The sequence below is a fragment of the Nocardia sp. NPDC051463 genome (assembly GCF_040681975.1).
Classification (GTDB): domain Bacteria; phylum Actinomycetota; class Actinomycetes; order Mycobacteriales; family Mycobacteriaceae; genus Nocardia.
The window spans coordinates 1-40,844 of record NZ_JBFBAB010000045.1 but is presented as its reverse complement, the minus strand read 5'-3'; the positions used below and the strand labels follow the sequence as shown (position 1 = coordinate 40,844).

Genomic DNA, 40,844 nt, shown 5'->3' with positions numbered 1-40,844 from the left:
GCCGTCGAAGCGCACGCGCCGAAGGCGCAAGTCTCGACGGCTCGGAAGCGAGACCAAGGGGGCCGCGAACACGCAGCGCCGAAGGCGCTGCCAAACACAACAGCCGCTGCCAAAACTACACAGCGACCAGGGTGTCCAGAACCGAAAGGAAGAGACCGAGGCCGTCGTCGCTCGGGCCGGTCAGGGGCTCGGTGGCGTGCTCGGGGTGTGGCATGAGGCCGACGACTCGGCCGTTGGCCGAGGCGATGCCCGCGATGCCGCGCTGCGAGCCGTTCGGGTTGGCGCCCGCGTAGCGGAATACCACCCGGCCTTCGCCCTCGAGCTCGTCGAGCACGGCGGTGGACGCCTGGAAGCGACCCTCACCGGACTTCAGCGGCACGAGGATCTGTGCGCCTGCCTCGTACCGTGAGGTCCACGCGGTATCGGCCGATTCCACCCGCAGCCATTCGTCGCGGCAGATGAAATGCAGGCCCTCGTTGCGGGTCAGCGCGCCGGGCAGCAGGCCGGCCTCGCACAACACCTGGAAGCCGTTGCAGATGCCGAGCACCGGGAGGCCGCGGCCCGCGGCTCGGATTACTTCACCCATCACCGGCGCGAACCGGGCGATGGCACCCGCGCGCAGGTAGTCGCCGTAGGAGAAGCCGCCTGGTACGACGACCGCGTCGACCTGTTTCAGATCGGCGTCGGCGTGCCACAGGCTGACCGCTTCCGCGCCCGCCAGCCGCACCGCACGCGCCGCGTCGACATCGTCGAGCGTGCCGGGAAACGTGATGACCCCGATGCGCGCAGTCATGAGACGCGGACGACCTTCCATTCCTCGATCACAGTGTTGGCGAGCAGCGCCTCAGCGATCTGTTCGAGCTCCGCATCGCTGACACTGTCGTCGATGTCGAGTTCGAATCGCTTGCCCTGCCGCACATCCGAGACTCCAGCGAATCCCAGACGCGGGAGCGCGCCGACGATTGCCTGACCCTGCGGATCCAGGATCTCGGCCTTCGGCATCACCTCGACCACGACTCGTGCCACGCGTTGCTCCTCAGGTGGTATTGGGGTGTTACCTGTGCAGCGTAGTTGTCGGAGCCGTCCGAGCCGCCTTCGGGGTGGGCTCGGAATCGGCAGCGTGCCAATTGCCATTCGGCAGGATGCCAATAGCCAACCCGGCAGGATGCCAATAGCCAACCCGGCAGGATGCCAATAGCCAACCCGGCAGGATGCCAATAGCCAACCCGGCAGGATGCCAATAGCCTGGCCACATGCGTATAGCCCACTTCGGCCATTCCTGCATTCTCGTCGAACTGCACGGCAAGAAGGTGCTGTTCGATCCCGGTACCTTCGCGCACGGCTTCGAAGGCATCACCGGACTCGACGCGATCGCCATCACGCATCAACACCCCGATCACATCGATCCACTGCGGATCGACGCCCTCGTCGAGGCCAATCCCGGTGCGCGACTGCTTGCCGATCCGCAGACCGCGAAGCAGCGCGGCGCACCGTGGGAAGCGGTGCATGCGGGCAACGTGCTTGCGCTCGACGACCTGCAGATCACCGGTGGTGGTGGTAGGCACGCGGTCATCCACCCGGAAATCCCGGTGATCGACAACACCGTGTTCCAGCTCGGCACACCCGACGACCCCGCACAGCTCGTCCATCCCGGCGACTCGCTGTGGGTGCCGCCTGTGCCGGTCGGTGTGCTCGCCCTGCCTGCCGTCGCGCCGTGGATGCGGATCAGCGAGGCCGTCGACTATCTGCGCGCGGTCGGTCCGCGCACTGCCTTTCCGATCCACTACGGGATCGTCGTGCCCGAAGCACAGGGCATCTTCTTCGGCCGGTTCGCCGAAATGCGCCCCGCCGATACCGAATTCAGGGTGATCCAGCCCGAGGAAACTGCCGAGCTGTAGGTCTCAGGCCTGCTCGGCGTAGCTGGTCAGGAACAGGGCTTCGGCCAAGGCCAGGTGCTCGATCTCGCTGGGGTCCACGCTCTCGTTGGGGGCGTGGATCAGGCATTTCGGTTCCTCGACGCCGAGCAGCATGATCTCCGCGTCCGGGTAGGTGGCGGCGAAGACGTTGCACAGCGGGATGGAGCCGCCCTGGCCCTGCGTGGTCGCAGGCCGACCGTAGGAGGCGGCGAGCGCGGCCTCCATCGCAAGGCGGGCCGGTCCGCCGCCACGGGATTTGAAGGGTGCGCCGGTGCCCTCGGTTTCCACGGTCAGCTTCGCCTGCCACGGCGTGTTCGCGTGCAGGTGCGCGGTGAGCGCTTTCCGGGCCTGCTCCGGGTCGGTGCCCGGTGGGATGCGCAGGTTGAGCCTGGCCCGCGCCGAGGGCTGGATGGATGCCGATGAGCCGACCACGGGTGGCGCGTCGATGCCGAGCACCGTCAAGGCCGGTCGCGCCCAGAGCATATCGGCGACGGTGCCGTCCCCGGTCAGCTCGACCCCGCCGAGCACGCCCGCGTCCGCGCGGAACCGCTCGTGCGGATACTGCACGCCGGGCCATCGCTGGTCGTTCGACAGACCGGACACGGTGGTGTTGCCGCGCTCGTCGCGCAACGAGGCCAGCAGCTGGATCAACGCGGCGAGCGCATCGGGCGCCGGTCCGCCGAACATGCCGGAATGTACAGGGCCGGCGAGGGTTTCGATCGTGACAACGACATTCACATTGCCGCGCAGCGTTTCGGTGAAGGTCGGCACGCCGACGGCGAAGTTCCCACAGTCGGCGACCAGGATCGCGTCGGCGCGCAACAGCTCCGGGTTGGCCTCGACGAACCGCTCCAACCCGCCGGTGCCCTGTTCCTCGGAACCCTCTGCCACCAGCGTGATACCGAGCGGCAGCTCCGACCCGAGCGCCCGCAGCGCGGTGAGGTGCATGACGATATTGCCCTTGCAGTCGGCGCTGCCGCGGCCGTACCAGCGCCCGTCCTTCTCCGTCAGCTCCCAGACCGGGGTGCGCCATGCGGCGTCGTCCAACGGCGGCTGAACGTCGTAGTGGCAGTACAGCAATACCGTCGGCGCACCCGCGGGCGCGGGGCGCGAGGCGATAACAGCTTTACTGCCGTCGGGGGTTTCGTGCAGGCCGACCTCGGTCAGCCCGGTCGCGGCGAAGGCATCCGCCACCCACTGCGCGGTCCGGTGGCATTCCACCGGCGGGAACTGCCGGGCGTCGGCCACCGACTTGAACGAAACTAGTTGGGCGAGATCTGTTTTCGCCTGTGACATCAGTGCGGCGACCCGCTTGCGCAGTTCGGCGGTAGGGGGTTCGTCGGAAGTCATGCCAGCGCCTCACTCGGTGGTGTTGTCGAACTTCATATCCTGCAGTACGCCGGTCACGCTGTCAGAACACCGAATAGCCGGTCGTCCTGGCGAAGGACGCCATGGCGACCGCACCCGCCGCCGAATTGCCCTTCACGTCCAGACCGGGCCCCCAAGCGACAACCGAGCATTTGCCGGGCACGATGGACAGGATGCCGCCGCCGACACCGCTCTTGCACGGTAGACCGACCCGGTACGCGAATTCCCCTGCGGCGTCGTGGGTCCCGCAGGTGGTCATGAGCGCGACGAGTTGCCTGGCATCGGCGCGGTGCAGCAGCCGGGAGCCGTCCTCGCACAGCCCGTGCCGCGCGACGAGCAGGCCGGCCTTGGCGAGCTGCTCGCAGGTGATGGTGATCGAGCATTGCCGAAAATAATGGTCGAGTGCCTGTTGCACCGGATTGATCATGTTGCCGAAACCGGCCATCAGATAGGCCATCGCCCGGTTGCGGTCTCCGGCGCCTTCCTCGGATTCGACCGTCACGGTGTCAACGTGCAGATCCACATCTCCGGCTTCCGCGCGCAGCAAGGTGCGCAGTGCCTCGAAGCCGTTGCCGGTGTCATGCAGTAGTTGGTCGGCGACCACAATGGCGCCGGAATTGAGATACGGGTTGCGCGGGATGCCGTTGTCCACCTCCAGTTCGATGAGCGAGTTCAACGGCGTACCGGACGGCTCGCGACCCACCCGCTGCCAGATCGGCGTTTCCTTCCTGCTGAGCACCAGAGCCAGCGCAAAGACCGTGGAAATACTCTCGATGGCGAAGGGTGTGTGCGCCTCCCCCACGCTGTGGACGTGCCCGTCGACGGTGGCAATGGTGAAGCCGAACTGATTCGGATCGGCCTTCACAAGATCGGGAATGTAGTCGGCGACCTGGCCGGAACCGATGCTCGATTCTGTATCAGACATCACTTGCGTTATGACATGCTGATAGTCCATGGTGTGCATAGTAAACGGTCGGCATCCATAATTGTTTCGATGAATATGCAGGTACAGCAATTATTTTCGAAGCATCGGCGCCACTATCCGCCGTATAGCAAACATCAAGCGATCCACTACTCGGGAGGCCATTTCGATGTCCGACACCTCTGAACCCGACGACCTTTTCGCGCTGCCCGGCCTCGGCAGGGCCGCGCCGAAATCCGGGTTCCCGGCGCTGGAGCTCATCCCCCAGGTCGCCTACGAAATCGTGCACGACGAACTCATGCTCGACGGTGTCTCCCGAATGAATCTGGCGACCTTCTGCACCACCTGGGTGGACGACCAGGCCCGCAGGTTGATGGCCGAATCGCTGGATAAGAACATCGTCGACAAGGACGAGTACCCGCAGACGGCCGAACTGGAGCGCCGCTGTGTGCGGATGGTCGCCGACCTGTGGCACTCCCCCGACCCGGCGGGCACGCACGGCACCTCGACGACCGGCTCCAGCGAGGCCGCCATGCTCGGCGGCCTCGCCGCCAAGGTCCGCTGGCGCAAGCGTGGCGGCACCGGGACACCGAACTTCGTCTGCGGTCCAGTGCAGGTGTGCTGGGAGAAGTTCGCCCGCTACTTCGACGTCGAAATTCGGCAGATCCCGCTACGCGGTGATCGCCTGACCATGCATCCCGACGATGTGGCCGCCTACTGCGACGAGAACACCATCATGGTGGTGCCGACCTTCGGGCAGACCTTCACCGGGCTCTACGAGGACGTCGAGAGCATCGCCAAGGCGCTCGACCAGTTGCAGCGGGTCAGCGGCCTGAACATTCCCATTCATGTGGACGCCGCGAGCGGCGGTTTCCTCGCACCGTTCACCGCACCGGACCTGATCTGGGACTTCCGACTGCCCAGGGTGAAGTCGATCAACGCCTCCGGCCACAAGACCGGCCTTGCCCCGCTCGGCTCCGGTTGGGCGATCTGGCGCGAGGCCGCCGACCTGCCTTCGGAGCTGATCTTCAATGTCGATTACTTGGGCGGCAGTATGGCCACCTTCAACCTCAACTTCTCCCGCCCCGGCGGGCAGGTGATCACCCAGTACTACGAGTTCATCCGGCTCGGCCGCATCGGTTACACCCGGGTGCAGTCCCAGATCTACCACGTGGCAAAACACTTGGCGGCAGGCCTGCGAGAGCTCGGTCCTTTCGAAATGATCCACGCGGGCAATCCCCAACACGGCATCGCCGCGGTGTCGTGGCGGCTGAAAGACGAAGCGGACCAAGGCTTCAATCTCTACGACCTGTCGGATCGGCTGCGCACCCGCGGCTGGTTGATTGCCGCTTACCCACTGCCCGCCGACCGCGAGAACGAAACCATTATGCGCGCCCTCATTCGGCACGGGTTCACCATCGATATGGCGGAGATGCTGCTGTCGGATGTCATCCGCGGCATGAACCAACTGGTGCGGCATCCGCTGACGACGCCGCTCACCAAGGCGGAAGCGGGCGGCTTCACCCACACTGCGACCGCGGCGGTGCCGGACAAGAAAGCGACCCCGACCACATCGAAGTAGTGACGAGGTCCGACGACGACACAAGATCCGCCGCGCGCCGCCGCCCGGTTACGCCATACGGGCGGCGGCGCCTCAAGCGGCGGTCCCGACCACAGCACTCACCCGACTGAGCCGCGGGCTGCTGGCGCCGTCGCCCGCCTGTCCGGTTCAGGCCGCCCGCGCGGCCGTGAACGATTCCCAGCGATAGACCTCCCCGAGCGCGCCGTGCAGCAGCGCGAGATCGACCGCGTCGAGAATGGCCTGGCGCGGACCGGATCGGTCGAGCTGAGCGGCCGAGATGGCCAGGCGCAGCACGCCACCGCGACGTGCGGTGCGGGCTGCACCCATCACCAGCGCGCGACACCACCACGGCTCGGCACGGAAGCCCTCGCCGATGCCGTACACGCGGGCTTTCTGCGCCACGTTGCGTTCCAGATCGAGCATCGAGGTCAGCCCGAGCGCGAGCCGGAACCCGACCTCCGGCAGCGCCTCGATGGCCCCGGCCGAAGCGTCCCACCTCGGCGCGGCGAACAGCCTGGTGCGCAGCTGCACCTGCTCCATCACCCGATCCGCCGCGGTGAGCCGCAACCGCGCCTCGTGGCGGGGCAGGGTGGCGAACTCGGCCCTGCGACGCTTGGTCGCCGCCTGGTCGTAACCGTGCAGCACGATGGCGTCGCCCCGCGCGCGGCGACCGCGCAGCCATGCCTGCGTCGCCGGATCGTCGACCAGCCGATACCGGCCCTTGAGCCGGGGCGCGACCAGCAACGACATGGGCACCCCGCGCCGATCCATCTCCGCGCCGAACTCGATCGCGGCATCTCGGGTGGTGTCCCTGATTCCCGACACGGACACGATCAGCTGAGCGTTCATGAACCCACGATGCCCTGGCCAGATGTACTGAGCGTGCAGCAGGGATGACCTCGCGACGAACACACCGTCACACTCTTGTCGGCGCTCAGCTCACCGCGCTACTCGGCAAGCTCCTCGTATCGAAGCCTGCCGAGTAACCAGCACTCGGTTACGCGTCGGCCAGTCCGACGATATCGAGCATCCAGGCGTATTCGAACGCAACTTCCTTCCACTTCTCGTAGCGGCCGCTGACTCCGCCGTGGCCTGCGCTCATCTCTGTCTTCAGCAGCAGCGGGGCGTCGCCGGTCTTGGTCGCGCGCAGCTTGGCGACCCACTTGGCCGGTTCCACATACAGCACGCGGGTGTCGTTGAGACTGGTGACGGCCAGGATTGCCGGATAGTCGGCGGCCACGACATTCTCATAGGGCGCGTAAGACTTCATGTAGTCGTAGACATCCTTGTCCGCCAATGGATTACCCCACTCGTCCCATTCGATCACGGTGAGCGGCAGCGACGGGTCCAGGATGGAGGTGAGCGGATCGACGAAAGGAACGTTTGCGAGGATGCCGGCGAACAGCTCCGGCGCCAGGTTCGCCACCGCACCCATCAGCAAGCCGCCCGCGCTCCCACCGTCGCCGACCATGACCTCCGCCGAGGTGACTCCGGTGTCGATGAGATGCCGTGCGCAAGAGACGAAATCGGTGAAGGTGTTCTTCTTGGTGAGCGTCTTGCCGTTCTCGTACCAGAGCCTGCCCATCTCACCGCCGCCGCGCACATGGGCGACCGCGAACATCATGCCGCGATCGAGCATGGACAGTCGCGAGACCGAGAACGACGGGTCGATGCTGGCCTCGTAGGAGCCGTAACCGTAGAGCAGCAGCGGCTTCGGCGTGGACGTGTCGATGCCCTTCTTCCACACCAATGAGATCGGAATCCGGGTGCCGTCGGCGGCGACGGCCCAATCACGATGCTGCTCATAGTCGTTCGGGTCGTATCCGCCGAGCACCGGCTGCTCCTTGCGCAGCAACAGCTCACCGGTGGCAGGCACGTAGTCGAACACCTGCAGCGGCGTGATGAACGAGGTGAGGCCGATCCGCAGCGTCGGCTGCTCCCACTCGGGATTGGCGCCCGAGCCGACCGCGAAGAGCTCCAGATCGAACTCGAGCTCGCGGCGCTGTCCGTACCCGGATTCGGTCAGCGGCCAGACCGCCACCCTGGTCAGCGCCTCGCGGCGGTAGCTGAGGACCAGGTGATCGGCGAAGCAGTCGATGTCCTCGATCCGCACGTCGTCGCGATGCCCGATCAGCAGGGTCATGTTCGACGGGTCGGCGACAGGTGCGTCGGCGAGCACGAAGTTCTCCGCCTTCACTCCGTCCACGACATCGTTGTGCAGGATCAGGAAGCGGTCCTCGCCGCCGACCACCGCATGCTCGGCCGAGTACTCGACGCCCTCGCGGCGCGGCAGGATGACGCGGAATTCGCCTTCGGGATTATCGGATTCCAGCACCCAGCCCTCGGTGGTGATCTTGGAGCCGACCCAGATCATCAGATACTTCTCCGAGCGGGTGGCGCCGATGCTCACCCAGTAGCGCTCGTCGGGCTCGTGGAACACCTGGACGTCGGCGTCGGTCGCGGTGCCGAGGTGGTGGCGCCACACGGTGTCGGGCCGCCACGATTCGTCGACCGTTTGATAGAAGATGTGCGAGCCGTCCAGCGACCAGGTCGCACCGGGCGCGGTCCCCAGGATCTCGTCGGCGAGCAACTCGCCGGTGCGGAGGTCCTTGAAACGCAGCACGTACCGCTCGTCACCGGCGGTGTCGACCGAGTAGGCGAGCAGATTGCCGTCATGGCTGAGCGAGAACGCGCCGAGCGCGAAGAAATCGTGCCCCTCGGCCAGTTCATTGCTATCGAGCAGAATCTGCTCGCCGGGAATCTCGGCGCCCACCTCCAGCTGCGGCGGCGTCCATGCGTCGATCCCCTCGGCGGCGGCATCAATGGGACAGCGGCAGTGCACGCCGTACTGCTTGCCCTCGAAGCTGCGCGAGTAATACCAGTACTCGCCCATCCGCGTCGGCACCGAAAGATCGGTCTCCTGGGTGCGCGCCTTGATCTCGTCGAAGATCTTTTCCCGCAGCGGCTGCAGGTGCGCGGTCCGCACCTCGGTGTAGGCGTTCTCCGCCTCCAAGTACGCGATGACCTCGGGGTTCTCCTTGTCCCGCAGCCACTCGTACTCGTCGACGAAGGTGTCGCCATGGTGCACCCGCTCGGTCGCGACCGCCTTGGCGATCGGCGCCGTCACCACCGCCGACCCGCCGTCGGGGTTAGGGATCGTTCCGGTACCTGTGTCGAGAGCCATGGGATCCACCGTAGCGGCGCACCCCGGTGTCGGCGTGTTGGCGGGGCAACTCCGCCATGGGCGGTCTGTTTTTATCGGGCGGCGATACCCGTCTCCCGACGCTCGCGACCATGCGCCTCACCATCGCCGTCCGGCTCGCCACGGTCGCCGCGGCGCTGCTCACCTGCACCGGAATCGGTAGGGCCGCACCGGCGCCCGGCGACGGTCCCACGGTGCTCGATCAGGTTCGACTCGGCCCACTGGAGGCGACCACACTGCCCGGCGGCGAAGTGGACGGCATTCGAAAATGGCTGAGCGACAACGGCTACGAGATGCGACCCGAGGTGACCGCGCACTGGACCCGTATCTGCGGGAGGGCTGGTCCTACGTTGCGACCAACCAGCACCGAACCGCTCAACGGCGCGCTCGACCCGTTCGGCCGACCTTCGATTCCGACCGCTTCGTCTACCCGATGCGGATGTCGAGTGCCGCGCAACACCCGCAATCCGTGCGGCTCTACCTGCCGAGCAACCATCGCCTCCAGCGCACAGAGGCGGACGTGGGCAGCCAATCCAACTCGTCGTTCCCGGCAGCAGGGTCAGGCCCCGATGGCCTGACCGATGGTCGGCCACGAGGCGTGCAGGGCGTCCTGCCAATAGGGCCACGAGTGCGTGCCGGTCGGGCGGTAATCGACGTGCGCGGGGATACCGAAGCCGCGCAGCCGCTGTGCGAACGCGACCGTGCAGGCGTTGACGCTGGCCTCCACCGGGCCACCGAGGAAGACGTTCTCGGCCAACTGTGGCTTGATCTCGGTCTCGTGCGGGCCGGGGACTCCGGTGCCGGTGGACAGGTAGATCGTCTTGCCACGCAGCCGCTCGGCCAGCAGCGCCGGATCGTGCTCGGACCAGGCGGGGCCGCCCGGCAGGCCCCACATCCGCATCGGGTCACCGCCGCGGTTGGCAATCGAGAACAGCATCGCAGCCTGGGCAAGACCGATGTCGGGGCAGGCGCTGTAGCCCGCGACCGCGCGATACAGCTGGGGATTGCGGGCCGCGAGGATGAAGGCTGCCTGGCCGCCCATGGACAGGCCACCGATCGCGTTCACACCGTTGCCACCGAAGCGGGCATCGATGATCGGCGGCAGTTCCTCGGTCAGGAAGGTCTCCCACCGGTAGCGGCCGAACCGTGGGTCGTCCTGTTGCCAGTCGGTGTAATAGCTGGCCTGGCCGCCCACCGGGAGCACCGCGTTGACGTTCTTGCTTGCGAAGAAGCTCTCGGCATCGGTCGCGTTGGTCCAGGTGCTCTGCGCGACGCCGGGATCGAGGCCGTCGAGCAGGTAGTACGAGGGGCGGGCACCGCCGCCGCTCGGGTGCAGCACCTGCACCTGGATGACCTTGCCCATCGACGGCGAGTCGATGAACACCGCCGACCTGGTCGGGCCGAGGTCATCGATCCTGACCACCTGAGCGGCCGCGGCCTGTGCGGGCAGCGACAGGAGGGGTCCGAGCACACCGAGCGAGAAAGCCAGCACCATCACAGCAACAATTTTTTGTCGCATGTCTCGCCTCCGTCAGCCCACCACACTCGATATTGAACGTAACTCACCGATGGCAGTCGCGGAGGAAAACGACATTCGAGCACTTCCTCAGCAAACAATTCGATATGAAACGACTTTCGCAAATATCGCGTCCGGACCGAACGGACACCCGGTCGGGCGGCGGGTCTATTCCCCATCCGCCGCCCACACAGGGCTTACGAAGCTTGTGCACTCCGCTCGAGCGCGCCGCGAACAGACCCGGCCAGATAGTCGAGGTCGGCCCGTTTCGGGCTGGTCGGTCGGCCACGCAGGCCGAAACCGTCACCAGGCGTGCGCGGAATCACATGCAGGTGCACATGGAATACCTCCTGGCCCGCGGTCACCCCATCGGCCAGAAAGAAGTTCACGCCGTCGCAGCCCACTTCCGACGCCCGCAACGCCGCCGCCAACTGCTGCCCCACCTGGAACAGCTTCCCGCCGACCGTCGGATCCAACTCCGCGAGACTGCGGGCGGCCACCTTCGGCACCACGAGCAGATGCCCCGGCGTCATCGGCCGAATATCCATAAACGCCAGCACATCGTCGTCTTCGTACACCGTGCTCGCTGGCGCCCGCCCGGCGATGATGTCGGCAAAAATCGTGTAAGGGTCCACACGGCACCCTAACGAGCGCACGCGGGCGCCGTGCCGGACTCCCACCGACCGGCGCGATCGGTGGGAGTAGCCGCGGTCAGAGGATCGGAGACGGCGTGTAGCGCGCCGCTTCCGGATAAGAGTCGACGAGCTTCTGCACCTGGGCGATCACGTCGACGACCTGGGCTTCGGCGGCGCCGATGAAGGCCGACTTGTCGGCGAGGGCGACGTCGAGAGCCGGGCGGTCGAGCGGGAAGCGGTCATCGGCCGCCAGGCGGTCGAGGAGGTCGGGTTCGCGTCCCTGTTCACGCATCGCAAGGGCAACGGCGACCGCGTGTTCCTTGATCACCTCGTGCGCGGTTTCGCGGCCGACACCGGCCCGCACCGCCGCCATCAGCATCCGGGTGGTGGCCAGGAAGGGCAGGTAACGGTCGAGTTCACGAGAAACGACCGCCGGGTAGGCGCCGAATTCGGCCAGCACGGTGAGGAAGGTTTCCATCATGCCGTCGATCGCGAAGAAGGCATCCGGCAGCGCCACGCGACGAACCACCGAACAGAAGACGTCGCCCTCGTTCCACTGCGCGCCCGCCAGCTCCGCGGCCATCGACGCGTAACCACGCAGCACCACCTGCAGGCCGTTGACGCGCTCGCAGGAGCGAGTGTTCATCTTGTGCGGCATCGCCGAGCTGCCCACCTGGCCGGGCTGGAAGCCCTCGGTGACCAGCTCGTGGCCCGCCATCAGGCGGATGGTGTGCGCGAACGACGACGGGCCCGCACCAACCTGCACCAGCGCCGAAAGCACGTCGTGGTCCAGCGAACGCGGGTACACCTGGCCGACGCTGGTCAGCACGGTCGCGAAGCCGAGATGCCCGGCGACCTGCTGCTCCAGCTTCGCCAGCTTGGCCGGATCGCCGCCGAGCAGGTCGAGCATGTCCTGTGCGGTGCCCATCGGGCCCTTGATGCCGCGCAACGGATACCGCTCGACGAGTTCGCGCAACCGGGTCAGCGCGATCAGCAGCTCGTCGGCCGCCGAAGCGAAACGCTTACCGAGCGTGGTGGCCTGCGCCGCGACATTGTGCGACCGACCCGCCATCACCAGCGCCTGGTATTCGGCGGCGCGCTCGGCCAGCCGGGCCACGATGGCGATGCCGTGCGCGTGCACGTGCTCGAGGGAGAGCCTGATCTGCAGCTGCTCCACGTTCTCGGTGAGATCGCGGCTCGTCATGCCCTTGTGCACGTGCTCGTGCCCGGCCAGCGCGTTGAATTCCTCGATGCGGGCCTTCACGTCGTGGCGGGTGACCCGCTCACGCTCGGCGATGGAGGCGAGGTCGACCTGATCGATCACCCGCTCGTAATCGGCGATCACGCCGGCAGGCAGCTCGATGCCGAGCTCCGACTGAGCCCGCAACACCTCCAGCCACAGCCGCCGCTCGAGCACGATCTTGTTCTCGGGCGACCAGAGATGCACCAGCTGCGGACTGGCGTATCGAGTGGCGAGGACATTCGGGACGAGGCTCACGACCGCGCCTCGCTGACGCTCGGCTCCGTCGTCAGCCAGGGCGCTGTTCCCATGGCTCGTTCGCTGCGCTCTCTCACGTGTTGTCAGTCTAGTGCCCGATATCTGTCGATCTGCTGCGGCGTAGCGGGCGCGACGATATCGATCACCTCGAGCAGCGCCCCACGCGCCATTCGCCTTGGCTCCGGGTCGAATTCGCTCAACGCGGCCACCACGGCGCCATCGACGACGGCCACCAACCTGCGCAGTTGCTCCGGCCGCACCATTCGATCGGACCGGCGCAGCACATCGGCGAGCAGCTCGTCCAGTTGTGCTCGTAGTCGTAGCTGCACGTCCCGCAATTCCGGGTGCCGCGCCGAGGCCACCGAACGCTCGTACCGCGCGATCAGCTGCCCGCGGGCGTCTTCGTCGTTGCCGTCGGTCCCCACCAAGAGATCGAGTACCAGGTCGACCGTCGCCTCGGCGCCTCGCCGCCGATGGCTGACATCGCCGACCCGATGCCGCATCGCATCCAGCTCCGCATTGCCGCTGAATTCGACCGCCCGCGCGATCAGATCATCGAGCGACTCGAAGTAGTACGTGGTCGACGCCAACGGAAGGTCGGCGCGCGTCGCAACAGAGCGATGCCGTACCGCATCGAATCCGCCTTCGAGTAACAACTCGGCGGCGGCGGCTACCAGAGCCTGGCGACGCCGTTCGCCTTTCGGGGTCGTCGCGGTTATCACCGTGCCATCGTGCCAGTCGTCATCAGTTCATCCGTGCGAAATCAGAGAGGAAAACCCAGCCATCGTTGTTTTACCGCATCTGGGCCTTCGGGGTGACGAACTGTGCAAACTCGTTGCCGGACACGAGGATCAGCCACGCAGGTAGTGACCGAGCCGAACCAGCGCCGCCTCGATGTCCGCGGTGGCTCCGGCAAACGAGAAGCGCACGGTCCGATGTCCTGCGACGGTGTCGAAGTCGAGGCCGGGCGCGAGCGCGACCCCGGTGTGGTCGAGCACATCCGCGCACCACTTCCTGGCATCGTCGGTGAGGTGGCCGATATCGGCATAGGCATAGAACGCGCCGTCGGCAGGCGCCAGGTCGGTGATGCCGAGTTCGGCCAGACCCTCCAGCAGCAACCGCCGGTTCACCGCGTAGCGCCGAACATGCCCGTCGAGCTCGGCCTTCGCCTCCGCACCGAAGGCGTGTAGCGCCGCATACTGCGAAATCGCGGGCGGGCACACCGTCATATTCGAGGCGAGCCGCTGCAACGCGGGTCGTAAACCGCTGGGCGCCAGCATCCATCCCAATCGCCAACCGGTCATCGAGAAGTATTTCGACACCGAGCCGATGACCACCGATTCGCGGGAGGTCTCCCACGCCGAGGAGGTACCCGCGCTATCGCCCGCGTAGGTGATGCCGTGGTAGATCTCGTCGGAGATCAACAGCGTTCCGTGCGCGTCGCACCAGCGCGCCAGGGCGGCGAGCTCCGCGGGATCGATCATGGTGCCGGTCGGATTGGCCGGGCTCGCGACCACCAGGCCCGCGGGCGGCTCCGGCAGCGCCTCCAGCATCGCCACGGTCGGCTGGAACCTGGTCCCGGCGCGGCAATCGAGCTCGACGACGCGGCAACCGAGCGCCGCCAAGGTGTTTCGGTAGGCCGGATAGCCGGGACGGGCCACTACGACGGTGTCGCCGGGGTCGAAGGCGGCGAGGAAGATGAGCGTGAACGCGCCGGAGGAACCGGTCGTGACCACCACGTCGTCGGCGTCGACCTGGTAGCCGTAGGTGTCGCGGTGGTGCTCAGCGATCGCCTCCCGCAACGGCAGAATCCCGAAAGTCTCTGTGTAGCCGAGCAATTCGTAATCAATCGCATCCTTCGTCGCACGGAGCACCGGGGCGGGCGCGGGCGTCGAAGGCTGCCCCGCCGCGAGCACCAGCACATCACCGTGCGATCTGGCGCGCTCAGCGGCGGCTTTCCAGACATCCATCACGTAGAAAGGTGGAATGGTCGACCGGCGAGATTCTCTTGGCACCCGTCAGACGGTAGATGGTCGAGCCCGGCAGCGCCTCGCTGACGCCCGGCTTTTGCCGGACGCTTCCGCCTGCGCAGGTCGACCAGGAGTGCTCCGCTTCGTCGATCCAGGCGTGTCGGCACGCGGTCGGCCTTCGTCGGGTCCGCGATCAGGTTATGGTCGGCTCAATGCTTGACAAAGCTCGCCGCGCGGGGCTCGAACACGAACGTGGAGTGGGTGGCATCGGGGTCATTCCGCGCGATTGGCGTGCCGAGCCGCGGGAACACCCCGACCGCGACGTCAGCGCCCTGATTGCGCGCGCCGAGCGCGAACTACGCACCCTGCGGCAGCGACCACGGCCCGACCTGCGCGAGCTCTGGCAACGGCGCTTGGAGCCCGACTACCGCGCGCTCCTGCGTAAGCATCGGATCCTGATCGCCGGTCTCTGCGCGACGGCGCTGTTCGCCGCCGCCGATTCGTCGTTCACCTGGGGGGTCACCGACCGGGTTCCCGGTCAGGGCGAAGCGCAACGCGTGGCCTTCGCCTATCCGCAGCAGATGCAGTCGACCCCGCCGTCGGTACGCAGGTACCTCAACGCGATCGCCAACGGCGAGCTCCTGCGCGAGCAGGCGGTGGTCGCCGCCGCCGCGCGCAGCACGCTCGAACGTGCCAAGGCCGAGGCCGCTGCCGCGGTAGCCGGGGAGCGGCAACCGTGGATGACCAGCAGCGCGCCGGTGAACCCCGGCTCGATCCTGCCGGGCAGCACCGCCTTCGTGCTGCCGACTCGAGGCATCTTCACCTCTGGATTCGGTTCCCGCTGGGGCACCTTCCACAACGGCATCGATATCGCGGGACCGATCGGCACGCCGATCTACGCTGTCGCCAACGGCACCGTCATCGATGCGGGCCCGGCCCAGGGCTTCGGGCTGTGGGTGCGCATCCGGCACGACGACGGCACCATCACCGTCTACGGGCACATGTACGACTTCTTCGTATCCGTCGGCGAGCGCGTCCCGGCGGGCATGCAGATCGCGCGCATGGGCAACCGCGGCGATTCTTCCGGTCCGCACCTGCACTTCGAGGTCATTCTCGGCGGCCAGCACGTGGACCCCCAGCAATGGCTGGCTGTCCACGGCCTCACCTTCGGATAACTCGCCTCAGACCGTGATCCGGTCCTCGACCGCGGCGAGACCGATGTCGGTGCGGTAGTGACTACCGGGGAGTTTGATCGAGGCGATGCGCTCGTAGGCGCGCGCGCGGGCCTCGGACAGATCCGCGCCGACGCCGACGATGCTGAGAACCCGGCCGCCCGCGGAGACCAGGGCACCGTCCTCGCGCTGTGCGGTGCCCGCGTGCAGAACCGTGGAGTCGTCACGGGTGCCGTCTCCCGCGCCGGTGATGACGTCCCCGATACGCGGACGGCCCGGGTAGTTTTCGGCGGCGACCACGACGGTGACAGCGGAACCATCGCGCCAACGTGGTGCGGGGACATCGGCAAGAGTGCCGGTGGCGGTGGCGTTCAGCAGCTCGGCCAGCGGGCTCTCCAGCAGGGCGAGCACCGCCTGGGTCTCGGGGTCACCGAAGCGGCAGTTGAATTCCACCACCGCGGGGCCTGCCGCGCCGATCGCCAGACCCGCGTAGAGCAAGCCGGAGAACGCGCTGCCGCGCCGCACCAGTTCGGCGGCGACCGGCTTGACCACGTCCTCCACGATCTCGGTAACGGTCCGCTCGGGCAGCCAGGGCAGCGGCGTGTACGCGCCCATGCCGCCCGTGTTGGGTCCGGTGTCGCCGTCGCCGACGCGCTTGTGATCCTGCGCCGGCAGCAGCGGAACCACGGTTTCACCGTCGACCAGGCAGAACAGTGAAACTTCCGGCCCGTCGAGGAAGGATTCCAGCAGCACCGGATGACCGTTTTCGAGCAGTTCGGCGCCGTGGTCGCGGGCCGCATGCCGGTCTGTGGTCACCACAACGCCCTTACCCGCGGCCAGTCCGTCGTCCTTCACCACCCAGGTGGGGCCGAAGCGGTCGAGCGCGGCGTCGAGTTCGGCCGGGGTGTCCACGATCTCGCTGTGCGCGGTGCGCACCCCCGCCGCCGACATGACGTCCTTGGCGAAGGCCTTGGAGCCTTCGATCCGCGCGGCAGCGGCGGAGGGACCGAAGCAAGCGATGCCCGCCGCGCGCACCGCGTCGGCGACACCGAGCACCAGCGGCACCTCGGGGCCGATCACCACGAGATCCGCCGCCAGCTCGCTGGCCAGCGCCACCACCGCCTCTGCCGAGCACGGATCGACGGGGCGGATTTCGGCGTGCTGGGCGATCCCCGCGTTGCCTGGCGCCGCGTAGAGCGCGCTCACCGCGGGGTCCCGGCGCAGCGCAAGGACGAGGGCATGTTCACGGGCTCCGGAACCGATGACGAGTACGCGCACGGCCAACAGCTTAGGTGACGGCCGAGACCGACCTACCTGGACGGCAGAGCTGGGAAACACGCCACCTGATTTCGCATGGACATGGGTAACTCGCCGGGTACGCCCGTAAGCCGCCGCCATCCGGCCGCCGGCCCGTATCGTGAATATCGAGGCACCTGAGACCGGCAAGATACGCGGAGAGGCGGCGGAGCCGATGGGTCTGATCGATGGACTGATGGGCAATGCCGGGCGTATCGATCCCGGCCAGGCACAAACGGAGTACGCGAAACTTCTCGGCAACGGTGAACAGATCTATGCCGCGTATCTGCTTGTCCGCGATGCCATCCTGTTCACCAACCGACGCTTGATCCTGGTCGACAAACAGGGTCTTTCCGGCCGGAAGGTGAGCTACCACAGCGTCCCGTACCGAGCGATCACCCACTTCTCGGTGGAAACCGCCGGCACCTTCGACCTGGATGCCGAACTCGCCATCTGGATCTCGGGCTCCCACGAGCCGATCCAGAAGCGGTTCAACCGCCAGGTCGATATCTATGAGGTGCAGGGCATCCTGTCGCATTTCGTCGCGGTGTAGGTCGCGCGAGCGCCCCGCATCACTGAAAGATCTACGCGGACAGCCGCGCCTGATCACCGGTCACCCTCGGCCGCACCCGGGTCAGCAGCAATTCGAGGAACTGTGCGGGCTGCCAAAAAGACGCGAAGTGGGTGGCGTCGGTGATCAGCGCGAACTCCTTGTGCGGGGCATGCACGTCGTCGAAATAACTGCGGGCCCGATCGGCGGGCATCAGGGTGTCGTGTTCGCCCTGGAAGATAAAGAACGGGAGCTCGAATCGAGTTCCCTCGCGCCAGGAATCGAAGTGCACCGACTCGATGCCGAGCTGCTCGGAGAACTTCATGCCGCTCGCGCAGTCTTTGAGATCGCGCAACCCGTGCTCGGGTGAGAACCACATCGACGGCAGGATCAGCTTCTTCAGCATCTCGACCAGGAACGGGTCGGAACTGGTCTTCAGTTTGGCGTGCAGGCCCCAGTCCGCCGCCGACCACTTGGTTTCGTCCGGGCCGATCTGCTCCAGCTTCGCTGCGTCGGAACGCTTTCCGTTGTCGCGCAGTCGCTGCACGGTCGCAGAGAACGCGCTGTCGTCGCGCTCGCCGCCGAGAATGTTCTGGTCGGTGCCGACGTACGCGGAGAACCGCTCAGGATGGTTGCGGGCAAGGCGAAGTCCGAGCACCGACCCGAAGGAATTGCCGAGCAACACCACCTTGTCCGTGCGCAGCCTGCGTCGCACGTAGTCGGTGACCTCCAGTGCGTCATCGAGCAGCCCGTCGAAGCTCACCTTGCCCTGGTCACCGTGACCGAAGGTCTTACCGGTGCCGCGCTGATCCCAGCGGACGACGGTGAAGTGGCGCTCCCACTCCCGGGTCCGATTGGCGAAGTAGGTGTTCGTGGCGCCGGGACCGCCGTGCAGGTCGAGCAGGACCGGGTTGGCCAGGTCCTCGCCGCGGATCTCGATCCACTGATCGATGCCGCCGATGCGCACGAAGCCGGCTTCGGAGATGCCGTCGGGAGTGTCGATACGCAGCGCCTTCGCGTTGCCGCGGCGACGCAGTTGGCGGTGACCGAGCAGGCCGACGGGGGCGGCGGAGATTGCGGCGGCAGTGGCGGCGAGCGCGATGGCGATCATGTCGTTCCTAAACTGTGTCCGATGGAAACCATTATGCGTATACTAGACACAGTTTCAGGATGGCGTCAACTCGTGCTGCCGTCGACACGGCCGCACCGACCCGAGGGCCTGCGCGTAGCCTGCGGGCATGGCTTCTGTTTTCAGTGCGATCATCGACGGTCAGCTGCCGGGCCGATTCGTTTGGGAGGACGAGGAATTCGTCGGTTTCCTCACCATCGCCCCGATCACCCCCGGTCACACCCTCGTGGTGCCCCGCAAGGAAATCGACCAGTGGCAGGACGTCGACGCCGAGATCTTCGCCCGACTCAACGGCGTCGCCCAGAAGATCGGGCAAGCAGTCCGCCAGGCTTGGGACGCGCCGCGCGCCGGCCTGCTCATCGCGGGCCTGGAAGTGCCGCACCTGCACGTGCACGTCTTCCCGGCATTCACCATGGGCAACTTCGACATCTCCGGCGCCGACCACCACCCCTCCCCCGAGTCGCTCGACGACGCCCAAGCACGAATCAAGCAGGCGCTGCGCGACCTCGGCCATAGCGCCAACGTCCCGGACTGAGCTCGTCGTTCACGAAAACGCCGAAGGGCGGTCACTACGCAAAGATGCGCAGTGACCGCCCTTTTCGTTGCAGCGACTGGAAGAGCCCCCTGTCAGGATTGAACTGACGACCTTTCGCTTACAAGGCGAGTGCTCTACCACTGAGCTAAGGAGGCGGGAAAACGGTGACCATCATAACCGGGCGCGCCGACTGCGTGACACCGGATTACGGTGCCACGCAGCGGCAGTTCGATCGAACGCCCCGGCGCAGTATCTAGCCGGGGGTCAGGACTTGGCGCCCTGTCGGGCCGCATCGTCGGCGGCCATCGCGTCACGCAGGCTCTTCGGACGCATATCCGTCCAATTCTTTTCGACGTACTCGACGCAGGCAGCGCGGCTGTCCTCGCCGAAAACGACTCGCCATCCGGCCGGAACCTCCGCAAAGGCCGGCCACAGCGAATGCTGCTCTTCGTCGTTGACCAGGACGAAGAAGCGGCCGTCTTCGTCATCGAAGGGGTTGGTGCTCAATTTCACCTCACTGGATACTGGCGCATGTACGGGATCGACTCCGGGACCCGTCCGGCGCTGCTGGAGCGTCGGAAGATCCCCGAGCGTTGTGTCGACCCTAGCAAGGTAGACGTTACGTGTTGGCGATTACCTCAGGCCCCGAAGAAATCGAGCAGGATCTTGTTGACCGCCTCGGGACGCTCGAGGTAGCCGTAATGGCCCGCATCGGGAATCTCCTGGTAACGCGCGCCCGGAATCACCTCGGCAACCTCGCGTGACAGATACGGCGGGATCATCCGATCATCAGCGAATCCGATGGACAGACACGCGACCTCGATCCCGCGATAGGCCTGCACCCGGTCGAAGTCGTGATCCATCCGGCGCTGCGCGCGGATACCCGGCGTCACTGGGCCGCCGGTGAACTCGAACAGGTCGAGCCAGTCGCGGGCAGCGTTCGGGTCTGCCAAGGTCGCGGGTGAGAGGTTCATCACCGCGGTCACCGCGGCCTCGTATTTCGCGGGCAGTTGCACGCCGCTGGCATCGAGGTCGTGTTCGCCGAGCGAGAGCGTCTTCTGAAATTGGTCGAGGCGGCCGTGACCGGCCATGAACACGGCCTTGCGCACCAGATCAGGGCGGGCGAGCGCCAATTCCTGGGCCACCCGCGCCCCCATCGAGGTGCCGACAACCAGCGCGGGACCCTCACCGAGCAGTTCGATGAGTGCCGCAGTGTCGGCGGCCAACTCGTCGATGGTCATGCCGGCGGCGGCCTCGGAGGATGGCGCGATGCCGCGGTTGTCGAAGGTGCACACCCGGTACCCCGCGCCGACCAACGCCGGAACCTGATGCAGTTCCCAGACCCGCCCCGGGCTGCCTGTCCCCATGATCATCACGACCAGCGGCGCCGATCCCGGCGTGTCCGTTCCCTTGGTTCGGTCACCCTTGACCTGGTAGTTGAGGGAAATTCCGTTCACCGTGGCCAACGGCATCTTCGAACCCTTTCGTGGAGTAGTGCTGGGCCCCCACGGTATAGGGACCGTCGCGGCGGCGCACCGGCCGGGCGAACAGGTATCCGGGTGCGGCGCGCAGGCACCAGGTCCGGATACCATTGACTACTCGCACGTACGAGCGTACCGAGCCGGGAGGACAAGAAGATGGCCGCGAAGGGCAGCGCGAACGACATCGCGGACGACGATCTGGAACCACTCGCCGACGAAACCGCCCGCCAAGCGCAGCGCGTCGTCGCCGCGTACGCGGAGGACGCGGACGAGTGCCGGATGCTGTTGTCGATGCTCGGCATCGGACCCGGCGGCCGAGGCGAGTAGCGACCGAGTCGACCAACTCGAGCTCGACGACAACGGCGCCGTCGATCAACCGATAACTTCAGCGGGAAAAGCGACGCGCAAAGGATGCGTGAGTGGACCAGATGACTGACCAGCCGTCCGACGACTCCGAGCACGCCCTTCCAGAGCCATTGCCCGATGGCGCCGCGTTCACCGCGGCGACTACCGATCGCGCCGAGACGAACGGCGCCGGTTCCGGCTTCGTCGTCGTCGCCAATCGACTCCCTGTCGACCTGGAGCGACTGCCCGACGGCTCCACCCGCTGGAAACGCAGCCCCGGCGGCCTGGTCACCGCGTTGGAGCCGGTGCTGCGCAACAACAAGGGGGCCTGGGTCGGCTGGGCGGGCGTGCCCGATATCGATGTCGACCCGATCATCGAGGACGGGCTCGAGCTGCACCCGGTGCCGCTGACCGCTCAGGAGGTCTCCGACTACTACGAAGGCTTCTCCAATGGCACGCTGTGGCCGCTCTACCACGATGTGATCGTGCGACCGGTCTACGACCGCAGTTGGTGGACCGCGTATGTACAGGTGAATCGTCGTTTTGCCGAGGCGACCGCGAAGGTGGCCGCCGAGGGCGCGACGGTGTGGGTGCAGGACTACCAGCTGCAGCTGGTGCCCAAGATGCTGCGCATGCTGCGCCCCGATCTGACCATCGGCTTCTTCCTGCACATCCCGTTCCCACCGGTCGAACTGTTCATGCAGATGCCATGGCGGGCCGAGATCATCGACGGTCTGCTCGGTGCGGATCTGATCGGGTTCCACCTGCCCGGCGGCGCACAGAACTTCCTGTACCTGGCCAGACGCCTGGCCGGACAGCCGACATCCCGAGGGACCGTCGGTGTGCGCTCCAAGCTCGGTGTCGTGCAAGTCGGGTTCCGCACGGTTCGGGTCGGCGCATTCCCGATTTCGATCGCCTCCGCCGAACTCGACGAGCATTCCCGACGTAGGTCGGTGCGCGAACGTGCCGCGAAGATCCGCGCCGAACTCGGCAACCCGAAGAACATTCTGCTCGGCGTCGACCGGCTCGACTACACCAAGGGCATCGATATCCGGCTCGGGGCGCTGGAGGAACTGCTGGTGGAGGGCCGGATCGATCCGGCGGAGACGGTCATGGTGCAACTGGCGACACCGAGCCGGGAGCGAGTGGAGAGCTACATCCAGATGCGTGGCGACATCGAGCGCCAAGTCGGCCGGATCAACGGCGAGTTCTCCCAGGTCGGCCACCCGGTAGTGCACTATCTGCACCGCCCCATCCCCCGCGACGAACTGATCGCCTTCTTCGTGGCCGCCGACGTCATGCTGGTGACCCCGCTGCGCGACGGCATGAACCTGGTCGCCAAGGAGTACGTGGCCTGCCACAGCGGCCTCAACGGCGCCCTCGTGCTGAGCGAATTCACCGGCGCCGCAGCCGAATTGCGCCAGTCCTACCTGTGCAACCCGCACGACCTGGACAGCGTGAAGGACGCCATCAACTCCGCACTGGAGGACGATCGCGACACCAAACGTCGCCGCATGCGCTCACTGCGCCGCCAGGTCCTCGCCCACGACGTGGACCGCTGGGCCCGCTCCTTCCTCGACGCACTGGCCCAGGACCAGGTCGCAGGCAGCGCCCTGCTCACCGACGACGACGTGTACCCGAGTGTTTGAATTGCTGTGTTGTTTGGCAGCGCCTTCGGCGCTGCGGGTTCGCGGCCCCCTTGGTCTCACTTCCGAGCCGTCGAGACTTGCGCCTTCGGCGCGTGCGCTTCGACGGCTCGGAAGCGAGACGGGCCACGAACTCTCATGCTCGGTCTCGCTTCGCTCGGAAGACATCATCGTGCCCAGTAGGGGCGTCGGTGGCTGAGCTCGCGACTTCGGTGGGTGGTCATGGACTGCTGTGGAGATGGGGGCCACTGAACACTCTGATGCCGGATCGTGCTGCGGCCGGAAGGTGCCAGCGCGCCGAGAAAGAGCGCCGGTGCGGATAGTTGCGCCTTCGGCGCGTGCGCTTCGACGGCTCGGAAGCGAGACGGGCCGCGAACTCTAATGCTCGGTCTCGCTGCGCTCGGAAGACCTCATCGTGCCCAGTAGGGGCGTCGGTGGCTGAGCTCGCGACTTCGGTGGGTGCGTTTCAGTGGCCGCGCCGGCAAGGTGGACCGCGAACGCCAGTGATCACACTGCGCTCCAATGACACCCCTCGCGCCCAGTTGGTGCGTCGACAGAGATTGTCGCGACCTTGTCGGATACACACAGGAATCACCCAGAAAAGGTCCAGCGAGTTCCCAGACAGGTGTCGGACGATAAGACAATGAGCGCGCCCGCGGAGAGTTCACCCGAGGCTCGGGTCCTTGTGGTGGACGACGAGCCGATGATCGTGGAACTGCTGTCGGTGAGTCTGCGTTACCAGGGTTTCGAGGTCGATACCGCGGTTGACGGCGCGCAGGCGCTGGACAAGGCGCGCAGCTTCCGCCCACAGGCCTTGATCGTCGATGTGATGATGCCCGGCATGGATGGCTTCGGGCTGCTGCGCAGGCTGCGCGCCGACGGCATCGGCGCGCCCGTGCTGTTTCTCACCGCACGTGACGAAGTGCAGGACAAGGTCGCCGGACTCACTCTCGGCGCGGACGATTACATCACCAAGCCATTCAGCCTCGAGGAGGTTGTCGCGCGGCTGCGGGTGGTGCTGCACAGGTCCGGTCACCATGCGCCGGTGCGGGAGAGTTCGCGCATTCGGTTCGAGGACATCGAACTCGACGACGACACCCATGAGGTGTGGAAGGCGGGCGAGCCAGTGCCGTTGTCCCCCACCGAATTCACCTTGCTGCGCTACTTCATGGTGAATGCGGGCACCGTGCTGAGCAAGCCGCGCATTCTGGATCACGTGTGGCGCTACGACTTCGGGGGTGAGGTCGGTGTGGTGGAGACCTATGTGTCCTATCTGCGCAAGAAGGTCGATACCGGAAACGAGCGTCTGATCCACACGCTGCGGGGCGTCGGCTATGTGATGCGCGCGCCTAGTCGCGCGCGACAGGCCGAGAAGTGACGAACGCGCGCATTCGGAAAGTCCGCAGCAGGCTCGCACGGAGATGGTCGGCGATCCCACTACGGGTGACATTGGTGCTCGCCCTCGTTGTACTGGCCGGGTTGGGTCTGCTGGCTTCCGGAATGGTGGTCACCTCGGCATTGGAAGATTCGCTGATGCGCCGCACCGATCAGCAATTGCGGGACGCCTCGGTGGCGTGGATGCGGCCACCACGGCCCGTACCACCCGGCCCACCGCATTTGCCGACCGTGTTCTACATCCGGTCCGAACCGACCGCGGGTAACGGCATTCCGCTCGAGAACCCCTCGTTCAATGTGGACGCCAAACCTGCGCTGCCGGATCCGCCGCCGTGGCGGACCGACCGTGATCCCCCGCCGGGGGTTATCGCCATCACCAAGCCCACCACGGTCGGCTCCAAGAACGGCGCGGCGGTTCAGTGGCGGGCCATTACCGTGCGAACACCCGACGCCACCACGACGGTGGCGGTGCCGCTCACCCAGAACATCGAGACCGTCCGCCGCCTGATCATGCTCCAACTGATCGTCGGCGCGGCAGTCCTCGCCGCGCTCGCGGTAGCCGCCTACTTCGTAATCCGGCGCAGTCTACGGCCGCTGCGCGGGGTCGAGAAGACCGCCGCCGCGATCGCCGCGGGGGATCTGACACGCCGAGTTCCGGTGCGCGGCACCAATACCGAGGTCGATCGACTGTCACAATCGCTCAACGGCATGCTCGCCCAAATCCAGAGTGCCTTCGCGGCGACCGAGGCGTCGGAGTCCGCGGCACGCCGCTCCGAGGCGAAGATGCGCCGCTTCGTCGCCGATGCGAGCCACGAACTGCGCACGCCGCTGACCACGATCCGCGGCTTCGCCGAGCTCTACCGCCAGGGTGCCACCACCGACCCTGCCCTGTTCATGGACCGGATCGAACGTGAAGCCCAACGCATGGGCCTGCTGGTCGAGGACCTACTGATGCTGGCCCGACTCGACGCCCAGCGCCCGCTGGAGCAGGGTCCCGTCGATCTGCTCGCTGTCGCGAGCGATGCCGTACACAACGCCCGAGCGATGGCGGCCGCTAACGGCTCGGATGGCCCGCATCGTTGCATCGAACTGGAAATATCCTCCGGTGAAGGCACATTGGAGGTGAACGGCGACGAAGAGCGGCTGCGCCAGGTACTGGCCAATCTGCTGAACAACGCACTCACCCACACCCCGCCGGACGCCTCGGTAAAGGTGCGCCTGGCGCCCGAGCTCGACGAGATCCTGCTCGAAGTCGCCGACACCGGCCCCGGCCTACCGGCCGACGAGGCCGAGCGCATCTTCGAACGCTTCTACCGCACCGACAGCTCCCGGACCCGGGCCAGCGGTGGCACCGGCCTCGGACTATCGATAGTCCAAGCCCTGGTAGCCGCGCACGGCGGAACGGTTACCGCAGACAGCGTGCCGGGATCGGGCACCACTTTCACCGTGTATCTTCCGCGATCGTCGCGAAGAGCGGACGCGTCGGACAGTCTTTGACCGACAAGGGATTTCGACTACAGGGTGGGGCGAGCGACACAGGTTTTCCACCCAGGCCACGTCACAGCTCGAGTCGAGGTCGACAACACCCGCACAACCACCCGGCGAGCGAATGACAGCTGCTGGTCGTGTAGAGGAAACCTGTAATAATTTGAGCAAGCAAACTCTTGCGCAACGTCACCAGACTCCACATATACGCAAGTAAATCCTGCCGCTGACGCCAATCACTCTGAGGGCATTGGCGGTAGAACATGCTCTAGGTACATAGGGAACACGGGACCGGCGCCCTCCGCTGACACAGCGACGGCGCCGAACGAAGGGAATTTTGCCGCACCGTCGCAGCACCATCGATGCACGTCGAGATCGGTCCGCTCGGCCGCACGAAAGGCACTGCGCACCAACGGATCAACGATGTCTGATCGCTGACCATGCAACTGCTGCCCGCCACGCTCGAGCGCGGCACCGGCCACATCATCAATGTCGGTACCGCGGGCGCGCACATGGGCAGCATGCCGAGGTACGTCGCCTACGGTGGCTCCAAAACCGCGCTGACCGCCTTCGGTCGCAGCCTCGGTGCGGAGCTGAGCAGCCGGGGCATTGCCGCGACAACGGTCCAGTTTCCGCTGGTGCAGACGCCCATGATCGATGGCACCGAGGACTACCGCGGTGTTCCGACCCTCGCCCCGGAGGCCGCGGCGGAATGGCTGGTGCGGGCAATCCGCACGAGACCCATCGCGCTGTATCCACGTTTCGCCGCACTGATGCGGGTCTACGGCGCGCTGTTTCCGACCGCGGCCGACCGCGCTCTGCTCATGGCATCGTGAACTGCCGCCGGTGCACCGACAGCAGGGTGGTGCACCGGCTCAGATCGGCGTGACCTGCGAAACCAGCCAGTGGTCGTCGTCTTTGTCCAGGGTGACCCGGACCCGGCTGCCGGTGGAGGTGCCCTGCGGCGATTCCTGACTGGTGGTGACCTGGTTGAGGAAGATCAGGACAACCGCACGCGCGCTGTCGGCCGAAACCACGCCACGCGCCTCGGTGGTCGCCTTGACGCTGAGCTGCTTTTCCTTGGCGCCCGGCGCGATCGCCTGCTTGATCAATTTCAGGTAGTCGTCGCGGAAGCTCGCCGAGAGCTGATCGGCCGCCTTCGGCAGCTCGGTGTCCACGGTCTTGTAGTCGTAGGTGAACATCGCCGACACCGTGCGGTCGGCCGCGTCGACCGCTTCGGTGCGTGACTGCTCCGACCGCCGATCATCCCAGTATCGATATCCGTTGATACCGGCAACGATTCCCGCGACCACCACGATCACGGCCGTGACGAGCAACAGGATCTTGCCTCGTAATCCACTCATCCGACGAACTCCACGTTGGACGCGGACAGCCCGGAACCGTTGCGGGTCACGGTGACCCGGAACCGGTAGAACCGCGTCTGCGGCTCGGCCTGACCCGCGTTGGTCAGTGTCTGTTTGGCGGCGACGAGGATCTTTGCCGAGCTCTCGTCGTCGCTCTCGACCGCGGCCTCCACGATCTCGCCGTTGGAGACGACCTTGGCCTCCTTGACGATGTTGAGGAACGGGTCGACCCGACCGTCGAATTCGGTTTTGAACTGTCCGGAGGCGACCGAAAGGATCCGATCGATGTCCTCCTTGGCGGTATCGGCCCTGATGGTGGTGAGGTTGAGGATCGCCTGCCTGGCGGTCTGGGTGTACTCGGTGCGGCGGGCATCGCGGTCGTCGATCGACTTCATCGCCATGACCGACCAACCCGCGCCGATCACCGCGGCCACGGCCAGCAGTGCGCAGGCGGCCGCCGCCAGGATGCGGGTGCGTCCCCCGCCTGCGTTCACTTCCGCGTCCGGCCCGGAGTCGGCGGGCTCGTCGGCATCTTGTGCGGTCTCCGCCCATGATTTGCCGAGGTCGACCGGGCTGTCCTCGGCAGGCCTCGGCTCGGCGCCGGGCACCGTCGTGGCGGCCGAGGCGGCACCGGCAGTCGCGGTGTCCTCGGGTTCGGCCGCGGCACCGCGCGCCACGGCGCGAGCCGAGAAGCCCTTCGCGACCGCGGACATCGAGCCTGCGGCAGCCGCGGACTCGCCCGACCCGGTCTCCTCGACAGGAGGCCCCGCCGAACGCACCGCGCGTCGCCGCGCGCGGTGAGTATCTTCGTTGATCTCACTCATCGTTGCTGCTCCTCAAGCATTGCCTGCCAGCTCGACGGTACCGTGCCCGATCCGCCAGGCCCGACGTCGCCTTGCCGGTAGGTGCGTCCGTCCGTACCGATGTACACGCCGGTACCGGGGTCGTAGGTTCTGGCGGCCGCCGGCGTGCCGCCACCGTAGCTCGCGGGTGCGACCGGCACCGCCTCGGACGCGCCCGGCGCGCTTGCGGGAGCCACCGGCCGCGGCGGACCGAACGGCGGGTTGTCGCCTTCGGGCACGTACCCGGTGCGGCACAGCTCCGGAGTCGGAGCGCGCACACCCGGTACCTCCATGCACGGGGTGTTGCGGATGCCGCGCACCTCGATGGGTGAATCCTGCGGCACCTTGCAGTACAGGCCGGGCGGGGTGTCGATGGAGTCGAGCTCACTGGGTGAGCGCCGCTGATTCGGCGGCAAGAAGCCGGTGGTACACGCGGGCGGATCGTTGATAACGGCCATGAAGTCGACCAACACGCCGTATTCCATCGGTCCTCGAATGATGGTCTCCAGTGCCGCGATCAGCGGTGGGAGAACCACCAGGAGTTGTTCCAGCCCAGCGTGATACGTGACAGCGACCTGTCCGACGCTGACCAGATTCCGCAGCACGATAGGCAGCGTGGGTCGCAGATCGTTGAACTGCGCGCTGACCCGCTGCATCGCGGCGGGACCGTTGCGCAGCACATTGCGCAGCGCGGGGTCGTGCCCGCGCAGCTGGTCGGTTACCGTCGCCAAATCACGTGTCCACGAACGGATCGCCGCATCGGACTGTGTCTGGGTGTCCAACAACGGGCCGATCTGATCCAGCAGCTTCTTGGTCGGTTCCGCGCTGTTCTGTGCCTCCTGCACCAGCAGGGCCGCCGAATCGATGAACCGCTGCAGATCGGGGCCCGCACCGTTGAAGGCCCGGAACGCCTCGTCGATGACTTGCCGCAACCGGGTGTCGGCGACGCTGGACAGCAGCCGGTCGGTCTGGTCGAGCAGCGATCCCACATCCTGCGGCAGCTTGGTGCGCTCCACCGGAATCACTGAGCCATCGACCAGATTTCCGCCCCTTGGCTGCTCGACGGGCACCAGATCGACGTACTGCTCGCCGATCGCGGAAACGCTGCGGATCCAGGCATTCACATCGGCCGGAACCTTGTAGTCGCTGTCGATGGACAGTTTCGCCTCGACACCGTCCTGGGTGAGCCGAACTTCTTTGACCACACCGACATTCGTGCCGCGATAGGCAACGTTCGCCGTCTGGTAGAGGCCGCCGGTCGCATCGAGTTGAACGATTACCTCGTAACGTCCGATGCCGAACATCGCGGGCAACTGGACGTACATACCGCCCATCACCACCAGGCCGATCACCGTGAGCACGGCGAAGATCGACAGCTGGATGCGGACGAATCGAGTGAGCGTCATCGTCCCGGCCCCCCTTGTGGCGCAGTGGCTCCCGGCAATGGCACGGTCAGTCCTGGAATGGCGGGCAGCCCCGGTATCGGTGGCAGGCCGGGGATCGTCGGTGTGGGTTGGCTCTGGGTGGGCGGCGTTTGCAGCGGCCCGGTAGCAGGGTTCCCGTTCTGGGTGGCCGTACTGGGCGCGAACCCGCCGAGCACACCTTCGACGCCGCCGAACCGGCCGCCGAGCGGTGTTCCGGTGAGCCAGTTGGTGTCCAGCCGTTTCGCGGTCAGATCCATGGTGATGTACAGGTTGAGGTAGTCACCCTTGATCGCATTGTTGAGGTTCTTCATCGGGAACGGGAACGTGGGCAAGATCTTGAGCGCCTCGATGAGGTTGTTGCCGGTATCGGCCAGCGTTTGCACGACCGGCGCGAGGCTGCGCAGATTCGACTTCAGGTTCTCACCGCTCGCGGCGACGATCCGTTGGGTGACGTCGCTCAGTTCGCCTAGCGCAGTGATCGCATGGGTGATGTTCGCCGTGCGATCGGCGAGCACGGTGAGCGCGGGATGGATCTGCTCGATGCCGGTGGCCAGCACCTCGCGCTGCTGGACGAGTTGGTCGCCGAAGCGATCCAATCCGCTCATGGCCCTGATGATGTCGTTGCGCTGCGCGTCGAGATTGGTGGTGAGCTCGGCCAGCTGGGGCAACAGATCACGGATGTCGTTCTCGCGACCGTGCAACGCGGAGTTGAGCTCGCGGGTGATCGTCTCCAACTGCGCAATGCCGCCGCCGTTGAGCACCACCGACAGCGATGAAAGCACCTGCTCCGTGGTCGGGTAGATCCCGGCGCGGTCCAGCGGAATGAGATCTCCGGCGCGCAGTTGCCCCTGCGGCGTGACATCGGTCGGCGGGGCCAACTCGAGATGATTGCTGCCGAGCAAGCTGGTCTGACCGATCTTCGCGACCGCATTGGCCGGGAGCTTCACTTCGGGATCGAGCGAAACGGTGACCAGCGCATGCCAGCCCTCCACCTCGATCTCGGTCACCGTCCCGACCGTCACGTCATCGACGCGAACCGGTGAATTCCTGGTCAGCGTGGTGACATTCGGCATCTGGATCCGCACCTCGTAGGAGCCCTTCTCGGTCCCCTGGGTGCCGGGCAGCGGCAGCGAATTCAGGCCGTCCCACTCGCAGCCGGAGACGCCGAGCGTCACCGCGATGCCAATAGCGAGGGCACCCATCCTGCGCATCGAACGCGGTCGCATCATCGCCCTCCTCCCGGAATAGCCAGTCCCTCTATCCCACTCGGCACCGTTACCGGCGCCTGCTGAGGTGCCGTCGTTGGTGCCCGCGCCGCCAAGCTCGGTGGGCTGTACACCAGCTGGTTCGGGAACGCGGTCACACTGGAGGCCGGATTCAGCAGTATCGGCGCGTAGTTCATGGCCAGCGAGCTGATCACGGGTGCGAGGTACTGGGCACACAGATCGGCGGAGCGGGCAGAATCGTTGGCCTCCAGCGCCCGGACCGATCCGCACAGGAAGCTGAGCGGATCCGCCGGGTTGTTCAGTGCCACGGCGCCGGTGACCGTGCCGGTCGCGGGCTTGTAGATCTGATAGAAGTTCACCAGCGCCGTCGGTCCCGAGTGCAGCACCCGTTCCAATTCCGGCTGTTTGTCCACCAGTGTCTGGGTGACGTCGGCCAGCCGCTGCACGCCCTCGGTGAGTTCGGCGCCACTGCCCTCCAGGAATCGCTTCACGTCCGCGAGGGCCGTGTCCAGATTGTCCAGTCCGGCGCCGAGATCCGCGGAGACGCCGGCCAGTACCGAGGACACCGAGGCGAGCCTGCCGCCGAATTGCACGATCTGTTCGTTGCTCGACGACAGCACCTCGACGAACTTCTGTAGATTCCGGATGGTGCCGAAGAGGTCGGTGCGGCCGTCGGACAGCGTGCTCAAGGTCGCCGACAGCTCACGCAACGTGTCGCGCAGCCGCTGACCGTTGCCGTCCAAATTGTCGGCCGCGGTGTTGACGAAGCGCCCGAACGAACCCTGCGTATCGTTACCCACCGGTCCGAGAGTCGTTGCCAGCTTGGATAGCTCGGCCTTGATGTCGTCCCACTCGACGGGTACCGCGGTGCGATCGAGCCCGATCTCTGCGCCGTCGCGGAGCTTCGGTCCACCGGTGTAGGCGGGTGCGAGCTGTATGAACCTGGCCGACACCAACGACGGCGAAATGATCACCGCGCGTGCGTCGGCGGGGATATCGATCCCACGATCGATCCGCACCCGCACCTTCACCCGGTCACGGCCGGGCTCGATCGCATCGATGCGGCCGACCTTGACGCCGAGTACCCGTACATCGTCGCCCGCGTACAAACCCGTCGTGGAGGGGAAGTACGCGGTGACCGTGGTCGTCCCGATCCGGGTGATACCGCTGTACACACCGGCCGACACCAGGGCGGCGACCAGCACCCCCGCGACAACCAGCACCCAGCGCGGCAGCTTCCGAACAGTGGTCAGCATGCTCATCGCGGCGGCTCCTGGACTGCGGGCCCGATCGACGGTCCCGGGTTCGTGAAGATATTGCGCAGGTCGTCCGGGAGATGCTGCGGCCATACCAGGGCATCGACGAGCGGCTGCAGTTCAGTGCTCGACGCGTTCACCACGTAGGCGTTGAACCAGGGACCATTGCCGACCTGTTCACCGAGCGCCGCCGAGTACGGTCCGAGTCCGTCGAGCGCCTCGCTGATGTTCTGCTTGTTGCGCTGAAGCAGCGCGAGCACCGAATTCAACTTGTCCAGTGCGGGTTTCAGCTGCGCCTCGTTATCGGCCACTAGTCCGGACAGCTGCTTGGCCACACCGTTCACGTACACGATCAGCTGCGCGATCGCGCCGCGACGCCGATCCAGCTCACCGAGCAGGTCATTACCATCCAGGAGCAGCGCATTGATCTGGTTGCTCCGGTCGGCGAGGATCTTCGTGACGTTCTGCGCACGGGCCAGCAGCTCCGACAGCGCCTGATCTCGAGCATTGATGCTGCGCGACAACGCGGTCACGCCGTCCAAGGCCGAACGCAGCGGTGCGGGGGTGTCGGCGAATGCCTCCGACAGTGCGTCGAGGGTCTTGTCGACCTGATCCATATCCAGCCCCTGCACCGTGCGACCGAGATCGCCGAGCACGTCGTTGAGCGAATACGGGGAGGTGGTGCGTTCCAACGGAATCGTGTCGTCGGTACGCAACGCTCCGGAACCTTCCGGTGTCACCTCGAGCGACTTGCGGCCGAGCACGGTGTTCGTCTTGACCGCCGCAGAGGTCTTCTGTCCCAACACGATCGACTCGTCGAGGGTGAACCGGACCAGCACCTTGGCCCCATCCAGACGGACATTCTCCACCCGACCCGAGCGCACTCCGGCGACCTGCACCGGATCGCCGGGCACCAAACCACCCGCGTCGGCGAAGTACGCCGTGAAGGTGGCGCCACCGCGGATGAACGGCAGCCGGTCGAATTGCAATGCCGACAGTGCCACCGCGATCGCGACGACGATGCCGACGACGCCGATGGTGATGGCTGGTGATCGCTTCTCGTTCATTTGTTCGGCGCACACCTTCCGGTCGTCTGCTCCCCGGGCAGGTTGATCTCGATCACCTGGCCGTTGGGGCCATCCACGAGCATGTTCGTGCCGCAGATGTAGAGCTGCAGGAACGAGCCGTAGGCGCCGATGCGGATCAGCTGCTTGTAGGTGGCAGGCAGGCGTTCGAGCACCCACTGCACGGTGTCGGAGCCACCGTCGAGATTGGTGGCGAGCCGTCCGGTCTGCTCGATGGTGGCGCGCAGGTCCGGGCGCGCCTGACCGAGCAGATCGGTGAGATCGCGCGTGGCTCCGGCGATTCGGGGTAGTGCGTCACCGATCGGGTCGCGCTGGGCAGCCAAACCACTGACCAGGCGCTGCAATTCGTCGAGGGTGGTGGCGAACTGGTCACCGCGCTGGTCGATGGTCTGCAACACCGTGTTCAGATTGTTGATCACACTGCCGATCAATTCGTCACGATCGGCGAGAGTCTTGGCGAACGAACCGCCGCTGTTCAGCAGCTGCACGAGCGTGCCGCCCTGGCCTTGGAAGATCTGCAGCAGCGCGTTGGTCAGATCGTTGACCTGCCCGGGATCGAGGCCACGGATCAGCGGCTTGAAGCCACCGAGCAGCATGTCCAGGTCCAGTGCGGGCGCGGTCCGCTCCTTGCCGATGGTGCCGCCGTCGGGGAGCACCTGCGTCGAGCCGGGCCCTTCGAGCAGTTCCATATACCGGTCACCGACCAAGTTCTCGTACTTGATCGTCGCGCGGGTGCTCGCGAGCAACCGGTACTTGCGGTCGACATCGAATTCGACGTGCGCCAGATGGTCCTTGCCCACCTTGATCGAGGTGACCGAGCCGACCGGCACCCCGGCGATGCGCACCTTCGAGCCGGGCAGCATCCCCGACGAGCTGGTGAACACCGCGTGGTACCCGTATTCCCTCGCGAAACGGATCTGGCTGAAAACCACCACGAGCCCGGCGAAGACCAGCGTCATCACCAGGGTGAAGATGGCCAATTTGACTGCTGTTCCAGTGTTTTTCACGGCTTGGCCACCCCCGGCAGCCCGGCGAACAACAGCTGGAACACCTTGGGCGCTTCGTTCAATCGCGGCGATCCTGTGTTCGGCTGGTACACCGTGCCCTGGCTGGTATCGGTGACGACATAGTTGGCGTGACTGCCAGGTACTCGGTTCACGACGCCTTCGCAGTGCGGACCGCCGGTAGCGTTCACCTTCGGCAGATCATCCGGATAGGTATAGGGCTTGGCGCCGAACATGAAGTTGGTGTTCATCCCGATGCCGGGCTTGATGCCGCCGAACATGGCCTCGGCGGTCGGCATCAGCGGCCCGATGCCATTGATGACGCAGCCGAGCGCGGGCGCGTACTCCCACAGCAGACTGGACGTCGGCCGCAGCAGATCCAGCGCGGTGGCGAGCTGATTCTCGTTCTCCCGTAACACCGAGCCGGTAGTGTCGGCCAGGCCGATGAGGTTCACCAGCACGTTGTCCAGGCTGCTCTGCTCGTCGACGAAGGTATTGCTGGTCGTGATGAGGTTGTTGACGGTGCGCAGGAGGTCGGGAACGGTGTCGGCGTAGAGCTCGGTGACATCGGCCGTCTTGATCAAGTCCTGTTGCAGAGTGGGCAGATACGGGTTGATGTCCTTCAGGTACGCGTCGCTGCGTGCGAGCAGCTCACCCAGCTTCTGACCACGCCCCTGGAGCGCGGTGCCGAGCGCGGTCATCGTCGCGTTCAGTTTCTCCGGCTCGATCTTGCCGAGCAGGTCCGACAGATGCTGGAACAAGGTGTTGAACTCGACGGTCACCGCGGCGGCGGTCACGGTTGCGCCGGGCCGCAGCGATGTCGACGAAGGCTGCTGCGGCACTGTGAAGTTGATGTACTTCGCGCCGAATACGGTGGTGGAACGGATGTCGACGCCGGCGTTCGACGGAACCAGTTTCAGCAGTTCGGGATCCAGCGCGAGCTTCAGCTGTGCGCCGTCCCCGATCTGGTGGATCGCCGAAACGCGGCCGATCTCCACCCCACGCACCTTCACCTTGGCATCGGGGTCGAGGACGAGGCCGCTGCGCGGTGCGTCGACCGTGACGGTGACCGTCTTGGTGAAGCCACCGACGAACATGATCATTGCGACAGCGGCAATGGCGACCAGGGTGAGCACCATCGCGGCGCCCGCCAGTTTCAGGCCGAGCCCACCGCGCATGGCTGCTGCCAGGCCGCGTTCTGCTTGCTTCGATTGCGCCATACCGCTTACCCGGAGAGATGGAAGTTGCCGGAGGTGCCGTAGATGGCCAGCGAGATCAGCAGTGTCACCGTGACCACCGCGACCAACGAGGCCCGCACCGCATTGCCTACCGCGATTCCCACACCGACCGGCCCGCCCGCGGCGTGATAGCCGTAGTAGGTGTGAATCATCATGACCGACAAGGCCATGAAGATCGCCTGTGCGAACGACCAGAGGATGTCGCTGGGAATCAGGAACGTCGAGAAGTAGTGGTCGTACACGCCCGCGGACTGCCCGTAGATGACCACCGTCGCGAACCGGCTCGCGATGAACGAACAGATGACCGCCAGCGCGTACAGCGGCACGATCGCGATCATCCCGGCCAGCACTCTGGTGCCGACCAGGTAGGGCACCGGCCGGATCGCCATCGATTCCAGTGCATCGATTTCCTCGGCCACCCGCATCGCACCCAACTGCGCGGTCGAGCCCGCACCGATGGTTGCGGCGAGGCCGATGCCCGAAATCACCGGCGCCGCAATGCGCACGTTGATGAACGCCGCGAAGAACCCGGTCAGTGCTTCGACGCCGATATTGCCCAGCGAGCTGTAACCCTGAACGGCAATGGTGCCGCCGGTGAACAGGGTAAGAAATCCGACGATGACAACAGTGCCGCCGATAACAGCCAAAGCACCTGTGCCCATGCTGATCTCGGCGATCAATCGGATTGTTTCGGTCCGGTAGTGCACCAGCGCACGCGGGATGGATCCCAGCGTCTGCGCATAGAAGACCGCATGCTTGCCCATCGAATCGAGCGAGCCGGAAAATCGACGCACTCGCCGCACCATGCGCGGGAACCGGGATTCGATCACGAAGGCCATGTGATCACCGCGCCGAGAACTTGATGCCGACGGCGGTGACCACGACATTCACCACGAACAGGGCCATAAAGGCAAAGACAACGGTCTGATTCACCGCATCACCGACACTCTTGGGACCACCTTTGACGTTCAGGCCCAGATAACACGCCACCAGCCCGGCGATCAGTCCGAACAAGCCGGCCTTCACCTCGGAGATGATCAATTCGGGCAGATGGGTGAGCAAGGTGATGCCGTTGACGAAAGCGCCGGGGTTCACGTCCTGCAGCAGCACCGAGAACAGAAAGCCACCGACGATGCCGATGGTGCAGACCAGGCTGTTGAGCATCAGTGCGACGAAGGTCGATGCCAGCACGCGCGGCACCACCAGCCGTTGGACCGGGTCGATGCCGAGCACGCGCATCGCGTCGATCTCTTCGCGGATCGTTCGGGCGCCGAGGTCGGCGCAGATCGCGGTGGCGCCTGCGCCTGCCACGATGAGCACGGTCACGATCGGTCCGACCTGAGTGACCGCGCCGAATGCCGCACCGGCGCCGCTGAGGTCGGCGGCGCCGATTTCGCGAAGCAGGATGTTCAGCGTAAAGCTGACCAGCACCGTGAACGGGATCGCGACGAGCAACGTCGGAACGATCGAGACGCGGGCAATGAACCAGGCCTGATCAATGAATTCGCGCCCTTGGAAAGGGCGTCGAATGCTTGCGCGGGCGACGTCGGCGACAAGTTCGAAAAATCCGCCCACCGCACGCAACGGCACAGCGAGGACCTCGTTCATTCGCGATCCTCCTTGCTCATCCTGCTTGTACAGCTCACAGCGTGATGCCCCCTCGAGGCGTCGTTGCCTCAACGATTAGAACATGTTCATTTTGTCGTAGGAAGCTTTTCGCCAACTTTGAACTGCACTTATCTGAGACCTGAGGATTTCAATTTGAAACGTGTGTCAGAAGTGCATGACCTGAGCCTTGTGAGCCGTGGCACACCCTTTGACTCCCATGTCTACCAAGCGCCGGACCGGTGATCAACAGTTGGTCACATGATCAGCATGTCGACCGATGGCACCCGCCATCAGCGAGCGAATCAGCCGAGATCGAGTAATGACGATGCGGAAAATGTACGACTATCCGGCCGATCGGCGAAGTACCCGCCGAGCGTGGCGGCCAAATCGTGCGCTGACCATTGGTCACCCGCCGCGTCGAACCGCTGCTCGACCGTCGGCGCCGCCATCAGCGCGACCATCGGCCCGTACACCACGAAGACCTGCCCATTGACCGCGTCGGCGGCGGGCGAGGCGAGGTAGGCGACCAGTCTGGCCACATGTTCCGGCGCGAGCGGATCGACGCCCCCCTCGGGCGCCGCGCTGAACACGGCCTCGGTCATCGCGGTCCGCGCCCGCGGGCAGATGGCATTGGCGCGCACACCGAACCGGGAAAGGCCGCGCGCGGCCGACAGCGTCAGCGCGGTGATGCCCGCCTTCGCGGCACCGTAGTTGGCCTGCCCCTCCGGCCCGAGCAGTCCCGCCTCGGACGACGTGTTGACGAGCCTGCCGTAGATCGGCGCACCCGCCTGCTTGGACTTGGCGCGCCAATAGGCCCCCGCATTGCGCGACAGCAGGAAATGGCCGCGCAGATGCACCGCGATCACCGCGTCGAAGTCCTCGTCGGACATGTTGAACAGCATGCGGTCGCGGGTGATGCCCGCATTGTTGACCACGATGTCGACGCCGCCGAAGGCCTCGTCCGCGGTGCGAATGAGGGCATCGGCCGTCGAGCGCTCGGCAATGCTGCCCGCGACGAACTCCGCCTTGGCGCCGAGCGCCCTGATCTCGGCGAGAGTGTCGGCGACCGCATCCGACTCCGACAGGTCGTTGACCACCACCGACGCACCCGCGGCGGCCAGCGCGAGCGCCTCGGCCCGACCCAGCCCCGCGCCGGACCCGGTCACGATCGCCACCCGGCCCGCGAGGTCTGTGTTGCCCATCACTTCTTCATCGCTCACGACTGCACCTCGCTAACGCTCGGCTCCGCCGTGCGCGATGCGCGCCCTGTGTTCTTGGTTCGCTCGCTGCGCTCACTCACGGGCCGACTCTAGAACGTGTTCCTATCTAGAGCAAGGATCGGGTCACTCCAATCGCAGCGCAGCCTTCGGGCACTGCGCGACCGCGTCTTCCACATCGGCGAGCCGATCTGCGGGAACCTCGGCCGCCACGATGTGCAGTACATCCTCGTCATCGAGTTCGAAGACGTCGGGGGCGATTCCGACACAGATTCCGTTCGCCTCGCACTGGTCCAGATCGACACTGACCTTCATGACAACTCCTTTGACAAGACTCTGATCGAAGCCTAACAACCCGAAGTGACGGCGTGGGCCGCCATCGACCGGATTCACCCTCAATACTGGAACATGTTTCAGTTCATATGCAATGATCGGTTGAACCCAATCGAACGAAGGCATGAGGTATTTGCCATGCGCATTGCGTACACGCCGCAGCAGGAAGAGCTCCGCGCGGAGCTGCGCGACTACTTCGCGCGGCTGATCACCCCGGAGCGCCGTGCGGCGCTGAGCTCGCAGACCGGCGAGTACGGGCAGGGCAACGTGTACCGCGAGGTCGTGCAGGAAATGGGCCGCGACGGCTGGCTGACCCTGGCCTGGCCGAAGGAGTTCGGCGGCCAGGACCGACCGACGATGGACCAGCTGATCTTCACCGACGAGGCGGCCATCGCGGGTGCACCGGTGCCGTTCCTGACCATCAACTCGGTCGCGCCGACGATCATGCACTACGGCAGCGAGGAGCAGAAGAAGTTCTTCCTGCCCAAGATCGCGGCGGGCGAACTGCACTTCGCTATCGGCTACTCCGAGCCGGGCGCGGGCACCGACCTGGCCAGCCTGCGCACCTCCGCGGTGCGCGACGGCGACGACTATGTGATCAACGGTCAGAAGATGTGGACCAGCCTGATCGCCTATGCCGATTACATCTGGCTCGCTGTGCGCACCGACCCGACCGCCAAGAAGCACAAGGGCATCAGCATGCTCATCGTGCCGACCACAGCCGAGGGCTTCTCCTGGACACCCGTGCACACCATGGCCGGACCGGATACCAGCGCCACGTATTACCAGGACGTTCGCGTCCCCGCGAGCTCGCTGGTCGGCCAGGAGAACGGCGGCTGGGCGCTGATCACCAACCAGCTCAACCACGAGCGGGTGGCACTCACCTCGGCAGGACCGCTCGGCCTCGCACTCAGCCAGACCGTGGAGTGGGCGCGTACCACCACATCGGCCGACGGCCAGCGCGTGATCGACAAGGAGTGGGTACAGCTCAACCTCGCGAGGGTGCACGCCAAAGTCGAGTATCTGAAGCTGATGAATTGGGAGATCGCCAGCCGCGCCGATGCGGGCGGCGACGCCGCGCCACGTCCGTGGGACGCCTCCACCTGCAAGGTGTACGGCACCGAACTGGCCACCGAGGCCTACCGCCTGCTGATGGAGATCCTCGGCCCGCAGGCCTATCTGCGACAGGACTCCCCCGGCTCGGTGCTGCGCGGGCGACTGGAACGGATGCACCGGGCCGCGCTGATCCTCACCTTCGGTGGCGGCACCAATGAGGTCCAGCGCGACATCATCGCCATGACCGCCCTTAAGCAGCCGGCCTCGGCGCGCTGACGCGCGACTGTACGAAAGTAGGTAGATCGCCATGGATTTCACCCCGACCGAGGCCCAGCTCGATCTCGCCCGGCTGACCGGCGAGGTGTGCGGCAAGCTGGTCACCGCCGACCGGCTGCGCGAACTCGACAAGACCGCCGTGCGTTTCGACGAACCGCTGTGGGCCTCGCTGGCCGAGACCGGCGTGCTCGCGGCGGCGCTGCCGGAGGCCGTCGGCGGCAACGACTTCGGTCCGCTCGAGCAGAGCGCCATCCTGCGTGAGCTCGGCAAGTACGTGGCCGCGGTGCCGTACCTGTGGTCGATTGTGCTCGGCGCGGGCGCGCTTGCCGCGTTCGGTACCGAGGCGCAACGCGATTGGGCCACCCGGGCCGGTGCGGGCAGCGTGATTCTCACGACCGCACTCGCCGAAGAGCAGAACTGGGAGCCGACCAAGCCGACAGCTACCGCAACCGAAGCCGACGGCGGCTGGCGGGTGACCGGCGCCAAACTGGCGGTGCCCTTCGCCGCCCAAGCGGCGAGAATCCTGGTCCCTGCCACGGCTTCCGGCCGGGCCGCGGTGTTCCTGGTCGACCCGTCGGAAGCCTCGATTCAGGTGACCGCCCAGCAGGTGACCGACCTGAGCGCGGAGTACTCGCTCGAATTCACCGATACCCCTGCCGAATTGGTCGGTGATCTCGACAACGGTGCGCAGATCCTGGACTGGCTGTTGACCAGGGCTTGGCTCGGCCTGAGCTCCCAGCAGTTGGGCACCGTCGAGCGCGCGCTGGAGCTCGTCGCCGACTATGCCCGCGAGCGTGAACAATTCGGCAAGGCGGTCGGCAGCTTCCAGGCTGTCGCCCAGCGCCTTGCCGACGGCTACATCGACGTGCAGGGCCTGCGTCTGGCCGTCACCCAGGCCACCTGGCAGTTGTCAGAGAATCTGCCGAGCGCCGAGGCAGTGCACACCGCGAAGTTCTGGGCCGCGGATGCGGGTCACCGCGTGGCTCACACCGTCGTGCATGTGCACGGCGGCGTCGGCATCGACCGCGACCACATCGTGCACAACTACTTCACCGCCGCCAAGCACAACGAATTCGCCCTCGGCGCGGCCACCGACCACCTGCGCGCCATCGGCACTCTCCTCGCGGAAACTCCTGCCTGACCCAGGATTCCGCACCCCGAATCGGCCCGCCGTCCTGGCGGTTTCAAGGGGTCGTCGCAACACTGCCTGGTGTTAGGCGGTGAGTAGATCACGCAGGCGCTCGGCTGGGGTATCCCAGTCGAGCGTTTTGC

The 40,844-nt window shown here is 66.0% G+C and carries 39 protein-coding genes, 1 tRNA gene and 1 pseudogene; 13 read left to right on the top strand and 28 right to left on the bottom strand.

Translation table 11 applies throughout. The annotated features are described in order from the left end of the window. Positions 1 to 115: 115 nt before the first annotated feature. On the bottom strand, positions 116 to 793 hold the full coding sequence (purQ, locus tag AB0M74_RS33715; RefSeq protein ID WP_366530356.1) for a phosphoribosylformylglycinamidine synthase subunit PurQ: 678 nt from the start codon (positions 791 to 793) through the stop codon (positions 116 to 118). Then, the gene (purS, locus tag AB0M74_RS33710) at positions 790 to 1,026 is read right to left on the bottom strand and encodes a phosphoribosylformylglycinamidine synthase subunit PurS (protein WP_328408768.1); all 237 of its coding nucleotides are present in this window, start codon (positions 1,024 to 1,026) and stop codon (positions 790 to 792) included. Before purS ends, purQ begins: the two co-directional genes overlap by 4 nt. A 227-nt stretch (positions 1,027 to 1,253) precedes the next feature. Here purS and AB0M74_RS33705 point away from each other — a divergent pair, with 227 nt between their 5' ends. Beyond that, positions 1,254 to 1,898 carry an MBL fold metallo-hydrolase gene (locus AB0M74_RS33705; protein ID WP_366530355.1) on the top strand — a complete coding sequence of 215 codons (645 nt, stop codon included), beginning with the start codon at positions 1,254 to 1,256 and terminating at the stop codon, positions 1,896 to 1,898. 3 nt (positions 1,899 to 1,901) lie between these two features. On the opposite strand, the gene AB0M74_RS33700 is transcribed toward AB0M74_RS33705, so the two are convergent. Further along, entirely contained in the window at positions 1,902 to 3,266 is a 1,365-nt protein-coding gene (locus AB0M74_RS33700) for a dipeptidase (RefSeq protein WP_366530354.1), read from the bottom strand. A gap of 61 nt (positions 3,267 to 3,327) precedes the next feature. After that, a complete protein-coding gene (locus AB0M74_RS33695; protein WP_366530353.1) occupies positions 3,328 to 4,239 on the bottom strand; it encodes a glutaminase in 912 nt (303 codons plus the stop codon). 136 nt (positions 4,240 to 4,375) lie between these two features. On the opposite strand from AB0M74_RS33695, the gene AB0M74_RS33690 reads away from it, so the two are divergent. Further along, entirely contained in the window at positions 4,376 to 5,788 is a 1,413-nt protein-coding gene (locus AB0M74_RS33690; protein ID WP_366530352.1) for a glutamate decarboxylase, read from the top strand. Positions 5,789 to 5,935: 147 nt separating this feature from the next. On the opposite strand, the gene AB0M74_RS33685 is transcribed toward AB0M74_RS33690, so the two are convergent. Together AB0M74_RS33685 and AB0M74_RS33680 are read right to left on the bottom strand one after the other, a co-directional pair. Further along, positions 5,936 to 6,637 (bottom strand): DUF2334 domain-containing protein, encoded by a 702-nt coding sequence (locus AB0M74_RS33685; protein ID WP_366530351.1) that lies wholly within the window; start codon positions 6,635 to 6,637, stop codon positions 5,936 to 5,938. A gap of 148 nt (positions 6,638 to 6,785) precedes the next feature. After that, the gene (locus AB0M74_RS33680; protein ID WP_366530350.1) at positions 6,786 to 8,972 is read right to left on the bottom strand and encodes a S9 family peptidase; all 2,187 of its coding nucleotides are present in this window, start codon (positions 8,970 to 8,972) and stop codon (positions 6,786 to 6,788) included. Between the two features lie 56 nt (positions 8,973 to 9,028). On the opposite strand from AB0M74_RS33680, the pseudogene AB0M74_RS33675 reads away from it, so the two are divergent. Then, positions 9,029 to 9,465: pseudogene (locus tag AB0M74_RS33675) on the top strand (DUF2330 domain-containing protein); the annotation flags it as partial. An 84-nt stretch (positions 9,466 to 9,549) separates the two neighbouring features. On the opposite strand, the gene AB0M74_RS33670 reads toward AB0M74_RS33675, so the two are convergent. The 5 genes from AB0M74_RS33670 to AB0M74_RS33650 all read right to left on the bottom strand — a co-directional run bounded on the left by AB0M74_RS33670 (position 9,550) and on the right by AB0M74_RS33650 (position 14,654). Next, positions 9,550 to 10,509, bottom strand: a complete 960-nt coding sequence (locus AB0M74_RS33670; protein WP_366530349.1) for an alpha/beta hydrolase family protein — start codon at positions 10,507 to 10,509, stop codon at positions 9,550 to 9,552. A 194-nt stretch (positions 10,510 to 10,703) separates the two neighbouring features. Then, positions 10,704 to 11,141 carry an HIT domain-containing protein gene (locus AB0M74_RS33665; RefSeq protein ID WP_366530348.1) on the bottom strand — a complete coding sequence of 146 codons (438 nt, stop codon included), beginning with the start codon at positions 11,139 to 11,141 and terminating at the stop codon, positions 10,704 to 10,706. 76 nt (positions 11,142 to 11,217) lie between these two features. Next, the gene (gene purB / locus AB0M74_RS33660; RefSeq protein WP_366530347.1) at positions 11,218 to 12,639 is read right to left on the bottom strand and encodes an adenylosuccinate lyase; all 1,422 of its coding nucleotides are present in this window, start codon (positions 12,637 to 12,639) and stop codon (positions 11,218 to 11,220) included. A gap of 83 nt (positions 12,640 to 12,722) precedes the next feature. Then, positions 12,723 to 13,361, bottom strand: coding sequence for a TetR family transcriptional regulator (locus tag AB0M74_RS33655; RefSeq protein ID WP_366530346.1), 639 nt, complete (start codon positions 13,359 to 13,361; stop codon positions 12,723 to 12,725). Positions 13,362 to 13,490: 129 nt separating this feature from the next. Beyond that, positions 13,491 to 14,654, bottom strand: coding sequence for a pyridoxal phosphate-dependent aminotransferase (locus AB0M74_RS33650; protein WP_366530345.1), 1,164 nt, complete (start codon positions 14,652 to 14,654; stop codon positions 13,491 to 13,493). 167 nt (positions 14,655 to 14,821) lie between these two features. Here AB0M74_RS33650 and AB0M74_RS33645 point away from each other — a divergent pair, with 167 nt between their 5' ends. Continuing rightward, complete coding sequence (locus AB0M74_RS33645; protein WP_366530344.1) at positions 14,822 to 15,784, top strand: M23 family metallopeptidase; 963 nt, start codon at positions 14,822 to 14,824, stop codon at positions 15,782 to 15,784. A 6-nt stretch (positions 15,785 to 15,790) separates the two neighbouring features. Here the strand turns inward: AB0M74_RS33645 and purD are convergent, their stop codons facing one another. Then, positions 15,791 to 17,059 carry a phosphoribosylamine--glycine ligase gene (gene purD / locus AB0M74_RS33640; RefSeq protein WP_366530343.1) on the bottom strand — a complete coding sequence of 423 codons (1,269 nt, stop codon included), beginning with the start codon at positions 17,057 to 17,059 and terminating at the stop codon, positions 15,791 to 15,793. A gap of 193 nt (positions 17,060 to 17,252) precedes the next feature. Here purD and AB0M74_RS33635 point away from each other — a divergent pair, with 193 nt between their 5' ends. Then, positions 17,253 to 17,630, top strand: a complete 378-nt coding sequence (locus AB0M74_RS33635) for a PH domain-containing protein (RefSeq protein ID WP_328408737.1) — start codon at positions 17,253 to 17,255, stop codon at positions 17,628 to 17,630. A gap of 31 nt (positions 17,631 to 17,661) precedes the next feature. On the opposite strand, the gene AB0M74_RS33630 is transcribed toward AB0M74_RS33635, so the two are convergent. Continuing rightward, entirely contained in the window at positions 17,662 to 18,738 is a 1,077-nt protein-coding gene (locus tag AB0M74_RS33630; RefSeq protein WP_366530342.1) for an alpha/beta hydrolase, read from the bottom strand. A gap of 127 nt (positions 18,739 to 18,865) precedes the next feature. Here AB0M74_RS33630 and AB0M74_RS33625 point away from each other — a divergent pair, with 127 nt between their 5' ends. Further along, positions 18,866 to 19,291: an HIT family protein gene (locus AB0M74_RS33625; protein ID WP_366530341.1), complete on the top strand. Its 426-nt coding sequence runs from the start codon at positions 18,866 to 18,868 to the stop codon at positions 19,289 to 19,291. 83 nt (positions 19,292 to 19,374) lie between these two features. Here the strand turns inward: AB0M74_RS33625 and AB0M74_RS33620 are convergent. The 3 genes from AB0M74_RS33620 to AB0M74_RS33610 form a co-directional block, all read right to left on the bottom strand. Beyond that, positions 19,375 to 19,446: transfer RNA gene (locus tag AB0M74_RS33620), tRNA-Thr, on the bottom strand. 109 nt (positions 19,447 to 19,555) lie between these two features. After that, a complete protein-coding gene (locus tag AB0M74_RS33615; protein ID WP_327112110.1) occupies positions 19,556 to 19,798 on the bottom strand; it encodes an MbtH family protein in 243 nt (80 codons plus the stop codon). Between the two features lie 131 nt (positions 19,799 to 19,929). Beyond that, the gene (locus tag AB0M74_RS33610) at positions 19,930 to 20,763 is read right to left on the bottom strand and encodes an alpha/beta hydrolase (RefSeq protein WP_366530340.1); all 834 of its coding nucleotides are present in this window, start codon (positions 20,761 to 20,763) and stop codon (positions 19,930 to 19,932) included. A gap of 165 nt (positions 20,764 to 20,928) precedes the next feature. On the opposite strand from AB0M74_RS33610, the gene AB0M74_RS33605 reads away from it, so the two are divergent. From AB0M74_RS33605 to AB0M74_RS33585, 5 genes are all read left to right on the top strand, one after another. Then, positions 20,929 to 21,099 carry a hypothetical protein gene (locus tag AB0M74_RS33605; protein WP_328408728.1) on the top strand — a complete coding sequence of 57 codons (171 nt, stop codon included), beginning with the start codon at positions 20,929 to 20,931 and terminating at the stop codon, positions 21,097 to 21,099. A 92-nt stretch (positions 21,100 to 21,191) separates the two neighbouring features. After that, positions 21,192 to 22,766, top strand: coding sequence for a trehalose-6-phosphate synthase (locus tag AB0M74_RS33600; RefSeq protein WP_366530339.1), 1,575 nt, complete (start codon positions 21,192 to 21,194; stop codon positions 22,764 to 22,766). 640 nt (positions 22,767 to 23,406) lie between these two features. Next, positions 23,407 to 24,141, top strand: coding sequence for a response regulator transcription factor (locus AB0M74_RS33595; protein ID WP_366530338.1), 735 nt, complete (start codon positions 23,407 to 23,409; stop codon positions 24,139 to 24,141). Continuing rightward, on the top strand, positions 24,138 to 25,655 hold the full coding sequence (locus AB0M74_RS33590; protein WP_366530337.1) for a HAMP domain-containing sensor histidine kinase: 1,518 nt from the start codon (positions 24,138 to 24,140) through the stop codon (positions 25,653 to 25,655). The genes AB0M74_RS33595 and AB0M74_RS33590 overlap by 4 nt, the downstream gene beginning before the upstream one ends. Before the next feature lie 428 nt (positions 25,656 to 26,083). Then, a complete protein-coding gene (locus AB0M74_RS33585; RefSeq protein WP_366530336.1) occupies positions 26,084 to 26,479 on the top strand; it encodes an SDR family NAD(P)-dependent oxidoreductase in 396 nt (131 codons plus the stop codon). A 39-nt stretch (positions 26,480 to 26,518) separates the two neighbouring features. Here the strand turns inward: AB0M74_RS33585 and AB0M74_RS33580 are convergent, their stop codons facing one another. The 12 genes from AB0M74_RS33580 to AB0M74_RS33525 form a co-directional block, all read right to left on the bottom strand. After that, entirely contained in the window at positions 26,519 to 27,007 is a 489-nt protein-coding gene (locus AB0M74_RS33580) for a h domain protein (RefSeq protein WP_366530335.1), read from the bottom strand. Next, a complete protein-coding gene (locus AB0M74_RS33575) occupies positions 27,004 to 27,831 on the bottom strand; it encodes a hypothetical protein (protein WP_366530334.1) in 828 nt (275 codons plus the stop codon). Before AB0M74_RS33575 ends, AB0M74_RS33580 begins: the two co-directional genes overlap by 4 nt. Next, positions 27,828 to 29,255, bottom strand: coding sequence for an MlaD family protein (locus AB0M74_RS33570; protein WP_366530333.1), 1,428 nt, complete (start codon positions 29,253 to 29,255; stop codon positions 27,828 to 27,830). The genes AB0M74_RS33575 and AB0M74_RS33570 overlap by 4 nt, the downstream gene beginning before the upstream one ends. Beyond that, a complete protein-coding gene (locus tag AB0M74_RS33565) occupies positions 29,252 to 30,499 on the bottom strand; it encodes an MCE family protein (RefSeq protein ID WP_366530359.1) in 1,248 nt (415 codons plus the stop codon). Before AB0M74_RS33565 ends, AB0M74_RS33570 begins: the two co-directional genes overlap by 4 nt. Then, entirely contained in the window at positions 30,499 to 31,761 is a 1,263-nt protein-coding gene (locus AB0M74_RS33560; RefSeq protein ID WP_366530332.1) for an MCE family protein, read from the bottom strand. The genes AB0M74_RS33565 and AB0M74_RS33560 overlap by 1 nt, the downstream gene beginning before the upstream one ends. Then, positions 31,758 to 32,822 carry an MCE family protein gene (locus tag AB0M74_RS33555; protein ID WP_366530331.1) on the bottom strand — a complete coding sequence of 355 codons (1,065 nt, stop codon included), beginning with the start codon at positions 32,820 to 32,822 and terminating at the stop codon, positions 31,758 to 31,760. The genes AB0M74_RS33560 and AB0M74_RS33555 overlap by 4 nt, the downstream gene beginning before the upstream one ends. Beyond that, entirely contained in the window at positions 32,819 to 33,847 is a 1,029-nt protein-coding gene (locus AB0M74_RS33550; protein WP_366530330.1) for an MCE family protein, read from the bottom strand. Before AB0M74_RS33550 ends, AB0M74_RS33555 begins: the two co-directional genes overlap by 4 nt. Then, the gene (locus tag AB0M74_RS33545; protein ID WP_366530358.1) at positions 33,844 to 35,022 is read right to left on the bottom strand and encodes an MCE family protein; all 1,179 of its coding nucleotides are present in this window, start codon (positions 35,020 to 35,022) and stop codon (positions 33,844 to 33,846) included. The genes AB0M74_RS33550 and AB0M74_RS33545 overlap by 4 nt, the downstream gene beginning before the upstream one ends. Before the next feature lie 47 nt (positions 35,023 to 35,069). Next, positions 35,070 to 35,921 carry an ABC transporter permease gene (locus AB0M74_RS33540; protein ID WP_366530329.1) on the bottom strand — a complete coding sequence of 284 codons (852 nt, stop codon included), beginning with the start codon at positions 35,919 to 35,921 and terminating at the stop codon, positions 35,070 to 35,072. Between the two features lie 4 nt (positions 35,922 to 35,925). Then, on the bottom strand, positions 35,926 to 36,690 hold the full coding sequence (locus AB0M74_RS33535) for an ABC transporter permease (RefSeq protein ID WP_366530328.1): 765 nt from the start codon (positions 36,688 to 36,690) through the stop codon (positions 35,926 to 35,928). A 302-nt stretch (positions 36,691 to 36,992) separates the two neighbouring features. Further along, positions 36,993 to 37,892, bottom strand: coding sequence for a 3-oxoacyl-ACP reductase (locus AB0M74_RS33530; protein WP_366530357.1), 900 nt, complete (start codon positions 37,890 to 37,892; stop codon positions 36,993 to 36,995). A gap of 141 nt (positions 37,893 to 38,033) precedes the next feature. Then, the gene (locus AB0M74_RS33525; RefSeq protein ID WP_328408708.1) at positions 38,034 to 38,222 is read right to left on the bottom strand and encodes a ferredoxin; all 189 of its coding nucleotides are present in this window, start codon (positions 38,220 to 38,222) and stop codon (positions 38,034 to 38,036) included. A 156-nt stretch (positions 38,223 to 38,378) separates the two neighbouring features. Between AB0M74_RS33525 and AB0M74_RS33520 the strand changes: the two genes are divergently transcribed. Continuing rightward, positions 38,379 to 39,572: an acyl-CoA dehydrogenase family protein gene (locus AB0M74_RS33520; protein ID WP_366530327.1), complete on the top strand. Its 1,194-nt coding sequence runs from the start codon at positions 38,379 to 38,381 to the stop codon at positions 39,570 to 39,572. A 31-nt stretch (positions 39,573 to 39,603) separates the two neighbouring features. Beyond that, positions 39,604 to 40,713 carry an acyl-CoA dehydrogenase family protein gene (locus AB0M74_RS33515; protein WP_366530326.1) on the top strand — a complete coding sequence of 370 codons (1,110 nt, stop codon included), beginning with the start codon at positions 39,604 to 39,606 and terminating at the stop codon, positions 40,711 to 40,713. The last annotated feature ends 131 nt before the right edge of the window (positions 40,714 to 40,844 follow it).

Bases quoted from the DNA above. Each gene is read 5' to 3' on its own strand.
- AB0M74_RS33540 (WP_366530329.1), bottom strand. From the start codon at position 35,921: ATGGCCTTCGTGATCGAATCCCGGTTCCCGCGCATGGTGCGGCGAGTG.
- AB0M74_RS33535 (WP_366530328.1), bottom strand. From the start codon at position 36,690: ATGAACGAGGTCCTCGCTGTGCCGTTGCGTGCGGTGGGCGGATTTTTC.
- AB0M74_RS33555 (WP_366530331.1), bottom strand. From the start codon at position 32,822: ATGAACGAGAAGCGATCACCAGCCATCACCATCGGCGTCGTCGGCATC.
- AB0M74_RS33560 (WP_366530332.1), bottom strand. From the start codon at position 31,761: ATGAGCATGCTGACCACTGTTCGGAAGCTGCCGCGCTGGGTGCTGGTT.
- AB0M74_RS33595 (WP_366530338.1), top strand. From the start codon at position 23,407: ATGAGCGCGCCCGCGGAGAGTTCACCCGAGGCTCGGGTCCTTGTGGTG.
- AB0M74_RS33645 (WP_366530344.1), top strand. From the start codon at position 14,822: ATGCTTGACAAAGCTCGCCGCGCGGGGCTCGAACACGAACGTGGAGTG.
- AB0M74_RS33580 (WP_366530335.1), bottom strand. From the start codon at position 27,007: ATGAGTGGATTACGAGGCAAGATCCTGTTGCTCGTCACGGCCGTGATC.
- AB0M74_RS33630 (WP_366530342.1), bottom strand. From the start codon at position 18,738: ATGATCGCCATCGCGCTCGCCGCCACTGCCGCCGCAATCTCCGCCGCC.
- AB0M74_RS33705 (WP_366530355.1), top strand. From the start codon at position 1,254: ATGCGTATAGCCCACTTCGGCCATTCCTGCATTCTCGTCGAACTGCAC.
- AB0M74_RS33695 (WP_366530353.1), bottom strand. From the start codon at position 4,239: ATGGACTATCAGCATGTCATAACGCAAGTGATGTCTGATACAGAATCG.
- AB0M74_RS33585 (WP_366530336.1), top strand. From the start codon at position 26,084: ATGCAACTGCTGCCCGCCACGCTCGAGCGCGGCACCGGCCACATCATC.
- purQ (WP_366530356.1), bottom strand. From the start codon at position 793: ATGACTGCGCGCATCGGGGTCATCACGTTTCCCGGCACGCTCGACGAT.
- AB0M74_RS33670 (WP_366530349.1), bottom strand. From the start codon at position 10,509: ATGCGACAAAAAATTGTTGCTGTGATGGTGCTGGCTTTCTCGCTCGGT.
- AB0M74_RS33525 (WP_328408708.1), bottom strand. From the start codon at position 38,222: ATGAAGGTCAGTGTCGATCTGGACCAGTGCGAGGCGAACGGAATCTGT.
- AB0M74_RS33545 (WP_366530358.1), bottom strand. From the start codon at position 35,022: ATGCGCGGTGGGCTCGGCCTGAAACTGGCGGGCGCCGCGATGGTGCTC.
- AB0M74_RS33605 (WP_328408728.1), top strand. From the start codon at position 20,929: ATGGCCGCGAAGGGCAGCGCGAACGACATCGCGGACGACGATCTGGAA.
- AB0M74_RS33625 (WP_366530341.1), top strand. From the start codon at position 18,866: ATGGCTTCTGTTTTCAGTGCGATCATCGACGGTCAGCTGCCGGGCCGA.
- AB0M74_RS33565 (WP_366530359.1), bottom strand. From the start codon at position 30,499: ATGCGACCGCGTTCGATGCGCAGGATGGGTGCCCTCGCTATTGGCATC.
- AB0M74_RS33685 (WP_366530351.1), bottom strand. From the start codon at position 6,637: ATGAACGCTCAGCTGATCGTGTCCGTGTCGGGAATCAGGGACACCACC.
- AB0M74_RS33700 (WP_366530354.1), bottom strand. From the start codon at position 3,266: ATGACTTCCGACGAACCCCCTACCGCCGAACTGCGCAAGCGGGTCGCC.
- AB0M74_RS33690 (WP_366530352.1), top strand. From the start codon at position 4,376: ATGTCCGACACCTCTGAACCCGACGACCTTTTCGCGCTGCCCGGCCTC.
- AB0M74_RS33515 (WP_366530326.1), top strand. From the start codon at position 39,604: ATGGATTTCACCCCGACCGAGGCCCAGCTCGATCTCGCCCGGCTGACC.
- AB0M74_RS33530 (WP_366530357.1), bottom strand. From the start codon at position 37,892: ATGGGCAACACAGACCTCGCGGGCCGGGTGGCGATCGTGACCGGGTCC.
- AB0M74_RS33635 (WP_328408737.1), top strand. From the start codon at position 17,253: ATGGGTCTGATCGATGGACTGATGGGCAATGCCGGGCGTATCGATCCC.
- AB0M74_RS33520 (WP_366530327.1), top strand. From the start codon at position 38,379: ATGCGCATTGCGTACACGCCGCAGCAGGAAGAGCTCCGCGCGGAGCTG.
- AB0M74_RS33570 (WP_366530333.1), bottom strand. From the start codon at position 29,255: ATGACGCTCACTCGATTCGTCCGCATCCAGCTGTCGATCTTCGCCGTG.
- AB0M74_RS33575 (WP_366530334.1), bottom strand. From the start codon at position 27,831: ATGAGTGAGATCAACGAAGATACTCACCGCGCGCGGCGACGCGCGGTG.
- AB0M74_RS33610 (WP_366530340.1), bottom strand. From the start codon at position 20,763: ATGCCGTTGGCCACGGTGAACGGAATTTCCCTCAACTACCAGGTCAAG.
- AB0M74_RS33680 (WP_366530350.1), bottom strand. From the start codon at position 8,972: ATGGCTCTCGACACAGGTACCGGAACGATCCCTAACCCCGACGGCGGG.